The 54,992-nt window shown below is 72.9% G+C and carries 59 protein-coding genes, 1 pseudogene and 1 riboswitch (2 of these 61 only partly in view); of the genes and pseudogenes, 29 read left to right on the plus strand and 31 right to left on the minus strand.

The genetic code is table 11. From position 1 onward, the window contains the following. The 4 genes in view from QRN23_RS07035 to QRN23_RS07050 are tightly spaced (at most 44 nt apart) and all read right to left on the minus strand, a layout consistent with a single transcriptional unit that may run on beyond the window. Positions 1–53 carry the 5' portion of a 1,4-dihydroxy-2-naphthoate polyprenyltransferase gene (locus QRN23_RS07035; RefSeq protein ID WP_159826068.1) on the minus strand. The gene continues 904 nt to the left of window position 1, outside the view, so 53 of the gene's 957 nt are visible here — the first part of the coding sequence; the start codon lies at positions 51–53; its stop codon lies off the left edge, out of view. A 28-nt stretch (positions 54–81) separates the two neighbouring features. Further along, complete coding sequence (locus QRN23_RS07040; protein ID WP_285063023.1) at positions 82–1,242, minus strand: AMP-binding protein; 1,161 nt, start codon at positions 1,240–1,242, stop codon at positions 82–84. Next, positions 1,242–2,150: a 1,4-dihydroxy-2-naphthoyl-CoA synthase gene (locus QRN23_RS07045; RefSeq protein ID WP_056046577.1), complete on the minus strand. Its 909-nt coding sequence runs from the start codon at positions 2,148–2,150 to the stop codon at positions 1,242–1,244. The genes QRN23_RS07040 and QRN23_RS07045 overlap by 1 nt, the downstream gene beginning before the upstream one ends. A 44-nt stretch (positions 2,151–2,194) precedes the next feature. Beyond that, on the minus strand, positions 2,195–2,626 hold the full coding sequence (locus QRN23_RS07050; protein WP_277960082.1) for a hypothetical protein: 432 nt from the start codon (positions 2,624–2,626) through the stop codon (positions 2,195–2,197). A 42-nt stretch (positions 2,627–2,668) separates the two neighbouring features. On the opposite strand from QRN23_RS07050, the gene QRN23_RS07055 reads away from it, so the two are divergent. Then, on the plus strand, positions 2,669–3,685 hold the full coding sequence (locus QRN23_RS07055; protein ID WP_056046582.1) for an o-succinylbenzoate synthase: 1,017 nt from the start codon (positions 2,669–2,671) through the stop codon (positions 3,683–3,685). Positions 3,686–3,730: 45 nt separating this feature from the next. Here the strand turns inward: QRN23_RS07055 and ccsB are convergent, their stop codons facing one another. The 5 genes from ccsB to QRN23_RS07080 are packed head-to-tail and all read right to left on the minus strand — an operon-like array spanning position 3,731 to position 8,601. After that, on the minus strand, positions 3,731–4,741 hold the full coding sequence (gene ccsB, locus QRN23_RS07060; RefSeq protein WP_285063024.1) for a c-type cytochrome biogenesis protein CcsB: 1,011 nt from the start codon (positions 4,739–4,741) through the stop codon (positions 3,731–3,733). Beyond that, the gene (gene resB / locus QRN23_RS07065; protein WP_159826060.1) at positions 4,741–6,579 is read right to left on the minus strand and encodes a cytochrome c biogenesis protein ResB; all 1,839 of its coding nucleotides are present in this window, start codon (positions 6,577–6,579) and stop codon (positions 4,741–4,743) included. Before resB ends, ccsB begins: the two co-directional genes overlap by 1 nt. Then, entirely contained in the window at positions 6,563–7,327 is a 765-nt protein-coding gene (locus tag QRN23_RS07070) for a cytochrome c biogenesis CcdA family protein (RefSeq protein WP_056046586.1), read from the minus strand. Before QRN23_RS07070 ends, resB begins: the two co-directional genes overlap by 17 nt. Beyond that, a complete protein-coding gene (locus QRN23_RS07075; protein WP_056046589.1) occupies positions 7,328–7,957 on the minus strand; it encodes a TlpA disulfide reductase family protein in 630 nt (209 codons plus the stop codon). Beyond that, the gene (locus QRN23_RS07080) at positions 7,954–8,601 is read right to left on the minus strand and encodes a histidine phosphatase family protein (RefSeq protein ID WP_285063026.1); all 648 of its coding nucleotides are present in this window, start codon (positions 8,599–8,601) and stop codon (positions 7,954–7,956) included. Before QRN23_RS07080 ends, QRN23_RS07075 begins: the two co-directional genes overlap by 4 nt. Before the next feature lie 120 nt (positions 8,602–8,721). Here QRN23_RS07080 and aspS point away from each other — a divergent pair, with 120 nt between their 5' ends. After that, entirely contained in the window at positions 8,722–10,056 is a 1,335-nt protein-coding gene (gene aspS, locus QRN23_RS07085) for an aspartate--tRNA(Asn) ligase (RefSeq protein ID WP_056046595.1), read from the plus strand. A gap of 78 nt (positions 10,057–10,134) precedes the next feature. Here aspS and QRN23_RS07090 read toward each other — a convergent pair whose 3' ends face one another. The 4 genes from QRN23_RS07090 to QRN23_RS15470 form a co-directional block, all read right to left on the minus strand. Continuing rightward, positions 10,135–10,401: a glutaredoxin family protein gene (locus QRN23_RS07090; RefSeq protein ID WP_056046597.1), complete on the minus strand. Its 267-nt coding sequence runs from the start codon at positions 10,399–10,401 to the stop codon at positions 10,135–10,137. A 90-nt stretch (positions 10,402–10,491) separates the two neighbouring features. Further along, positions 10,492–10,590 carry a 30S ribosomal protein bS22 gene (locus QRN23_RS07095; protein WP_003792170.1) on the minus strand — a complete coding sequence of 33 codons (99 nt, stop codon included), beginning with the start codon at positions 10,588–10,590 and terminating at the stop codon, positions 10,492–10,494. 107 nt (positions 10,591–10,697) lie between these two features. Then, a complete protein-coding gene (locus QRN23_RS07100; protein WP_043593002.1) occupies positions 10,698–10,892 on the minus strand; it encodes a helix-turn-helix domain-containing protein in 195 nt (64 codons plus the stop codon). A gap of 113 nt (positions 10,893–11,005) precedes the next feature. Next, the gene (locus tag QRN23_RS15470) at positions 11,006–11,542 is read right to left on the minus strand and encodes an ArsR/SmtB family transcription factor (RefSeq protein ID WP_082460318.1); all 537 of its coding nucleotides are present in this window, start codon (positions 11,540–11,542) and stop codon (positions 11,006–11,008) included. 27 nt (positions 11,543–11,569) lie between these two features. On the opposite strand from QRN23_RS15470, the gene QRN23_RS07110 reads away from it, so the two are divergent. Both QRN23_RS07110 and QRN23_RS07115 read left to right on the plus strand, forming a co-directional pair. Beyond that, positions 11,570–13,027 carry a TrkH family potassium uptake protein gene (locus QRN23_RS07110; RefSeq protein ID WP_502874812.1) on the plus strand — a complete coding sequence of 486 codons (1,458 nt, stop codon included), beginning with the start codon at positions 11,570–11,572 and terminating at the stop codon, positions 13,025–13,027. Then, a complete protein-coding gene (locus QRN23_RS07115) occupies positions 13,020–13,691 on the plus strand; it encodes a potassium channel family protein (RefSeq protein WP_043593005.1) in 672 nt (223 codons plus the stop codon). The genes QRN23_RS07110 and QRN23_RS07115 overlap by 8 nt, the downstream gene beginning before the upstream one ends. A 4-nt stretch (positions 13,692–13,695) precedes the next feature. Here QRN23_RS07115 and proC read toward each other — a convergent pair whose 3' ends face one another. Further along, the gene (gene proC, locus QRN23_RS07120) at positions 13,696–14,547 is read right to left on the minus strand and encodes a pyrroline-5-carboxylate reductase (protein WP_159826056.1); all 852 of its coding nucleotides are present in this window, start codon (positions 14,545–14,547) and stop codon (positions 13,696–13,698) included. 46 nt (positions 14,548–14,593) lie between these two features. Here proC and QRN23_RS07125 point away from each other — a divergent pair, with 46 nt between their 5' ends. Further along, positions 14,594–15,556 carry a cation diffusion facilitator family transporter gene (locus QRN23_RS07125; RefSeq protein ID WP_123570541.1) on the plus strand — a complete coding sequence of 321 codons (963 nt, stop codon included), beginning with the start codon at positions 14,594–14,596 and terminating at the stop codon, positions 15,554–15,556. Between the two features lie 39 nt (positions 15,557–15,595). Here QRN23_RS07125 and QRN23_RS07130 read toward each other — a convergent pair whose 3' ends face one another. Further along, on the minus strand, positions 15,596–16,042 hold the full coding sequence (locus tag QRN23_RS07130; protein WP_123570838.1) for a nucleoside deaminase: 447 nt from the start codon (positions 16,040–16,042) through the stop codon (positions 15,596–15,598). Between the two features lie 93 nt (positions 16,043–16,135). Between QRN23_RS07130 and upp the strand changes: the two genes are divergently transcribed. The 5 genes from upp to QRN23_RS07155 all read left to right on the plus strand — a co-directional run bounded on the left by upp (position 16,136) and on the right by QRN23_RS07155 (position 21,622). Continuing rightward, positions 16,136–16,768, plus strand: a complete 633-nt coding sequence (gene upp, locus QRN23_RS07135) for a uracil phosphoribosyltransferase (RefSeq protein ID WP_043593011.1) — start codon at positions 16,136–16,138, stop codon at positions 16,766–16,768. A gap of 500 nt (positions 16,769–17,268) precedes the next feature. Beyond that, positions 17,269–18,036 (plus strand): winged helix-turn-helix domain-containing protein, encoded by a 768-nt coding sequence (locus tag QRN23_RS07140; protein ID WP_267658763.1) that lies wholly within the window; start codon positions 17,269–17,271, stop codon positions 18,034–18,036. 312 nt (positions 18,037–18,348) lie between these two features. After that, positions 18,349–18,801, plus strand: a complete 453-nt coding sequence (locus tag QRN23_RS07145) for a MarR family winged helix-turn-helix transcriptional regulator (protein WP_200412523.1) — start codon at positions 18,349–18,351, stop codon at positions 18,799–18,801. After that, complete coding sequence (locus tag QRN23_RS07150; RefSeq protein WP_277959568.1) at positions 18,798–20,171, plus strand: cryptochrome/photolyase family protein; 1,374 nt, start codon at positions 18,798–18,800, stop codon at positions 20,169–20,171. The genes QRN23_RS07145 and QRN23_RS07150 overlap by 4 nt, the downstream gene beginning before the upstream one ends. Positions 20,172–20,197: 26 nt before the next feature. Beyond that, positions 20,198–21,622, plus strand: coding sequence for a serine hydrolase domain-containing protein (locus tag QRN23_RS07155; protein WP_285063027.1), 1,425 nt, complete (start codon positions 20,198–20,200; stop codon positions 21,620–21,622). 83 nt (positions 21,623–21,705) lie between these two features. On the opposite strand, the gene QRN23_RS07160 is transcribed toward QRN23_RS07155, so the two are convergent. Continuing rightward, positions 21,706–22,638, minus strand: coding sequence for a carbohydrate kinase family protein (locus QRN23_RS07160; RefSeq protein WP_162234608.1), 933 nt, complete (start codon positions 22,636–22,638; stop codon positions 21,706–21,708). A gap of 117 nt (positions 22,639–22,755) precedes the next feature. Continuing rightward, entirely contained in the window at positions 22,756–23,205 is a 450-nt protein-coding gene (locus tag QRN23_RS07165) for a DoxX family protein (RefSeq protein WP_056046616.1), read from the minus strand. Between the two features lie 277 nt (positions 23,206–23,482). Between QRN23_RS07165 and QRN23_RS07170 the strand changes: the two genes are divergently transcribed. After that, positions 23,483–24,268 (plus strand): NAD-dependent epimerase/dehydratase family protein, encoded by a 786-nt coding sequence (locus tag QRN23_RS07170; protein ID WP_159826042.1) that lies wholly within the window; start codon positions 23,483–23,485, stop codon positions 24,266–24,268. 52 nt (positions 24,269–24,320) lie between these two features. Beyond that, on the plus strand, positions 24,321–24,764 hold the full coding sequence (locus tag QRN23_RS07175; protein ID WP_192124541.1) for a GNAT family N-acetyltransferase: 444 nt from the start codon (positions 24,321–24,323) through the stop codon (positions 24,762–24,764). Between the two features lie 32 nt (positions 24,765–24,796). Here the strand turns inward: QRN23_RS07175 and QRN23_RS07180 are convergent, their stop codons facing one another. Then, complete coding sequence (locus QRN23_RS07180) at positions 24,797–25,267, minus strand: Lrp/AsnC family transcriptional regulator (RefSeq protein ID WP_056046623.1); 471 nt, start codon at positions 25,265–25,267, stop codon at positions 24,797–24,799. Between the two features lie 170 nt (positions 25,268–25,437). On the opposite strand from QRN23_RS07180, the gene ald reads away from it, so the two are divergent. The 3 genes from ald (at position 25,438) to QRN23_RS07195 (ending at position 28,086) form a co-directional block, all read left to right on the plus strand. Next, complete coding sequence (gene ald / locus QRN23_RS07185) at positions 25,438–26,547, plus strand: alanine dehydrogenase (RefSeq protein WP_123570549.1); 1,110 nt, start codon at positions 25,438–25,440, stop codon at positions 26,545–26,547. A gap of 133 nt (positions 26,548–26,680) precedes the next feature. Then, on the plus strand, positions 26,681–27,244 hold the full coding sequence (locus tag QRN23_RS07190) for a TetR/AcrR family transcriptional regulator (RefSeq protein WP_056046627.1): 564 nt from the start codon (positions 26,681–26,683) through the stop codon (positions 27,242–27,244). Between the two features lie 44 nt (positions 27,245–27,288). Beyond that, entirely contained in the window at positions 27,289–28,086 is a 798-nt protein-coding gene (locus QRN23_RS07195; protein ID WP_285063029.1) for a dienelactone hydrolase family protein, read from the plus strand. A gap of 102 nt (positions 28,087–28,188) precedes the next feature. On the opposite strand, the gene ribH is transcribed toward QRN23_RS07195, so the two are convergent. The 6 genes and pseudogenes from ribH to QRN23_RS07225 all read right to left on the minus strand — a co-directional run bounded on the left by ribH (position 28,189) and on the right by QRN23_RS07225 (position 33,328). Next, positions 28,189–28,689: a 6,7-dimethyl-8-ribityllumazine synthase gene (gene ribH / locus QRN23_RS07200; protein ID WP_285063030.1), complete on the minus strand. Its 501-nt coding sequence runs from the start codon at positions 28,687–28,689 to the stop codon at positions 28,189–28,191. Positions 28,690–28,748: 59 nt separating this feature from the next. Continuing rightward, a pseudogene (gene ribB, locus QRN23_RS07205) lies at positions 28,749–29,360 on the minus strand (3,4-dihydroxy-2-butanone-4-phosphate synthase); the annotation flags it as partial. Between the two features lie 50 nt (positions 29,361–29,410). Beyond that, positions 29,411–30,100: a riboflavin synthase gene (locus tag QRN23_RS07210; protein WP_056046632.1), complete on the minus strand. Its 690-nt coding sequence runs from the start codon at positions 30,098–30,100 to the stop codon at positions 29,411–29,413. A 179-nt stretch (positions 30,101–30,279) separates the two neighbouring features. Then, a riboswitch (FMN riboswitch) is annotated at positions 30,280–30,416 on the minus strand. Positions 30,417–30,527: 111 nt separating this feature from the next. Further along, positions 30,528–31,220 (minus strand): pentapeptide repeat-containing protein, encoded by a 693-nt coding sequence (locus QRN23_RS07215; RefSeq protein ID WP_285063032.1) that lies wholly within the window; start codon positions 31,218–31,220, stop codon positions 30,528–30,530. A gap of 70 nt (positions 31,221–31,290) precedes the next feature. Continuing rightward, positions 31,291–32,715: an L-serine ammonia-lyase gene (locus QRN23_RS07220; RefSeq protein WP_285063033.1), complete on the minus strand. Its 1,425-nt coding sequence runs from the start codon at positions 32,713–32,715 to the stop codon at positions 31,291–31,293. A 97-nt stretch (positions 32,716–32,812) separates the two neighbouring features. Further along, entirely contained in the window at positions 32,813–33,328 is a 516-nt protein-coding gene (locus QRN23_RS07225; RefSeq protein ID WP_285063035.1) for a MarR family winged helix-turn-helix transcriptional regulator, read from the minus strand. An 88-nt stretch (positions 33,329–33,416) separates the two neighbouring features. On the opposite strand from QRN23_RS07225, the gene QRN23_RS07230 reads away from it, so the two are divergent. Further along, positions 33,417–35,612 carry an MMPL family transporter gene (locus QRN23_RS07230; protein ID WP_285063036.1) on the plus strand — a complete coding sequence of 732 codons (2,196 nt, stop codon included), beginning with the start codon at positions 33,417–33,419 and terminating at the stop codon, positions 35,610–35,612. Here QRN23_RS07230 and QRN23_RS07235 read toward each other — a convergent pair. After that, positions 35,537–36,133 carry a thermonuclease family protein gene (locus QRN23_RS07235; protein WP_056046641.1) on the minus strand — a complete coding sequence of 199 codons (597 nt, stop codon included), beginning with the start codon at positions 36,131–36,133 and terminating at the stop codon, positions 35,537–35,539. The genes QRN23_RS07230 and QRN23_RS07235 overlap by 76 nt on opposite strands. Then, the gene (locus QRN23_RS07240; RefSeq protein ID WP_285063038.1) at positions 36,130–37,488 is read right to left on the minus strand and encodes an MFS transporter; all 1,359 of its coding nucleotides are present in this window, start codon (positions 37,486–37,488) and stop codon (positions 36,130–36,132) included. The genes QRN23_RS07235 and QRN23_RS07240 overlap by 4 nt, the downstream gene beginning before the upstream one ends. A gap of 521 nt (positions 37,489–38,009) precedes the next feature. Between QRN23_RS07240 and QRN23_RS07245 the strand changes: the two genes are divergently transcribed. The 10 genes from QRN23_RS07245 (at position 38,010) to QRN23_RS07290 (ending at position 47,225) form a co-directional block, all read left to right on the plus strand. Next, the gene (locus QRN23_RS07245) at positions 38,010–40,028 is read left to right on the plus strand and encodes a hypothetical protein (RefSeq protein ID WP_285063039.1); all 2,019 of its coding nucleotides are present in this window, start codon (positions 38,010–38,012) and stop codon (positions 40,026–40,028) included. 156 nt (positions 40,029–40,184) lie between these two features. Continuing rightward, on the plus strand, positions 40,185–41,171 hold the full coding sequence (locus QRN23_RS07250; RefSeq protein ID WP_285063040.1) for an aldo/keto reductase: 987 nt from the start codon (positions 40,185–40,187) through the stop codon (positions 41,169–41,171). A 184-nt stretch (positions 41,172–41,355) separates the two neighbouring features. Next, positions 41,356–41,634, plus strand: a complete 279-nt coding sequence (locus QRN23_RS07255; RefSeq protein ID WP_056046650.1) for an acylphosphatase — start codon at positions 41,356–41,358, stop codon at positions 41,632–41,634. A gap of 265 nt (positions 41,635–41,899) precedes the next feature. Further along, a complete protein-coding gene (locus tag QRN23_RS07260) occupies positions 41,900–42,418 on the plus strand; it encodes a methylated-DNA--[protein]-cysteine S-methyltransferase (protein WP_056046652.1) in 519 nt (172 codons plus the stop codon). A 1-nt stretch (position 42,419) separates the two neighbouring features. Next, positions 42,420–42,986 (plus strand): RNA polymerase sigma factor, encoded by a 567-nt coding sequence (locus QRN23_RS07265; RefSeq protein ID WP_285063041.1) that lies wholly within the window; start codon positions 42,420–42,422, stop codon positions 42,984–42,986. Further along, a complete protein-coding gene (locus tag QRN23_RS07270) occupies positions 42,983–43,633 on the plus strand; it encodes a methylated-DNA--[protein]-cysteine S-methyltransferase (protein WP_285063042.1) in 651 nt (216 codons plus the stop codon). The genes QRN23_RS07265 and QRN23_RS07270 overlap by 4 nt, the downstream gene beginning before the upstream one ends. Positions 43,634–43,677: 44 nt before the next feature. Next, positions 43,678–44,334 (plus strand): DNA-3-methyladenine glycosylase I, encoded by a 657-nt coding sequence (locus QRN23_RS07275; RefSeq protein ID WP_285063247.1) that lies wholly within the window; start codon positions 43,678–43,680, stop codon positions 44,332–44,334. Then, positions 44,331–45,353 carry a DNA-3-methyladenine glycosylase family protein gene (locus QRN23_RS07280; protein ID WP_285063043.1) on the plus strand — a complete coding sequence of 341 codons (1,023 nt, stop codon included), beginning with the start codon at positions 44,331–44,333 and terminating at the stop codon, positions 45,351–45,353. Before QRN23_RS07275 ends, QRN23_RS07280 begins: the two co-directional genes overlap by 4 nt. An 88-nt stretch (positions 45,354–45,441) precedes the next feature. Then, complete coding sequence (locus QRN23_RS07285) at positions 45,442–45,816, plus strand: hypothetical protein (protein WP_285063044.1); 375 nt, start codon at positions 45,442–45,444, stop codon at positions 45,814–45,816. Between the two features lie 122 nt (positions 45,817–45,938). Next, positions 45,939–47,225: a M18 family aminopeptidase gene (locus QRN23_RS07290; protein ID WP_277960182.1), complete on the plus strand. Its 1,287-nt coding sequence runs from the start codon at positions 45,939–45,941 to the stop codon at positions 47,223–47,225. Positions 47,226–47,321: 96 nt separating this feature from the next. On the opposite strand, the gene QRN23_RS07295 is transcribed toward QRN23_RS07290, so the two are convergent. Beyond that, positions 47,322–47,939, minus strand: coding sequence for an RBBP9/YdeN family alpha/beta hydrolase (locus QRN23_RS07295; protein ID WP_285063046.1), 618 nt, complete (start codon positions 47,937–47,939; stop codon positions 47,322–47,324). 47 nt (positions 47,940–47,986) lie between these two features. Between QRN23_RS07295 and QRN23_RS07300 the strand changes: the two genes are divergently transcribed. Next, positions 47,987–48,523, plus strand: coding sequence for a DUF1990 domain-containing protein (locus QRN23_RS07300; protein WP_159826008.1), 537 nt, complete (start codon positions 47,987–47,989; stop codon positions 48,521–48,523). A gap of 60 nt (positions 48,524–48,583) precedes the next feature. Here QRN23_RS07300 and QRN23_RS07305 read toward each other — a convergent pair whose 3' ends face one another. Then, positions 48,584–49,294, minus strand: coding sequence for an SRPBCC family protein (locus tag QRN23_RS07305; RefSeq protein WP_285063047.1), 711 nt, complete (start codon positions 49,292–49,294; stop codon positions 48,584–48,586). Between the two features lie 150 nt (positions 49,295–49,444). On the opposite strand from QRN23_RS07305, the gene QRN23_RS07310 reads away from it, so the two are divergent. Then, on the plus strand, positions 49,445–50,554 hold the full coding sequence (locus QRN23_RS07310; protein WP_285063049.1) for an alpha/beta fold hydrolase: 1,110 nt from the start codon (positions 49,445–49,447) through the stop codon (positions 50,552–50,554). 98 nt (positions 50,555–50,652) lie between these two features. Here the strand turns inward: QRN23_RS07310 and QRN23_RS07315 are convergent, their stop codons facing one another. The 3 genes from QRN23_RS07315 to QRN23_RS07325 all read right to left on the minus strand — a co-directional run bounded on the left by QRN23_RS07315 (position 50,653) and on the right by QRN23_RS07325 (position 54,478). Continuing rightward, positions 50,653–51,933 (minus strand): Nramp family divalent metal transporter, encoded by a 1,281-nt coding sequence (locus tag QRN23_RS07315; protein ID WP_285063050.1) that lies wholly within the window; start codon positions 51,931–51,933, stop codon positions 50,653–50,655. Between the two features lie 221 nt (positions 51,934–52,154). Then, positions 52,155–52,874, minus strand: coding sequence for an ABC transporter substrate-binding protein (locus QRN23_RS07320; RefSeq protein WP_285063052.1), 720 nt, complete (start codon positions 52,872–52,874; stop codon positions 52,155–52,157). Positions 52,875–52,981: 107 nt separating this feature from the next. After that, a complete protein-coding gene (locus QRN23_RS07325; protein WP_285063053.1) occupies positions 52,982–54,478 on the minus strand; it encodes a CvpA family protein in 1,497 nt (498 codons plus the stop codon). 167 nt (positions 54,479–54,645) lie between these two features. Here QRN23_RS07325 and QRN23_RS07330 point away from each other — a divergent pair, with 167 nt between their 5' ends. Then, positions 54,646–54,992, plus strand: the 5' portion of a protein-coding gene (locus QRN23_RS07330; protein WP_285063054.1) for an HpcH/HpaI aldolase/citrate lyase family protein. The gene runs 577 nt beyond the window's last position; only the first 347 of its 924 coding nucleotides appear in the window; it begins with the start codon at positions 54,646–54,648; its stop codon lies beyond the right edge, outside the window.

Below are 54,992 nucleotides of genomic sequence, written 5' to 3' on the forward strand. Positions count from 1 at the left end.
CGGCCACCGGGGCGGCCGTTGCGCTTGGGGGTCGAGGTCTTCGTCTTCGCCACGTGGTCGAGTCTAGTTCGCAGCCGGCTATCAGCTTGCCGCGAGGCCGGCGACCAGGCGGGTCAGCGCCACCCGGTCTGGCTTGCCGCTCGCGAGCACGGGCACCGCGTCGACCCTGACGATGCGATCGGGTGCCGCGGCTCGACCGGCGGCGGCGGCCACCGCGGATCGCAGGGCCGCCAGGTCGTCGGCGGCCGACGGCGCAGGAGGCGCGGTGTCGGTGACCACGACGGGCACCTCGCCCCACCGGGCGTGTGCCGCGCGGACGACCACGGCGTCGGCGAGCCCCGGCTGCTCGCGCACGACCTGCTCGACGACGCCGAGCGACACCTTCTCGCCACCCGAGACGATCACGTCGTCGAGCCGGCCGCTCACGGTCAGCACCCCGCCGGGCGACACCGTTCCGGCGTCGCCCGTGCGGTACCACCGCAGGCCGTCGCGCGTGACGAAGGCCGCAGCCGTGCGCTCGGGGTCGTCGAGGTACCCCTCGGCCAGCGACGGCCCGCTCAGCTCGACCTGGCCGTCGACGACCTCGACGCGGGTGCGGCCCACCGGCACGCCGTCGTACACGCACCCGCCACTGGTCTCGCTCGACCCGTAGGTGCGCACGACGGTCACCCCGAGCCGACGGGCCCGTTCGACGAGGGGGCCGGGAGTCGCCTGCCCGCCCACCAGGAGGGCGTCGAAGCGGCGCAGCACGTCGGCCACGCCGGCGTCCTCGTCGGCGGCGTCCAGCGCCGTCGAGAGCTGCGCGGGGACGAGCGACGAGTACCGCACGGGGTGCTCGAGCCGACCGGCGGCGGCGACGAAGCCGGCGACGTCGAAGTGGCCGGGCGTCAGCAGGGCCGGCTCGGTGCCCGAGGCGAGCGAGCGGACGAGCACGTTCAGCCCGGCGACGTAGTGCGCCGGCAGGGCGAGCACCCACTGCCCGGGCCCGGCCAGGGTACCGTCGGCCGCGGCGGCACCGGCGAGCACCGCGTCGGAGGACAGGGCCACGCGCTTCGGGCGTCCGCTCGAGCCGCTGGTCTCGACGACCAGCGACACCGCCTGCGGCACGAGTCCCGGGAGGTCGGCGGGCACACGGTCGTCCGCCCGGGGCGCCACCGCGGGACCCCCCTCGAGCGCGACCCGGAGGGCGTCGAGCACCGCACCGGGCTCACGTGCGTCGACCGCCCGCAGGGTGCGCGTCATCAGTACTGCCAGGGGAAGGGCGACCAGTCGGGAGCACGCTTCTCGAGGAACGAGTCGCGTCCTTCGACGGCCTCGTCGGTGCCGTAGGCGAGGCGGGTCGCCTCGCCCGCGAAGACCTGCTGACCGACGATGCCGTCGTCGGTCGCGTTGAAGGCGAACTTGAGCATGCGGATGGCGGTCGGCGACTTCGTCAGGATGGTGCGCGCCATGGCGAGCGCCTCGCGTTCGAGGTCGACGTGTGGCACGACCCGGTTGACGGCACCCATCTCGTGGGCACGGTCGGCGCTGTACTCCTCTGCCAGGAAGAACACCTCGCGAGCGAACTTCTGCCCGATCTGCTTGGCGAAGTAGGCGCTGCCGTAGCCCGCGTCGAACGACCCCACGTCGGCGTCCGTCTGCTTGAACCGACCGTGTTCGCGACTGGCGATCGTCAGGTCGCAGACGACGTGCAACGAGTGGCCGCCACCGGCCGCCCAACCGGGCACCACGGCGATGACGACCTTGGGCATGAACCGGATGAGCCGCTGCACCTCGAGGATGTGCAGCCGCCCCGCCGACGCCGGGTCGGGCACGTTCGCCTGGTCGCCCTCTGCTTTGTAGCCGTCACGACCGCGGATGCGCTGGTCGCCACCGCTGCAGAACGCCCAGCCCCCGTCCTTCGCGCTGGGACCGTTGCCGGTCAGCAGGACGACCCCGATGCGGCTGTTCATGCGGGCGTCGTCGAGCACCCGGTAGAGCTCGTCGACCGTGTGCGGCCGGAACGCGTTGCGCACCTCGGGGCGGTCGAAGGCCACGCGGGCCACCCGCCCGTCGAGGCTGTGGTGGTAGGTGACGTCGGTCAGGGCGTCGAACCCCTCGACCCCCCGCCACTCGGTCGGATCGAACAGGTCGGACACCTCGGAAGCCATGTCGCCAGCCTAGCGACGGGGTCCGACCTCGCCGCCTGGCGGGGTCAGACCGTCGAGACGAACCTCGAGATCAGCCAGACGAGGACGAACGGGTTCGACAGCGAGCTGAGGACGACCGCGGCCACCCCCCACCACCGGCCGCGGCGCAGGACGGCGGCCATCAGACCGATCACCCCGACGACGACGGAGGCCAACAGGGTGACCAACGCGAGGACGGCGGCCGGGCTCACGGCGTCCGCGGCCAGGAGTCCCAGGGCCACACCGTCGAGGGCGAGCAGCACGACGGCCAGGACGAACGTGACGACGCCGAGGCGTCGGCTGCGCGGAGGGTCGACCACGTCGTGACCGGGACCGTCGAAGACCCGGAGGCCGTCGGCCTCGGACGAGGCGCGACCGAGTCCGCCGCGCCCCGGGTCGGAGGGATCGTCGGGTGAGGGCTCCGGTCGTCGGACGGGCTCGGGTTCGCGGTCGACCATGACGCACGACCTTACCGGGGTCCCCGGTGCGACACTGGGCGGATGCCGACCGTCGACCGCGCACCGTCCACGACTCCCCCGCTGCCTCCCCTGGCCGACCTGGTCGAGGGTGCCCACGTCGTCCGTCTCCCCCTCCGCACCCGGTTCCGGGGACTCGACGCACGCGAGGCCCTGGTGGTCGAAGGCCCGTCGGGCTGGACCGAGTTCAGCCCCTTCGTCGAGTACGGACCGGCAGAGGCGGCCGCCTGGCTCGCGGCCACGATCGACTTCGGCTGGGGTCGGCTCCCCGAGGGGGGCGCCCGCCGGGTGGCGGTCAACGCGACCCTGCCGGCCGTCGCCGCCGACCGGGTGCCCGACGTGCTCGCCCGATACCGCGGCTGCCGGACGGTCAAGGTCAAGGTCGCCGAGCGCGGTCAGACCCTCGCGGACGACATCGCCCGCGTCGCCGCAGCCCGCGACTGGGTCGGCCCCGAGGGGCGCGTCCGCGTCGACGCCAACGGAGGATGGTCCGTCGAGTCGGCCGAGGAGGCGCTGGTCGGGATGGCACCGTACGCCCTGGAGTACGCCGAACAGCCCTGCGCCACGGTGCCCGAGCTCGCCGAGCTGCGACGCCGCGTCTCGGGGACGGGCGTGCTCGTCGCCGCCGACGAGAGCGTCCGCAAGGCCGACGACCCGCTGGCCGTGGCCCGGGCCGGGGCCGCGGACCTCCTCGTGATCAAGGCCCAACCGCTCGGCGGCGTCACCGCCGCACTGCGCATCGTCGCGGCGGCCGGGCTGCCCGTCGTCGTGTCGAGCGCCCTCGACACGTCGGTCGGGCTCAGCATGGGGGCGCACCTCGCCGCCGCCGTGCCCGGGCTCCGCCACGACTGCGGGCTCGGCACGGCCGCCCTGCTCGGGGCCGACGTCACGCGTGATCCCCTGCTGCCCGTCGACGGGGAGATCGACGTGCGACGGGTCGAGGTCGACGTCGACCTGCTCCGCCGCCACGCGGTGGACGACGACCGACGCGAGGTGTGGCTGGAGCGGCTGCGCGCCTCCTACGCCGTGCTCGCGGGCTGACGCCCCGTCGCACGCGGCGCCGGGCGACGCCACGGCGTCGGTGCGTCAGAGACCGGAGTACGCGTGGAGGCCCTTGAAGAAGACGTTGACGACCGAGAAGTTGAACATGACCGCGGCGAAGCCGATGATCGACAACCACGACGACCGGGCCCCGCGCCACCCACGGGTCGCCCGCGCGTGGATGTACCCGGCGTAGAGCACCCAGATGATGAAGGTCCAGACCTCTTTGGTGTCCCAGCCCCAGTAGCGGCCCCACGCCCGCTCGGCCCAGATGGCGCCGGCGATGAGGGTGAAGGTCCAGAGGACGAAGCCGACGAGGGCGATGCGGTAGGCCAGGTCTTCGAGGCGCTCGGCGCCCGGGAGGGTGTCGAGGAAGCGCAGGCCGGCGAGCTTGGACTGCTCACGCTTCGTCTGCACGAGCTGGGCGACCGAGAGCCCGGCGGCGATGGCGAAGAACGCCGTGCCGAGGATGGCCACGAAGACGTGGATCACCAGCCAGGCGGACTGGAGCGCCGGTGGCAGCGGCGAGACCGCCACGTAGTAGTTGACGGTGCCGATCGCGAGCAGCACCAGGTTGAGGCCCATGACGTACGCGCCGAGGAACCGCAGGTTGACCACCAGCTGGACGGCCAGGTAGACCCCGACGATGATCGCGGTGCCGGTCAGCGAGAACTCGAACATGTTCGCCCACGGCACGCGACCGGCGGCCAGTCCACGCAGGACGACCGAGGAGACGTGGACGACGAACCCCAGGAGCATCATGGCGATGGCGACGCGCTCGAAGCTCGAGGCCTTGGCGGACCCACCGGCGGCGGGGACCGCCCCGCCCGCTCCGCCCGACGGCCGGTCGAGGACGACGGTGCTGCCGCCCGACGACGAGCGCGAGACGGTGGTGGTCGCGAGGGCCTCGGCCTTGGCCGCACGGGCCGCCGCCTGCTGGGCGTCACCGGACCGCTTCGCCAGGTCGAGGGCGAAGGCCACGAACGAGATCGTGTAGATGGCCATCGCCGAGTACACGGCGACGAGCGAGTAGTAGGCGAGGTCGGCGGTCACCATCAGATCTTACGTCCGCGTCCCCCGGCGGCGGGGCCGGGTTTCTCGACGTCGTGACGGGCCGGGTCGTCGGCGACCTCGCGCGCGACGTCGGCCGGGACGCCCAGGCCGCCCAGGTGCGCCTTGGCGATGTCGCCGACGGCGCGTCCGAGCGTGGGGTCCTCGCCGCGGGCGAGCCCGGCGTACTCGAGCCGGACGCCGTCGCCGGTCTCGGTGGCCTTGACCCAGACCCGACGGCGCGGCACGAACAACGCGGTCAGCAGACCGGCGAACGAGAGCCCCGCGAACAACAGCACCCAGACCTGCGAGGGGTCGTGGTGGATGTCGAACGAGGCGAACCGCTTCACCCCGTCGAAGGTGATCGTGCCGAGACCGTCGGGGATCGTCGCCGTCTCGCCCGGGGTCAGCTGGACCGCTTTCTCTTGCGCGTCGTCGTCGGTGCCGGCCAGCGGGGTCAGACCATCCGTGTCGAGCGTGTAGACGGACGTCGGCACCCCGGCGTCCAGCCCGAGGTCGCCCGAGTAGACGTTCAGGCTGAGCACGGGGTTCGTGGTGTCCGGGTCGGTGGACGTCAGGGCCCCCGTGCCGTTGTCCGCCGCCGTGGGGTAGAAGAACCCGATCATGCCGAGCTGCCGGGGCAGCGCGTCGGGCACTTTGATGACGCCGAGCGAGGTGAGGTTGGTGTCCTGCGGCAGGAACGGGACCGTGTCCCGGAACGCGACGTTGCCCTCGCCGTCGCGCACCGTCACGTCGACCGCGTAGCCGTTGCCCAGCAGGTAGACGTTCGAACCGCCGATCGACAGGGGCGAGTTGACCTTGATCTGCGTCTTCTCGGCGTCGCCACCCCGCGCCTGCGCGGTGACGTCGGCGGTGAAGTCGGTGGCCATGCCGGCCGCGCCCGCGGTGTCGGGCGCGTACTCGGTCGAGAACCGGTCGAGCGCGATCGAGAAAGGCGACAGCTGTGCCTCGTCGAACCAGCGGCCCGGGTTGAACGAGTCGTAGGAGCCGAGCACGTTCGAGAAGGTCTGACCCTCGACGACCACGCGCTGGCCCGAGTAACCGAAGCCGCCGCCGACGCCGACGGTCAGGAGGACCCCGACGAGCGCCGAGTGGAACACCAGGTTGCCGGTCTCGCGCAGGTAGCCGCGTTCGGCACTGACCGAGTCGCCGAAGACCTGCGTGCGGTAGCCGGAGCGCTTCAGCTGGGCCCGGGCCGCGTCGACGGCACGGGCGGCCGTGATCGAGGCCTCACCCGCGCCTCCTGCGGTCTCGAGCGTGATCGACCGGTACCCGGCCAGGCGCGACAACCGCGCGGGGGTCTTCGGGGGTCGAGCTCGCAACGCCTCGAAGTGGTGCCGGGTGCGCGGGATGATGCAGCCGATCAGCGAGATGAAGAGCAGCAGGTAGACGGCCGAGAACCAGGGCGACGAGTAGGTGTCGAAGACGCCGAGCTTGTCGAGCACCGGGAACAGGTCGGGATGGTCGGTGCGGTACTGGACCACGCCGTTGGGGTCGGAGGTGCGCTGCGGCACGAGCGAACCGGGGATCGCCGCGACGGCGAGCAGCATGAGCAGGAAGAGCGCGGTCTTCATGCTGGTCAGCTGTCGCCAGAAGAAGCGCAGGTAGCCGACGGGGCCGAGCTTCGGCTGCGTGATGCCCGCACCGTCGGAGGCCGCCGGTCGGACCGAGTCGATGTGGTCGCTCGGGCGCAACGGGTCGCCGCCGACGTCGGTGGCGTCCGCGTCGGTCAACCCGGTGTCGCTCCGCCCGGTGTCGGTCCCGGCGGCCACCGAGGAGGCGCGGGTCGCGTCGCCCCCGTCGCGGTCAGACGATCGTGCCATAGGTCGCGATCACCGCCCCGACGTGTGACATGAGGCTGGACCAGAGGCCCGTGACCATGAGCAGACCGATGAGCACGAGCAGTGACCCTCCGACGATGTTGACGACGCGGATGTGCCGCTTGACGAACGAGATGGATCGTGACGCCCAGCCGAAGCCGAGCGCGACGAGCAGGAACGGGACCCCGAGGCCGATGCAGTAGAAGGCCCCGAGCAGGACGCCCTGCCAGGCCGAGCCCGAGCCCAGGGCGAGCACCTGCACGGCGGCCAGGGTGGGTCCGATGCAGGGGGTCCACCCGATGCCGAAGACGATGCCGAGCAGGGGCGCCCCGGCGAGACCCGTCTTCGGGAGGAACCCGGGCTTGAGGGTGCGTTGCAAGAACGTGAACTGCCCGATGAAGACGAGACCGAGCAGGATCACCACGACGCCCATGACCCGGGTGACGACGTCGCGCCACTGGATCAACCAGAACCCCGCCGAGGCGAAGGCGAGCGAGGTGCCGACGAAGACGACCGAGAAGCCGAGGATGAACAGGACGACGCCGAGGACGAGCCGGCGGCGGTCGCGGCGCCGGGCCCTCGCCTCGGTCGCCCCCGTCGTCAGACCGCCGACGTAACCGAGGTACCCCGGCACGAGCGGCAGCACGCACGGCGACAGGAACGAGATGAGCCCCGCCAGCAGGGCCACCGGCAGGCCGACCGCGAGCTGACCGCCCACGACCGCGTCGAAGAAGGGATTGCCCTGGTACACCTAGGACGTCTCGGCGAGGGTGTCGGAGATCAGGGTGTCGAGGATGCCGGGCCCGTCGAGACCGCCCAGGATGCGCGCCGCGATGCGGCCCTGCTTGTCGAGGACGATCGTGGTCGGCACGGCGTTGGGCGCGATCGTGCCGGCGAGGGCGAGCTGGACCGCGCCGTCGTTGGCGTCGACGACCGACGGGTAGGTGACGTCGAAGGTGCGGGCGAAGGCCAGGGAGGTGTCGGCCTGGTCGCGCACGTTGACGCCGAGGAACTCGACGCCCTTGTCGGCGTAGGACTGGTTGAGCTTCTCCAGCTCCGGTGCTTCGAGACGGCAGGGCGGGCACGCCGCGTACCAGAAGTTGAGGACGACGACCTCGCCCTCGTGGTCGCTCCTCGAGACGGTCTCGCCGGCGTCCGTCTCGGCCGTGAACGCGACCGGGTCGGTGCGGTCCTCGGGCGCGATCTCGGTCACGGTGCCGTTGCCCGAGATGTAGTTCTCGGTGGTGCCGTTGCCGTACTGCTTCGCGAGGTCGTCGGCGGTGGACGAGCACCCCGTGGCGACGACGCCCAGGACTGCGGCGAGCGCGAGGCCCCGGACCACGAGTCGGGCTCGGGTCGGACGGATGGTCTTCTGGCTCACACTGCTCCCAGGTCGACGGCGGACTGGTTCAAGTGTGCAGCGGGTTCCTGGTAGCCGACCTCGACGAAGCCCCCCTCGCGGCGTTCGAGCGTCGTGATGCTCGAGAGGGTGCAGCGGCGGCGGCGCGGGTCGTGGAACAGGCGGGCGCCCGTCACGCTCCGGTGGACCATCCAGATGGGCAGCTGGTGGCTGACGAGCACGACGTCGCCCTCGTCGACGCTCGACCAGGCCCCGTCGACCGCCGAGAGCATGCGGGCGGCGATGCTCACGTAGGCCTCGCCCCAGCTCGGCTTCAGGGGGTTGACGATCCAGGGCCACTCGGCCGGCACCTTGAGCTGTTTCGCGATGGTGAAGTCGCTGCGACGACCCTCGTACTTGTTGCTCGGCTCGATCAGCCGCTCGTCGACCTGCGTCTCGAGCCCGAAGGCCGACGACCACGGCGCCGCGCTCTCGCGGGTGCGCTGGAGCGGTGAGGCCACGACGGCACGGACCGGGACGCCCTGCTCGTGGAAGGCGTCGGCCGAGGCGGCCGCCATCCGGTGGCCGAGGTCGCTCAGGCCGAACCCGTCGAGGCGGCCGTAGAGCACGTGCTCGGGGTTGTGCACCTCACCGTGCCGGACGAGGTGGATCTGCTGCGCGGGCATGCGGACGAGTCTAGGTCGGGACCGCCTGCACACCTCCCACACGGGAAGCCCCAAGCTCGCCGTGGTCCGGCGGGGCCGTCCGGCGGGTCGCGCGAGGCGGTGACTGTAAACTCGGGCCTCGTGATCGAACGCACCCTCATCAAAGACCTGTCCGCGCTGCCCGACGGACCCGTGACCGTGACCGGCTGGGTCGAGACGGTGCGCGACCAGAAGAAGGTGCAGTTCGTCGTCCTCCGCGACGAGACGGGCGCCCTTCAACTGGTCCGCCCCCGTACCGCGGCCGACGTGCTCGAGGCCGCTGGCGAGACCGACGACGTCGCCGACGCGATCTCGTCGCTGTCGCAGGGCAGCTTCGTCACCGTCACGGGCGAGCTCAAGCACGACGAGCGCGTCAAGCTCGGCGGCATCGAGGTCAAGGTCGAGACGCTCGTCATCGACTCGCTGGCCGACCCCGAGACCCCCATCGCCGCCGACAGCGGCATCGACAAGCGCCTCGACTGGCGCTTCCTCGACCTGCGCGTCCCCCGCAACGCCCTGATCTTCCGCGTGCAGACGACCTTCGAGCACGCCCTGCGCACCTGGTGGATCGAGCGTGACTACGTCGAGATCCACACCCCGAAGCTCATGGCGACCCCGAGCGAGTCGAACGCCGAGCTGTTCAAGGTCGACTACTTCGACGGTGTCGCCTACCTGGCGCAGAGCCCCCAGTTCTTCAAGCAGATGGCCCAGTCGGCCGGCTTCGGCAAGATCTTCGAGATCGCTCCGGTGTTCCGGGCCGACCCGTCGTTCACGTCGCGTCACGCGACCGAGTTCACGGGGGTCGACGCCGAGATCAGCTACGTCGAGAGCCACGAGGACGTCATGCAGATGCAGGAGCAGCTGCTGGCCTTCGCGTTCCAGGCCGTGGCCGACAAGCACGGCGCCGAGATCAAGGAGCTCTTCGACGTCGACGTCGTGGTGCCGACCGTGCCGTTCCCCCGCATCCCCTTGGCCGAGGCCAAGCGCATCGTGGCCGAGCGCGGCTACGAGGTGCCCCGTGCGGACGCCGACATGGACCCCGAGGGCGAGCGCCGCATCGCCGAGTACGTCGCGGAGGAGTTCGGACACGACTTCGTGTACCTGACGGACTACGACGCCTCGATCCGCCCGTTCTATCACATGCGTCATGACGACGACCCGCAGCTCACCAAGAGCTACGACCTCATCTACCGCGGCACCGAGATCACCACGGGTGCGCAGCGCGAGCACCGCATCGAGGTGCTCGAGCAGCAGATCCGCGAGAAGGGCATGAAGCCCGAAGAGCTCTCGAGCTACCTCGACTTCTTCCGCTACGGCGCCCCGTCGCACGGCGGCTTCGGCATGGGCCTCGCCCGGGTGCTGATGCTCATGCTGAACCAGGCCAACCTGCGTGAGGTGACCTTCCTCTTCCGCGGCCCCACGCGCCTCCAGCCGTAGCTCCTCACCACGGATCACAGGAGCCCCGACGAGAGCGTCTCGTCGGGGCTTCTCGTCGTCGTGCGCCGTCGGCCGTCCTCAGCGGACGGCCGCGCGGAGCGCCGTCCGCAGGCGCTCGGGCTCGACCCGCCAGATGGTGTGCACGCGACCGTCGATCAGGACGACCGGGATCTCTTCCGCGTACTCGGCGGTGAGCTCGGCGTCGTCGAGGATGTTCTTCTCGTCGACGACCATGCCGGCATCGACGAACTCGGCTTCGGCCACCACGCCGTGCACCGCGGAACGGGCGTCGTCGCACAGGTGGCAGCCCGGCTTGGTCAGGAGGGTGATTCGCGGTTCGGCCATGCCCTCAAGGGTAGCGAGGGCCGGATGGCGCCCGGGCACGACGAAGGCCCCCGGCGACCGGTGGTCGGCGGGGGCCTTCGCGTCGAGCGACTACTTCTTGTTGCGACGCTGGTGACGAGTCTTGCGAAGCAGCTTGCGGTGCTTCTTCTTCGCCATGCGCTTGCGACGCTTCTTGATGACAGAACCCATAGAGGACCTCACTGATTTCTGGATTGGACCGACCGGGTCCGAAACAGAACCGCGGAAAAATGCCTCGGGTCAGTCTACTAGGACGGCCCGAGAAAGTCGAAGTGGGCCTACCCGACGTCGGCGATGCCGATTCGCAGCACGGCCGCGACGGCCGATTCCGGCACGCGGAAGGACCGCCCGAAGCGGATCGCCGGCAGCTCGCCCGAGTGGACCATGCGGTAGACCGTCATCTTCGACACGCGCATCATGTCGGCCACCTCGGCGACCGTGAGGAACCGCACATCCGACAGATCCTGCGACATGACCCTGCCTCGTCTCGGGCCCCGGCCGGGGCTGTGGAGCAGACGGGTGTTCCCCATGTGCCTGGGGGCAACTCTAGGGGCGCGTGTGACTCGGTGTAAAGGCGCCCGGGCCGCTACTGGCCGGTGCGTCCCCACCGCTTGCGGACGGGGTCGATGACGCGCTCGTCCAGGGCCCCGAGCGCGCTCTGGGCGTCGTGCAGGGCCGAGGAGGCGCGGTGCTGGGCCCCGGCCGCGTAGCGACCCAGCGTGCTCCCGACGTCCTCGGCGTCGGGCAGGTTCTCGGCCGCCCGCCGGAGCGGGGCGGGGACGGAGGCCCCGGCCCAGGCGGCGAAGGGCGTGCTGGCCAACGCCTCGGAGGTCAGCGAGTCGGCACTGACGAACGGGATCAACCAGTCCTCGACCACCTCGAGCGGCCCGGACTCGAGCGAGTAGTACCGGTGCTGCCCTTCTTCGCGGACGCGCACCAGACCGGCCTCGCGCAGCACCCGGAGGTGCTTCGAGACGGTCGGCTGGCTGACGCCGAGGGACGTGACCATCTCACCCACGCTGATGTCGGCATTGGCGGAGTCGGTCGACAGCGAGGCGTCGAGCAGCACCTTCAGGAGGTCTCGGCGGGTGGCGTCGGCGATCACGGCGAAGATGTCCGGCATGCGACCAGCGTAGTGACCCGGGATAGCATGACCGTCGTGACTCGCGCCCCCGTCGCCGGTCGACGCCGCCCCTCGGACCCCGGCCGCTCGCCCTGGCGCAGACTCAGCGACGCGATCGACGACATCGGTCGCAAGTCGCCCGCGCGCTTCGCCATCCTGATCTTCACCGGCCTCATCGTCGTCTTCACCCTGCTGTTCTCGCTGCCGATCGCCTCGGCCGACCGGACGATCACCCCGCTGGCCGACTCCGTGTTCACGGCCGTCTCGGTCATCTGCGTGACCGGCCTCGCGACGGTCGACATGGCCACCCACTGGTCCCTGTTCGGCCACGTCGTCATCTTCGTCGGCGTGCAGATCGGGGCGATCGGCGTGCTCACGCTCGCGTCGATCATGGGCCTCGTCGTCTCGCGCAAGCTCGGCCTCCGCGCCCGGCTGATGGCCGCCGGCGACCAGAACCCGCTGCGGGTGCACGCCGGCCCGGTGCCCGAGGGGCAGGCCGTGCGACTCGGCGAGATCGGTGGCCTGCTGACGACGGTGGCCCTCAGCTCGTTCGTGATCCAGCTCGTCATCGCGGTGCTGATGATCCCCCGCATGCTGATCGACGGCATCCCCGTCGGCGACGCGGTGCTCGACAGCTTCTACTACTCGGCGATGGCCTTCACGAACACCGGGTTCACGCCCAATGCCGAGGGTCTGGCCGCGTTCGAGAACGACTACTGGTTCCTCAGCCTGATCATGGTCGGGGTCTTCCTCGGCAGCATCGGGTTCCCGGTGATCTACGCCTTGGCCCGGAACCCCCGCAACCCCCGGCGCTGGTCCGTCCACGTCAAGCTGACCCTGCTGACGACGGCGATCCTCATCGTGTTCGGCATGGTGCTCTACATCGTCCTCGAGTTCGACAACCCGAAGACGTTCGGCGGCATCGCGGCCGGCCCGACGGTGTTCCAGTCCCTGTTCCTCAGCATGATGACGAGGTCGGGCGGTTTCTCGACCATCCAGATCTCCGACCTGAACGGTTCGTCGCTCCTCGTCACCGACATGCTGATGTTCATCGGCGGCGGCTCGGCGTCGACCGCCGGTGGCATCAAGGTCACGACGCTCGCGGTGCTGTTCCTGGCGGCCTTCGCGGAGGCGCGCGGCCAGCGGTCGATGGAGGCCTTCGGCCGCCGCATCCCCAGCGACGTCCTGCGCCTGGCCGTCAGCGTCGTCCTCTGGGGCGCGACGATCGTCGCCGTGTCGAGCATCCTGATCATGCACATCACGAAGGAGCCCCTCGACCACGTGCTGTTCGAGTCCATCTCGGCGTTCGCCACCTCGGGGCTCAGCACCGGCCTGACCGACCGCCTCCCGGACTCGGCGAAGTACATCCTGGCGGTCACGATGTGGATGGGCCGCGTTGGTACAGTGACACTCTCCGTCGCCCTGGCCGCCAGCCAACGACGCCAGCTGTTCACCCGAGCCGAGGAGCGACCGATCGTTGGTTGACAAGATCAAGCACGACGCCCCGGTGCTCGTCATCGGCCTCGGACGTTTCGGCGCCGCGACCGCCGGACAGCTCGAACGGCAGGACCGTGACGTGCTCGCGGTCGACACCGACGCCGGGCTCGTGCAGAAGTGGGCCGACCGCGTGACGCACGCGGTGCAGGCCGACGCCCGGAGCATCGACGCCCTCAAGCAGATCGGCGCGCAGGACTTCTCGATCGCGGTCGTCGCCGTCGGCTCGTCCATCGAGGCCAGCGTGCTCATCACGGCCAACCTGGTCGACCTGAAGGTGCCGCAGATCTGGGCGAAGGCGATCAGCCAGTCGCACGGCAAGATCCTCGCCCGCATCGGTGCCAACCACGTCATCTACCCCGAGCGCGAGGCCGGCGAGCGCGTCGCGCACCTCGTCTCGGGCCGGATGCTCGACTACATCGAGTTCGACGACGCCTTCGCGATCGTCAAGATGTATCCGCCGAAGCCCGTCCGCGGTGCCTCGTTGGCCGCGTCGAACATCCGCAAGAAGTACGGCATCACGATCGTCGGCGTCAAGAGCCCCGGTGGGGCGTTCGTCGAGGCGACCCCCGAGACGGTCATCAGCAACCACGACCTGATCATCGTGTCGGGCGACAGCCGCGCCATCGAGCGCTTCGCCGCCCTCGAGGGCTGATCGCCTAGCGCCCTTCGGCGATCTCGCGGTTGCGGGCCAGGGCCGCCTGGGTCGCCCGCTCGAACAGCTCGAGCAGACCACCGTCGGCGAGTTCGGCCACGGCGCGCTCGGTCGTTCCGCCAGGGCTCGTGACACGGCGACGGAGTTCGGCCGGTGCGGCGTCGGCCGGCAGGACGTCGCTTCTCGCGAGCAGCTCGCTCGCGCCACGGAACGTGCCCTGCACCAGGGTGGCGGCCTGCGCGCGGGTGAAGCCCAACGCGACCGCCGCCTCCTGCAGTTGCTCGACGAGGTAGAAGACGTACGCGGGGCCCGAACCCGAGATCGTGCTGAGCGCGTCGATCTGCGCCTCGGGGACGACCACGACGTCGCCGACGACGGCGAAGAGCGACCGGGCCAGGGCCAGGTCGGCGTCGGTCGAGCGCGACCCGGCGCTCAGGCCGGTCACCCCGAGACCGACGTGCGACGGCGTGTTCGGCATGGAGCGCAGCACCGACACGGACTCGGGCAGCGCCGCCTCCATCGTGGCCGTCGTCACGCCGGCGGCCAGGCTCACGACGACGGCGCCCGCGTCGAGCACGGGACCGATCTCGTGCAGCAGGTCGACCACCATGTGCGGCTTCACGCCGATCAGCACCAGCCGCGCACCGACGACCGCGGAGGAGTTGGCGCTCGGGTCGGTCTCGGTGGCGAGGGAGGTGACCCCGCCGTGCCGCAGCGCGCGGGCCTTGACCTCGGTGCGGTTCGTCACCCGCACGCCCCCGTCGACGGACACCTCGGGGCGCAGCAGGCCCTGCAGGATCGCGCCGCCCATCGAGCCGGCTCCGAGAATCGCTGTGGTGGGGAGGGTGGTGACCATCCGGCCATCCTAGGATCGACCAGGACCACACGAGGGGATCGAACCGATGAGCAGTCACGGCGGCAACAAGGCGATCATCGCCGCACTCAGCGCGAACCTGGGCATCGCGGTGACGAAGTTCATCGCCTGGGCGTTCTCGGGGTCGTCGTCCATGCTCGCCGAGGGCGTCCACTCCCTGGCGGACTCGGGCAACCAGCTCCTGCTGCTGCTCGGTGGCCGCAAGGCGAAGAAGGCCGCCGACGCCGACCACCCCTTCGGCCACGGGCGCGAACGCTACGTCTACGCGTTCGTCGTCTCGATCATCCTGTTCAGCGTCGGTGGCGTGTTCTCGCTCTACGAGGGCGTCGAGAAGCTGCGCGAGCCGCACCCCCTCGAGGTGCCCTGGCTGCCCGTCCTCGTGCTCGCCATCTCGCTCGCCCTCGAGGGGTTCTCGCTGCGCACCGCGATCCGCGAGTCCCGCCCGAGCAAGGGTCAGCAGAGCTGGGTCGCGTTCGTGCGCCGGGCCAAGGCCCCCGAGCTGCCGGTCGTGCTGCTCGAGGACGCCGCCGCGCTGCTCGGCCTGTCGTTCGCCATGATCGGCGTCGTGCTCACCTGGATCACCGGTGACGGCGTCTTCGACGCGATCGGCACCCTCGCGATCGGCGTGCTGCTCGTCGCGGTGGCCGTGATCCTCGGCATCGAGACGAAGAGCCTGCTCGTCGGCGAGGGCGCCTCGGCCGAGGACGTCCAGAAGATCCGCGCCGCGATCACGGGCGGGCCCGAGGTCGAGTCGATCATCCACATGAAGACCCTCTACCTCGGTCCCGACGAGCTGCTCGTCGGCGTCAAGGTCGCGATGCCCGGCCGCACGGTGCTGGCCGACGTCGCGAGCGCCATCAACGCCGTCGAGTCGCGCATCCGCGAGGCCGTGCCGATCGCCCGCGTCATCTACGTCGAACCCGACGTCTGGGTCAAGCCGGGCCAGGTCGACCCGCCGACCGACGCGATCGTCATCCGCGCGGCCGACTGACCCGAGGAGGCGCGGATCGGCCCTCGGGGTCGGCCCGCCTCAGTGCCCCTCGACGACGCGCCGCGCGGCGAAGAAGTCGTCCAGCCGAGCCCGGCACTCGGCCTCGCGCACGCCGGCGTACACCTCGGCGCGGTGCGGGAGCCTGCGGTCTCGGACGATGTCGTAGACGCTGCCCGCGCCTCCTGCCTTGTCGTCCCAGGCCCCGTAGACGAGCCGCGGGACCCGGGCGGCGAGCAGGGCACCGGCGCACATGGGGCACGGTTCGAGGGTGACCACGAGCGTCGTGCCGGTGAGGTGCCAGTCGCCGGTGTGCGCCGCGGCGGCCCGCAGCGCGATCACCTCGGCGTGGGCGGTCGGGTCCTGCCGCAACTCGCGTTCGTTGCGTCCGGTCGCGATGACCAGGCCGTCGGCGTCGACCACCACGGCACCGACCGGCACGTCGGCCGAGACGCGGCACGCGTCGGCCTCGGCGAGGGCGAGCGACATCCAGTCGTCGAACTCGGGCGGGACGGCGATCACGGGGCCTCTGCGGGGTCGGGACGGCTCACGGAACCGGTCGACTCCGCTACCGTTGAGCCTATGCGAGTGCACGTAGCGGACCACCCCCTGATCACCCACAAGCTGACCGTGCTCCGCGACAAGAGCACACCCTCCCCCACCTTCCGGGCGCTGACCGAAGAACTCGTCACGCTGCTGGCCTACGAGGCCACGCGCGACGTCCGCACCAGCCCCGTCGACATCGAGACCCCGGTCGGTCCGACCACGGGTCTCGAGATCAGCCAGCCGCGTCCGCTCGTCGTGCCGATCCTGCGCGCCGGCCTCGGCATGCTCGAGGGCATGACCAAGCTCGTCCCCACGGCCGAGGTCGGATTCCTCGGCATGGTGCGCGACGAAGAGACCCTCCAGCCCACGACCTACGCCGAGCGTCTGCCCGACGACCTCTCGAACCGTCAGTGCTTCGTGCTCGACCCGATGCTCGCCACCGGCGGTTCGCTCATCGCGGCGATCGACTACCTGCTCGACCGCGGCGCCGTCGACGTCACGGCGGTCTGCATCCTGGCCGCGCCCGAGGGCCTCGCCGCCGTCGAGAAGGCGATGGAGGGCCGCGACGTCCACGTCGTGCTGGGCGCCGTCGACGAGAAGCTCAACGAGCAGGGCTACATCGTGCCGGGCCTCGGCGACGCGGGCGACCGCCTCTACGGGCTCGCCTGACCCCCGTCGCCCCGACGCCCCGGACCGCGCCTCCTCGACCGCAGGAGGCGCGGTCCGGCGTTTCCGGGCCGCTCACGGTGCCGGAACGCGAACGTCGCTTGACATCGCGACGCAGGGTGTAACAAGATCGACCCCATGACTAACAGTGTGCTCACCCCGACCTCTCGTGAGGCCCTCGGGAGCACCGGCATGATGATGCCGATGCACGCTGTCATGTGTCGAATGTGTGCCTGATCCGGTCACACACCTCGCCGAGTCGAAGCTGCTGACACCGCCAGCTGAGCTCGTGACCCCACCCGGTCACTGAGCCACCGACTCCAGGATGCCCCGCGTCGCCACCCTCGACGCGCATCCCGAACGGTGCATCGCACCGACTGCTCGTGACGTACGGCACCATCGCCGGCGGGATCGAGCACCGACACACATCGAGCAGTCCCTCCGCACCCGGCGACCCGTCGGCCCGAGGGACCGCCGCCGTCACGCAAGGACCCCCGCCTGTCATGTCCCTCATCCTCGACCGCCCCGTCACCGCCACCCGCACCGTCTCGCCCGCCCGTTCCGCCGCCCCGACACCCCTCCGCGAGGTCGCGCCCGCCCTCTCGGCCGCCCCCAGCGACGCGTCCGTCATCGCGAGCCCCGCGGCCCCCCGACCCCGCGCCGTGCCCGAGGGCACCGAGGCCCGCGGCTTCGTCCTCTACGTCGGGCTCGACGAGCTCAAGGCCGCCGCCGACGGCACCTCGCTCGGCGACGTCGTCTCGCAGATCAAGGAGCTCGTCGGACGGATCGCCCCGTCGGCCGAGACGCACGCCGCCGTCGCCCTCGCCCCCGAGGGGGCCGGCGGCCGCGACGTCGAGGTCGTCCGCCTGGCCCTTCAAGACCCGGCCGCCCTGGCGAAGCGCCGACAGGTCAGCGAGGACGACGAGCCCGGTGCCCGTGGCGGCGTCGTCGTCGACATCTCGCGCAAGCGCCTGCTGCTGGACGGCGACGTGGCTCCCCTGACCTACAAGGAGTTCGAGCTGCTGCAGTACCTCGTCCTGCGCGAGGGCCGCACCATCGAACGAGCAGAGCTGATCTCGAGCCTCTGGGCCGACGGCGACGACGAGGTGCCGAACGAACGCACCATCGACGTGCACGTCCGTCGACTGCGGTCGAAACTCGGCGCCTTCGAGGACATCGTCCGCACCGTCCGCGGGGTCGGCTACCGGTTCGACCGCCACGCGGACGTCTCGATCCGTCACGCGTCGACCCCGTCGCCCGACGTGTTCTGAACCCCGTCCGGCACACGCGCCGGCCGCGGCGCCGGCTCGGTGCGAGTTCCCAGGAATTCCTCGGGTCCACCCCTGGACCACCGTTACCGATCCGTTATAGATTGTGTCTCGCCGACGTCGTTTGCTGTGGCGGCCGAGGCGGAATGTGATTGCAGGACACTCCTGGTGCAAGGGAAGAGGGCCGGTCGCCATCGGGCGACCGGCCCTCTGTCGTGTACCCCCGGGTACACGCTCGCTCGTCGCCGCCCCTGCGCGTCGGCCCGAGGTCGGTGGCCTTTCGTAGACTCGACCTCGACGAACGTGAGGGACGACATGAGCGAGACATCGATGGCCGTGGGGGCCTGGGAAGCCCTGTTCCGGGCCCAGGTCAGCGTCATGCGTGAACTGACCGAGTGCTTCCCGACCCACGAGATCTCGTTCAACGAGTACGACGTGTTGTTCAACCTGTCCAACCAGCCCGATCGGCGGGCCCGCATCCGCGACCTGACCCGCCACCTGTTGCTGACGCAGCCGAGCATCAGCCGTCTCGTCGACCGACTGGCGTCGAAGGGCATCGTCGAGAAGGCCTCCGACCCCGGCGACGGCCGAGGCATCATCGTGACCATGACGGACGAGGGCTACGACCTCTACCGGCGCACGGCGGTCAGCCACGCCGAGGCCATCCGTCGTCGCGTGGGCGGAGCACTCGACGACGACGAACTGGCCTCGCTCGCCGATCTGTGCACCAAGCTGCGGCTCGGCACGCCGGTCGGGACGGACGCATGACCTCCCCCTCCATCGTCTGGTTGCGCGACGACCTGCGCCTCGCCGACAACCCCGCCCTCGTGGCCGCCGTCGAGCGCGGCGAACCGGTCGTCGTCCTCTTCCTGCTCGACGACGAGACCGACGGCCTGCGCCCCCTCGGCGGAGCCTCACGCTGGTGGCTGCACCACAGCCTCGCCGCCCTCGCCGAGTCGCTGGAGGCCGTCGGTGGGCGACTCACGCTGCGTCGGGGTCCCCAGGCACGCGAACTCCCCCGTCTCGTCGACGAGGTGGGCGCGGGCGCCGTCTTCTGGAACCGCCGGTACGGCCTGGCCGCCCGCGACGCCGACGCCGGGCTCAAGTCGTCGCTGCGCGAGCGTGGGCTCGACGTGCGCAGCTTCCAGGCGAACCTCATGTTCGAACCGTGGACCATCCAGACCGGGCAGGGCCAGCCCTTCAAGGTCTTCACGCCGTTCTGGCGCGCCTGCCTCGACCGGCCCGAACCCCGCCACCCCGAGGCGGCCCCCGACGAGCTGCACGTCCCCCACGCGACGCCCGACAGCGACGACCTCGACTCGTGGGCGCTGCTGCCCACGACCCCCGACTGGTCGGCCGGCCTGCGCGACGCCTGGACCCCGGGCGAGGCGTCGGCCCTCGACACCCTCGAACGTTTCGCCACCGGCCACCTGGCCGACTACGGCCTGCGCGACGAGCCGGCCCAAGAGGCGACGAGCCACCTCTCGCCGCACCTCCGTTTCGGCGAGGTCAGCCCGTTCCAGGTCTGGCACCGCATGCGCGGCGACCTGGCACCCGACGCCCGCGAACAGGCCTCGGGCTTCCTGCGCGAACTCGTGTGGCGCGAGTTCAACCACACCGTCCTCTTCGCGAACCCGCACCTCGCCACGAAGAACTACCGGCCGGAGTTCGACGACTTCCCGTGGCACGAACTCGAACCCGGCGAACTCGAGGCGTGGCAGCAGGGCACGACCGGCATCCCGCTGGTCGACGCGGGCATGCGAGAGCTGTGGACGACCGGGTACATGCACAACCGGGTGCGCATGGTCACGGCCAGCTTCCTGGTCAAGAACCTGCTGGCCGACTGGCGGGTGGGCGAGCAGTGGTTCTGGGACACCCTGGTCGACGCGGACGAGGCGAACAACCCCGCGAACTGGCAGTGGACGGCCGGCTCGGGTGCGGACGCGGCCCCGTACTTCCGAGTGTTCAACCCCGTCCTGCAGGCCGACAAGTTCGACAAGCACCGCGACTACGTGCGGCGCTGGGTCCCCGAGGTCGACACCGACTCGTACCCCGAGCCCATGGTCGACCTCAAGGCCTCCCGCCGGGCCGCGCTCGACGCCTACGAAGCCATGCGCCGCACCACGCGCACCGAATGACCCCGCCCCTCGAGAGGACCGCCTCCGTGACGACGTCATCACGACCCGACCGCACCGAACCACCCACGGGGATCGACGCCGTGTTCGCCGCACGCGCTCCCGAGCGGCGCGGCCCGAGCGCCGTGTGGGCGACCTTCGACCGTTCGGGCGTCACGCACGACGGCTCCTACGGCCAGGTCGCCCCCGGCACCGCGCCCGGCGTCGACACGGCGTACCGCATCGCCTCGTGCACGAAGAGCTTCACCGCCACCGCCCTGCTCGCCCAGCGCGACGCCGGGCTCGTGTCCCTCGACGCACCGATCACCGACTTCGTGCCCGCCTTCGCCGACGTGGCCCTGCCCACCGCCGACTCCCCCGTGCCGACCCTGCGCATGCTCCTGACCATGTCGGCCGGCTTCCCCACGGACGATCCGTGGGGCGACCGGCAAGAATCGCTCACCGACGACGGACTCGACGCCCTGCTGCGGGCCGGGCTCAGTTTCGACAGCGTGCCGGGCACCACCTTCGCCTACTCCAACCTCGGCTTCGCCCTCGTGGGCCGGGCGATCGCGGCCGTCGCCGGCAGGCCCTACCGTGAGGTCGTCGAGTCGACGATCCTCGAACCGCTCGGCCTGACGGCCACCGGCTTCGAGGCGACCGTGCGGGCGACGGGCGGCGTCGCGATCGGCCATCGCCGCACCTCCGACGGGGGTGACCCCCTGCCGTTCTCAGGCCCGGGCGCGTTCTCACCGATCGGCGGCTTGTTCAGCACCGTGACCGACCTGGCGCGCTGGGCGCGCTGGCTGGGTTCCGCCTTCGACCCCGAGGGCCGCGGCGACCTCGACGGCATCCTCTCGCGCGCCTCCCGACGCGAGATGCAACAGGTGCAGCGTTTCGTCCCCGCCCGGGTCGGGCACCCCGGCGGCTACGGGTTCGGTCTGTTCGTCGAGCACTACCCCGACCACGGCCCCGTCGCGTCGCACAGCGGGGGCTACCCCGGGTTCTCGGCCCACATGCGCTGGCAGACCGCGACCGGCCTCGGCGCGATCGGGTTCGAGAACGCGACCTACTCGAAGGTCTCCGAGCCGATCGGGCTCGCGCTCGACGGCCTGATGGCCGAGCGCCCCGACGCCCGCGTCGTCGTGCGGCCGTGGCCCGAGACGTCGGCGGCACGCGAGGCGGTCGAGGCCGTCGTCCTCGGCGGCGCCGTGCCCGACGGGTTGTTCAGCGAGAACGTCGAGGCGGACCTGCCGCTCGACCGACGCCGCGCCTCCTGGGCCGCCGCCGTCGAGTCCGTGGGCGGCTGGGACGACGACGGCGAGGCATCGCCGCCCGACGAGTCGTCCGCGCCCTCGCACGTCGTCTGGCGACGACGGGGAGTCCGGGGCGTCGTCCGGTTCGAGATCCGGCTCACCCCCGAGCATCCGCCCCGGGTCCAGACCGTGTTGGTGAGCGCCGAGAGCGCACGGTAGCCGAGGGCTCGTCGAGCCAGGCGTCGTCAGGCGGGCCCGGCGCTGTCAGGCGAGCGCGACGCGGTCAGGCGAGCCCGACGCCGTCAGGCGGGCGGCCGTCCTCCGGCGACCCCGGCGGCACGGGCGGCGGCACGGGCTCCACTCCGACCCGCGACCCCGAGGCTGCCCGTCGTCGCCCACGCGGCGATGAACCCGGCCGAGAACGCGTCCACGAGGCCCACCGAGTCGACCCAGCGCGAGACGACCCCGTCGACCACGACCGGTTGCTGCCCCCGCGAGACCACGACGGCACCCCCGTCGTCGGCGACGAGCGCGACCACGCCGACCTGCTCGGCGAGCGCCGTCGCCGACGCGACCGGGTCGTCCAGCCCGGTGAGCTCGCGAGCGGTCTCGTCCGACGGGAAGAACAGGTCGGCTCCGTGGACGGCCGCGAGGAACGCCGACGCCCCGAAGCGGCGGACGATCGAGGCGCTGCCCGGGGCGACCGAGACGAGCGCCCCCGCCTCCCGGGCCCGTCCCACGAGGCGTCGGAGGGCGACCGGGCTGCGGGACTGGGCGACGGTGTAGCCCGTGAAGTGCACGAGACCGGCCCCGGCGACCAGGTCGTCGGGGACGTCGTCGGGGCTCAGCGAGGCACCGGCCCCCCGATCGGTGAACATGATGCGCGACGAGCCGTCGACGGTGATGACGACCGTGCCCGTCGGGTCGTGGGCGTCGTAGGACAGACGGGCCACGACCCCCGCGTTGGCGAGCAGTTGCGCGTGGCGTTGCAGGTCGGCCGTGCCGACCCGACCGACGAACGAGACCTCGACCCCCAGCGACCCGAGCCACGCCGCCGTGTTCGCCGCCGAACCCCCGGCCCGGTGCCGGATGGTGGCTGCCGTCTCGGTCCTGGTGCCGTCCTCCGCCCGGGGGGTGACGATGATGTCGTCGAGGACGTCCCCGAAGACGAGGACGGGCGACCCGGTGCGGGGTCGGCCGCCGGAGCGGCGGAAGCGGTCGCTGGCGGGGATCATCGGCATCCAGCCGACCACGGATCGGGGGCCGGGACGGGACGAGGAGGCGCAAATCACCCTCGCGGGTGCGTCACGTTCACCCGTCCCGGCCTCGCGCCCGGCCCGCTCGGCCCCGACTCAGACGGTGGCGGGCAGCGGGGCCGAGGCCTCGCGACGGGCGCGCCGGCCCCGGACGACCAGGGCGTCGAGGGCGAAGCGGCCCGGCCCCGTGAGCACGACCGCGACGGAGACGACCGCCAGGACGAGGACGTACTCGAACCCACCCGTCGTCGAGTAGAAGCCGTTCGGCAGGTGGACGGCGACCAGGGCGACGACCGCCGTCACCGCCAGGAGCGCGGCGGCGACACGGGTGGCGACGCCGACCACGAGCGCGACGCCACCGGCGAGCTCGGTGACGGCCGCGACCGGGGCGGCGACCTCGGCGAGCGGGATGCCCATGCCCCCGAAGGCGCCCTGCGTCGCGGCGAGGCCGTCGACGGCGAGCTTCTGCCAGCCATGGGCGACGAACACGACCCCGAGGACGACGCGGACGAGGAGGAGGCCGAGGGACGAGAGAGCTGACGACACGAGGTGCCTTTCGGTCGGGGACGGGGTCGTGGCACGTCGTCGGGCCCCCCGCCACGGTAGGAGGTGACGCGTCACCGACCGGGGTCGTGGAGATCCCTGCCACGCCTTCGCCAGAGCCTTGTCAGGCTCGGGTGGGGCATCCGGGGGACGCGGGGACGCGTCGCGAGGGCGCTTCGGCGGACGCGTGGCGTGCCCCGCGAGCGCTGTCGGTGGTCCGGGGCAGGATCGGGGCAGGACCACGGGCGGGCCGACGAGCCCCCGACGAGAGGCGGCACACATGGCGACCATCGCGATCACGGGAGGCTCGGGCCGCATCGCGACCTGGGTCCGCCCTCTTCTGCTCGAGGCCGGCCACGACCTGCGGCTGCTCGACGTGGTCACGCCACCCGGCGACCTCCGACGACGAGAGACCTTCGAGCACGTCGGCGTGACCGATCTCGACTCCCTCACCGTGGCGTTCGCCGGGGCCGACCTGGTCGTCCACCTCGCGTCGCACGCCAGCGAACGCACGTGGCACGAGATCCGCGACCTCAACGTCGAGAGCGCCTACGTGGCGCACGAGGCCGCCCGTCGGGCCGGCGTGACCCGGCTGCTCGCGGCCAGCTCGGTGCACGCCGTCGGGTTCGAACCGGGCTCGAGCGCCGCCGACCACGACGTGCCGGCCCCCCGGCCCGACACCTTCTACGGCGTCAGCAAGGTGCTGCTCGAGGCGGTCGGCAGCCTGTACGCCGACCGCTTCGGTTCGACCGTCGTGTCGGCGCGCATCATGACGGCCGAGGTCGAGCCGCACGACGTCCGCAGCCTCGGCACCTGGCTGTCCCCGGCCGACGCGACCCGGCTGATCCTGGCCACCCTGACGACCGCACCGGCCGGGCACCACGTCGTCTGGGGCGTCAGTCGCAACACCCGTCGCGTCGTGTCGCTCGCGGCGGGCGAGGCCATCGGCTACCACCCCGAGGACGACGCCGAGGCGTTCGCCGACCGCTTCGCCGGTCAGGTCCTGCCCCCCGACGCACCCGTCGGCGGGGACTTCACGACCATGCCGTTGGGCGAGACCCGGTGACCCGCCCGAAGGCGGCATCCGGTCACGCGCGCGAGGCCGATAGCGTGGCCGTGTGACCCCCACCCAGCACTCGTCGTCCGTCGCCGAGATCGACCCCGTCGTCCTCTACGAGATCCTCCGCCTCCGGGTCGACGTCTTCGTCGTCGAACAGGAGTGCCCCTACCCCGAGCTCGACGGGCGCGACCTCGAGCCGACCGCGCGCCTCCTCTGGTTCGCCGACGACGACGCCCGGGTCCTGGCGACGCTCCGGGTGCTGCACGACGGCGACGACCGTCGCATCGGCCGGGTGGCGACGGCGTCGTCGGCTCGCGGTCGCGGGCTCGCCGCCGACCTCATGCGGTCGGCCGTCGACGAGTGCGACGGTCGACTGGTCCGGCTCGACGCCCAGGCCCACCTCTCGGGCTGGTACGCCCGGTTCGGCTTCGTGGTCGACGGTGACGAGTTCCTCGAGGACGGCATCCCCCACCTGCCGATGACGCTCGCCGCCACGCGCTGACGCCGGCCCCTGGCACGGCACCGGCTGATCGGTCAGACGGTCGGGCCGGGGTGGTGGTGCTCGAAGACCAGGCTGGTCCGGGTCGAGGCGACGGCCGGGTGCGCCGAGAGGTGGTCGAGGACGAACTCGCGCACGTCGTTCGTGTCGCGGACGGCCAGGTGGATGATGAAGTCCTCGGACCCGCCGAGGAAGAACAGCTGCACCACCTGCGGCAGGGCCCGGATCTCGGCCGAGAAGGCGGCGATCCGCTGTCGGGCCGACGCGAGGATCGTCACGCTGATCAGCGCCTGCAGGTCGAGTCCGAGCGCCGACAGGTCGACGTCGGCTCCGAAGCCGGCGACGACGCCGCGCTCGACGAGGGACCGGAGGCGCGCGAGACAGGTCGACGGAGCGATCCCGACCTGCGCGGCCAACGTGGCGTTGGGGGTCCGACTGTTCGCGAGCAGCAGGCGCACGAGCTGCCGGTCGATCTCGTCGAGCCGAACGTCCTTCGTCGCAGCCATGCCTCGTCCCGTCCCTCACCGTCGATCGTGCGGCCAGGCAGGGCCTGCACAGAATCTCGTGCGGAGAGCTTGGCACGCATCGGCACGAAACAGCACACTGACCTCAGTTCGGCGAACAGAGGCGTGCACCGGCCGCCCGTCGTCGAGGCCACTCCCCGAGAGGACGAACCATGCGCGTCGGCATCCCCACCGAGATCAAGAACAACGAGAACCGCGTCGCCGCGACACCGGCCGGAGTCCACGAGTTCTCCCGCCGTGGACACGACGTGATCGTGCAGGCCGGCGCCGGACGGGGGTCGGGGTTCACCGATGCCGAGTTCGTCGCCGCGGGTGCGACGGTGGTGGACGACGCGGCCGACGTCTGGGGCGAGGCCGATCTGCTGATGAAGGTCAAGGAGCCGATCGCGGCCGAGTACCCGCTCATGCGGGCGGACCAGACCCTCTTCACCTATCTGCACCTCGCGGCCTCACCCGAGTGCACCGAGGCCGTCCTCGCGTCCGGCACGACCGCGATCGCCTACGAGACGGTCCAGCGGGACGATCGCAGCCTGCCGCTGCTCTCGCCCATGAGCGAGGTCGCCGGCCGCCTCTCCACGATGGTCGGCGCCTACCACCTCATGAAGCCGATCGGGGGCACGGGCGTGCTGCTCGGCGGCGTCCCCGGCACCCCGAAGGCGAAGGTGGTGGTCATCGGCGGCGGCGTCGCCGGTGAACACGCCGCGGCGAACGCCCTCGGCCTCGGCGCCGACGTGACCGTCATCGACGTGTCGCTTCCGCGCCTCCGCGCCCTCGAGGTGCAGTTCGGCGGCAGGGTGCAGACCCGCGCCTCGACGGCTTACGAGATCGGCGCCCAGGTCGCGGCCGCCGACCTGGTGATCGGTTCGGTTCTGATCCCCGGCGCACAGGCCCCCAAGCTCGTCACCGACGAGATGGTGGCGTCGATGCGTCCCGGGTCGGTGCTCGTCGACATCGCCATCGACCAGGGCGGCTGCTTCGAGGGCTCGCGCGCGACCACGCACGACGACCCGACCTTCGCCGTCCACGACAGCGTCTACTACTGCGTCGCCAACATGCCCGGCGCGGTCCCCCAGACCTCGACCCGGGCCCTGACGAACGCGACCATGCCCTACGCACTCGCCCTCGCCGACCGGGGGTGGCGTGACGCCATCGCGGCGGATGCGTCGTTGGCCCGCGGCGTCAACGCCGTCGCGGGGCAGATCACCAACGCGGGCGTCGCGGCGGCGGCCGGCGTCGACCTGGTGGACGCCCGCGCGCTCTGACCCGTCCGACGACGCGACGGCCCACCTCCGCGACGGCGCCCTCCCGGACGCGGGGCGAACCGGTCCGGCCGGTAAGCGAAGACCTCTCTCCGAACCAGGTGGTCCGGAGAGGTGCAGCCCCTATGCTCTGGGCATGGCACGACGACCCACCCCTCCGCGGGAGCGGCTGCTCGAGGCGGCGCGGACCGAGTTCGCGGCCCGCGGCCTCGCCGGAGCCCGCGTCGACACGATCGCGCGCGACGCCGAGGCGAGCAAAGAACGGCTCTACGCCCACTTCTCGACCAAGCGCGACCTGTTCGACGCCGCCCTCGGCGAGAGCATCGGCCGCTGGGTCGCGGTCGTCCCCTTCGACGCCCACGACCTGCCGGGCTGGGCCAGCGCGCTCTACGACCACCTGGCCTCGAACCCCGACGACGCGCGCCTCCTGCTCTGGGGCCAGATCGAGGGCGTCGCGTTGCCGAGCCCCGGCGTGCTCGACCACGGTCAGCTCGAGGCGCGCCGTGACTCGGTGCGTGCGGCCCAGGACGCGGGTGACATCTCGTCCGGCTGGGACGCCGACGAGTTGCTGACCATGGTCTTCGGCGTCGTGCTGGCCTGGTTCGTCACGCCCGAGGCCACCAACCTGCACACCGGCCCGCAGCAGCGTCGGTGCGACGTCGTCCGTCAGGCCGTCGCCCGCATCGTCGACCCCGGCTGAACCGCCCCCGGCACCGTCCGACCCGCCGGGAGTAGCGTCCCCGTGTGACCACGACCGAACCCACTCCCGCCTTCTCCCCCGACCTTCAGCGCGTCCTCGACAGCGTGCCCGACCCGGGCGGCGTCACGACGTCGGACGAGGTCTACGCGGCGACCGACGTCGATCTCGAGGGGTTCCTCGCGACGCCGGCCGGCGCCTCCTCGTCCGGGCTCGTGCCCGGCGTGCTCGTGCTGCACGACTGGTTCGGCGTCGTCGACCACGTCAAGGTGCGCGCGCAGATGCTCGCGCGGCTCGGCTACGTGGCGCTGGCCGGCGACGTCTACGGGCAGGGGGTCCGCCCGTCGCCCGAGGAGGCCGCCGGCGAGGCGGGCAAGTACTACGGCGACGTCGCGCTGTTCCGGTCGCGCCTGCTCGCGAACCTCGAGCGCCTGCGCGCCGAGCCGGGCGTCGACCCGTCGCGGATCGCGGTGATGGGCTACTGCTTCGGCGGCTCGGGTGCCCTCGAGCTGGCCCGCGCGGGTGCCGACGTCGCCGGCGTCGTGTCGTTCCACGGAGGGCTCGGGACGGGGATGCCCGCCGAGAAGGGTGCCGTGACGGCCCCGCTGCTCGTCATGACGGGTGCCGCCGACCCGGTGGTGCCCGACGAGGCCGTGGTCGGCTTCGAGGACGAGATGCGCGCCGCCGAGGCACCCGACTGGCAGGTGCTGAGCTACAGCGGCGTCATGCACGCCTTCGCCGTCCCCGGGACGGACGCACCCGATCACGGGGCCCAGTACGACGCCCGCGCGGATCGTCGCTCGTGGCAGCAGCTCGAGACGTTCCTGTCCGAGGTCTTCGCCTAGGCCCGACGGGCCCGACGGGCCCGCGGGGTCCGACGGGCAGGACGCCAGACCGTCAGGAGGCGCGGTGCCGGGCCGCTCGTCGCCCCGGCACCGCCTCCGCCGTCAGAAGCCGGCCACGCGGGCCGTGCCGGCCCGGGCCAGGTCGCGCAGCTGGACGGCCGTCGCGAGGGCGGCGTGGGCGGCCTCGGCACCCTTGTCCTCCTTCGAGCCGGGGAGGCCTGCCCGGTCGAGGCCCTGCTGCTCGTCGTCGAGGGTGAGCACGCCGAACCCGACGGGCTTGCCCGTGTCGAGCGTCACCCGCAGCAGGCCCGAGGTCGCGGCGTCGGACACGTACTCGAAGTGCGGCGTGCCGCCGCGGATGATGACGCCGAGGGCCACGACCGCGTCGGCCCCGGCCTCGAGCGCGGCCTTCGCGACGACGGGCAGTTCGAAGCTGCCGGGCACGCGCACGACCGTGGCCGTGGCGCCGAGGCGCTCGACCGTCGACAGCGCGCCGGCCAGCAGGCCGTCGGTGATCGTCTCGTGCCAGGTGCCGGCGACGATCGTGACACGGATTCCCGTGCCGTCGACGTCGAGTTCGGTGGGGGCGCCTTCTCCGCTCATGCGCGGTCTCCTTCGGTCGTGCGGGTGGTGGTGGTGTCGGTGGCCCGGGAGTCGGACGCAGGGGATGGTGCGTCGAGGTCGCGGTCGCCCAGCCAGGAGACGAGAGCGGCGATCGTCACGACCGGCACGCCCTCGCGGGCCCCGAAGTCGAGCAGAGCCCGCAGTCGCATCATCTCGCCGTCGTCGCCCACGATCTCGCTGATGACGGCCACGGGTCGCAGCCCCGCGGCCTTCATCAGGTCGACCGAGGCCTCGGTGTGGCCATCGCGCTCACGCACTCCGCCGTCACGGGCGCGCAGCGGCAGGACGTGCCCGGGGCGGTGCAGGTCGTCGCGAACGCTGGTCGGCGACGCGAGCGTGCGGAGGGTCGTCGCCCGGTCGGAGGCGCTGATGCCCGTCGTCACGCCGGCCGCCGCGTCGACGCTGACCGTGTAGGCCGTGCCCCGGGCGTCCTCGTTGTGGGCGACCATGGGCGGCAGGTCGAGTCGGTCGGCGATCTCGTTCGTCATCGGTGCGCAGACGAAACCGGAGGACACCCGGACCGTCCAGGCGATCCACTCGGCCGAGGCCAACTCGGCCGACAGGACGACGTCACCCTCGTTCTCGCGGGACTCGTCGTCGACCACCACGACCGGGCGACCACGGCGCAGGTGCTCGAGGGCGAGCTCGATCGGGGCGAGGCGCGAGTCGACCCGCCCCTCCTCCCGGGGCGTCGACACGGTCACGGGCGCCCCGTCACGGCGGCGTCCCGCGGGTCCGCCGCGTCGGCCGGCGTGGCCGCACCGCGCGGGCCGTCGGCGTCGAGCGCGTCCAGTCGCAGCATGCGGCGCACGTGACGGGCGAGCACGTCGGTCTCGACGTTGACGCGGTCGCCGACGGCCTTGCCGCCCAGGGTCGTCACGGCGAGCGTCTCGGGGATGAGGCTGACCTCGAACCAGCCCGGCAGCTCGCCGGGTTCGCTGATCGCGCTCACCGTGAGGCTGACGCCGTCGAGCGTCACCGACCCCTTGTCGACGAGCAGGGGCGCGAGGTCGTCGGCGAGGTCGAACCGGACCCGACGCCAGGCCTCGCCCTCTTCGATCTCGACGACCGTGGCCGTGCCGTCGACGTGGCCCTGGACGATGTGACCGCCCAGGCGGTCGCCGACGCGGGCGGCTCGTTCGAGGTTGACGGGCGTCCCGGGGCCGAACGTCCCCACGGTGCTCATGGCCAGGGTCTGCCGCATGACGTCGGCCGTGAAGGTGTCCCCCTGCTGCTCGACCACCGTCAGGCAGACGCCGCTGACCGAGATGGAGTCACCGTGCGCGGCATCGGTCAGCACGGCGGGGCCGTGGACCGTCAGGCGGACGCTGTCCCCCTGGTCGGCGACGCGCTCGACGCGTCCGAGTTCTTCGACGAGGCCGGTGAACATCAGCGCACCACCGGGCCCGTCGGGTCGGTGGGTCGGTGCGTGCGTGCATCGGGCCCGGGCGTGGTCGCCTGCGTCGTCATGTCGTCCTCCGGTCTGCCTGGCTGTGTGCCGAGGGCTCTCCGGGGGTGCGCGACGCGAGGGTCGGCATCGGCCCGGGGGTCCGCTGAGGGACGACCGGGCCCGCGCCACCTCTCATCCGGACTATGACCGTCGGTACCGGGGTTCCACCGGTTCAACCGGCCGCCACCTCTCGGGGACGACGCGGGTCGCGGACTGTGACCGCCGGCTCAGATTTTCACTGACCCCGGAGCGCGTTGCTCTGTCGGCGACGATAGCACCGCCGCCTCGTGCGGCCCCGACGTGTTCGGCCAGGGCGTAGCCGGGCGTCGCACGGGCGGCCCGGGCTCAGCCGTCGACGAGCCCGGGATCAGCCGACGACGAGTCCGAGGTGAGCCGCCATCGTCGGGGCGAAGGTCGCCAGCTGCAGCTCGTCGATGGTCGCGCCGCGAAGCCCTTCGAAACCGTCGATGCGGGAGAAGTCGCTGGTGCGCAGATCGGTGTGCGACAAGGAGGCGCGGGTCACGTCGAGCGTGCCGATGCGGCAGTCGACCAGCGCGACCCGCAGGGCCTGCACACCCCCGAGGTCGAGTTCGCCGATCGTGCAGCCCTCGATCACGACGTCGGTGAGGCGCGCCCCGCGCAGGTTGAGGAAGTCGATCTTGCCGCCGACCAGGTGCACCGACCGCAGTTCGGCGTCGAACAGCTCGGCCGACCCCCACCGGGGTCGCTCGACGCGGACGTCACGCCAGGTGCTGCGCGAGGCGGCGAGCTCGGGGGCGAACGAGTCGGCCAGCACCGACTCGACCAGGCGGGCGCCCCGCAGTCGGGCCGATCCGAGCCGCGGCGACTCGAAGACGCACTCGGTGAACTCGGACCCCTCGAGGTCGCGACCGGTCAGGTCGGCGTCGACGTACCGTTCGAGCTCACGGCTGTCGCGCGGACCCAGCAGGTCGGTGCCGAGATCGACGAGCCCCCGGGGCTCGACGGGGTCGAGCCGCGGGGCGTCGGTGCCCCCCGGGGTCGCGGGGCGGGACGGCGTGGGGCGGCGCGACGGGGTCATGCGACGAGGCTAGCGGCGGGGTGCGACACGACCCGAGGAACGTCCGGGCGGGCCTCCGACGCGGACGTTCTCAGCACTCGATGACGTTGACCGCGAGCCCGGCGCGGCTGGTCTCCTTGTAGCTGTCCTTCATGTCGCGGCCGGTCTGGCGCATCGTCTCGATGACGGTGTCGAGGCTGACGACGTGGCTGCCGTCGCCGAGCAGGGCCATGCGGGTGGCGGCGACCGCCGTGCCCGCCGCGATCGCGTTGCGCTCGATGCAGGGCACCTGCACGAAGCCGCCCACGGGGTCGCAGGTGAGGCCGAGGTGGTGCTCCATGGCGATCTCGGCCGCGTTCTCGACCTGGCGGGGCGTCCCGCCGAGCAGGGCGGTCAGCGCGCCGGCGGCCATCGACGCGGCCGAGCCGACCTCGCCCTGACAACCGGCCTCGGCCCCCGAGATCGACGCGTTGCGCTTGTAGAGCGACCCGATCGCCGCCGCCGTCAGCAGGAAGGTGCGGGACAGCTCGTGATCGGTCGCACCGTGGAACCTCATGGCGTAGTAGGCGACCGCCGGGATGATGCCGGCCGCGCCGTTGGTCGGGGCGGTGACGACGCGCCCGCCGCCCGCGTTCTCTTCGTTGACGGCCATCGCGTAGGCCTGCAGCCACTGGGCCGGCAGGTCGGAGGCCAACAGCGAGGAGGCGCGGCCCTGGTCGATCGCCGAGCCGCCGAGGGCGAAGGCGGTCGCCCTCTCGTCCTGCTGGCGCAGCATGGTCGCGAACTGCCGGGCGCGCCGGGGCACCTTCATCCAGCCGGGCAGGACGCCCGTGGCCTCGAGACCCGCGTCGACGCAGCCCCGCATGGCCGCCCAGCGCGAGTCGAGCCCCGCCGCGGCGTCGGCCTCGCCGTGCAGCGCGACCTCGTTGCGCCAGGCGAGGTCGGCGATCGACGCGCCTTCGGAGTCGCAGAGGCGCAGCAGGTCGTCCGCGTCGGTGAAGGCGAACGGCGCCTCGGCGGTGGGCACGGCACGCTCGTCGTCGCCGTCCCGCACGACGAAGCCCCCGCCGACCGAGAAGTAGACCTCGCGGGCGAGGCTCTCGCCGTGAGCGTCGAAGGCCTCGACGCTCATCGCGTTGGGGTGCCGGGGCATGCGCGTCAGCGGCGCCATGCGCAGGTCGTTGGGGGCGAAGGCGATCTGGTGCCGGCCGAGCAGCCGCAGGCCGCCGCCCTGCTCGACCGCCTGCTGCATGCCCGAGACGACCTCGGGGTCGCAGGTCTCGGGTTGCATGCCCGCGAGGCCGGCGAGGACGGCCGACGGCGTGCCGTGGCCGAGGCCGGTGGCGGCGAGCGAGCCGTAGAGCACGGCCTCGACCCGCACGACGTCGGTCAGCCGGCCGTCGACGTCGAGACCGAGCAGGAACTCGCGGGCGGCCCTCATGGGGCCGACGGTGTGCGAGCTCGAGGGGCCGATGCCGATCGAGAAGAGATCGAGGGCCGAGACGTGGTCGGTCACGGAGAACCTGCCTTCCGGGGTCACCACGACGTTACCCGCTCCCGCCGACGCGCAGGAGGTCGGGGCCGTTCGCCACCCCGGGGAGGCGCGGGTCGCGTCAGGCGGGTCGCCCCACCTCGCGGGCCCGCTCCGCCATCGCGCCCGACATGCCCTCGAGGAACCGTCGGACGGTCTCGAGCTCGGCCTCGTCGAACTCGGCCATGACCCGGTCGCTCATCACGCCGAGCGGCCCGAAGAACGCGCCCGCGACCTCGCGGGCGCGATCCGAGTAGCGGACGAGCACCCGGCGCCGGTCGGCGTCGTCGCGGCTGCGGTGCACGTGCCCGACCTTCTCGAGGCGGTCGATGACTCCGGTCGCCGCCCCCGAGGTGACGCCCAGGAGCTCGCCGAGACCGCCGGCGGTGACGGGGTCGCCGTCACGCTCGGCCTGCATGACGTGCAGCAGCGCCTCGAGGTCGATGTGGCCGAGACCGTGTCGCGAGGCGAAGGCCTGGGCGACCTTCTGGGACTCGGTGGTCAGCCGTTGCATGTGGGTGACGATCTCGTCGGCCTGCGGCGGGCGCGACGGACGGGTCGACGGGGCCGTGGGGCCCGGGTCTCTCGGGGTGGGCATGGAACCTCCTGCGTGACGAGTCTGGTCGATGCTCCTGTGATCTGCAATACTCTTAGCTCCTAAGACATTCAGCGACTGAAGGATCACCATGCGCACCCTCGCCCGCATCGTCAGCGGCCACCGCACCGCCTGGGCCGTGCTCGCCGCGACGGCCGTCGCCGTCGCCCTGCTCTTCACGGTCCTGCCGCAGAGCGAGGGCGACGCGGCCCCGCCGTCGGGCGTCCCCGACACGAGCCAGTCGGCCCAGGTGGCCGAGCTGCTCACGACCTTCCCGAGTGCCGAGACGACGGTGGGCATCCTGGTCTTCAGCCACGACGGCGACCGGCTCGACGCCGCCGACCTGACCGCCGTCGACGAGCGGGCCGCCGCCCTCGCCGAACTCGCCACGACCCCGCAGGCCGTCCGGCCGCAGATCAGCGACGACGGCACCGCGGCGATCGTGGCCGTCCCGCTCGACGCCACGACGGTCGACGCCGACGTCGCGGGCACGGCGACGAGCCTGCGGGACGCGGCCTCGGCCGACCTGCCCGCCGGGCTGGACGCCCTGCTCACCGGGCCGATCGGGTTCCAGGACGACATCGCGAACGCCTTCGCCGGGGCCGACTTCCGGCTCCTGCTGGTCACGGTGGTCGTCGTGGCCGTGTTGCTGATCGTCACCTACCGCAGCCCCGTGCTGTGGATCGTGCCGCTGGCCGTCGTCGGTGCCGCGGACGCCCTGGCCGGCCGGGTCGCGGCCGCCGTCGCCGACCCGCTGGGCATCCCGCTCGACGCCTCGATCTCGGGCATCCTCTCGGTGCTCGTCTTCGGCGCGGGCACCAACTACGCCCTGCTGCTCGTCGCGCGCTACCGCGAAGAACTGCTGCTCGAGCCCGACCGCCACCGCGCGATGCGCACGGCCGTGACGAGTGCCGGGCCCGCCATCGCGGCCAGCGGCGGCACGGTCGCCCTGAGCCTCCTCACGCTGCTCCTCGCGTCGCTCACGGGCAACCGGGCCCTCGGTCTCGCCTGTGCGATCGGCGTCGGCGTCGCGATCGTGTTCGCCCTCGTCGCCCTGCCGGCGGCCCTGGTGGTCTGCGGTCGCGGGCTGTTCTGGCCCTTCGTGCCCCGCGCCTCCTCGTCCGGGCGCGACCGCGTCTCCGACGGGGCCGACGCGACGCGGACGGCCGACGCCACCGCAGGAGGCGCGGCGCACCACGCGGCACCGCGACGCGGCTTCTGGGACCGTCTCGGGCGCGGCGTCCGACGCCGTCCGGCCGTCGTGGCCGTGGCGTCCGTCGCGGGCATCGGCGTCCTCTGCCTCGGCCTGAGCGGCTACGCCGTCGGCCTCTCGCAGACCGACCAGCTGCTCGGCGACCCCGATTCGGTCACCGCGCAACAGGTGATCGACGACTCGTTCTCGGCGGGGCTGACCAGCCGCACCACCGTGATCGTCCCCTCGACGGTCGCCGACGAGGCCACCGCGCTCGCGTCGGGCACGGACGGCGTCGACACGGCCACGACCGGCGAGACCGAGGGCGGACTGACGCGCGTCGACCTGCAGCTGTCCGCCGAACCCGAGAGCGACGCCGCGTTCGCCACCGTCGAGCGTCTGCGTGCCGGGTACGCCGACGCCGGCGGCGGCCTCGCCGACGCGCTCGTCGGGGGCAGCGACGCCACCGCCTACGACACGAAGGTGGCGGCGCAGGCCGACATCGACCTGATCGCGCCGATCATCCTGGCGATCGTGTTCGCCGTCCTGGCCCTGTTGCTGCGCTCGCTCGTGGCCCCCGTCCTGCTCATCGCCTCGGTGCTCGCCACGTTCTTCGCGAGCCTCGGGGCCTCGACCTGGCTGTTCCAGAACGTGCTGGGGTTCCCCGCGCTCGACACGGCGGTGACGCTGTACGCGTTCCTGTTCCTCGTCGCCCTCGGGGTGGACTACAACATCTTCCTCACCACCCGGGCCCGCGAGGAGGGCCTCGTGCACGGCACCCGCGAGGGGATGGTGCGAGCCCTGGCCTCGACCGGCGCCGTCATCACGAGTGCGGGCATCCTGCTGGCGGCCGTCTTCGCCGTCCTCGGCGTGCTGCCGGTCGTCGCCCTGACCCAGGTCGGCGTGATCGTCTGCCTCGGCGTGCTGCTCGACACCCTGGTCGTGCGCACCGTGCTGGTGCCCGCGCTCGTCTTCCTCACCGGTGACGCGTTCTGGTGGCCGAGCCGGCGTCCGTCGGTTCAGCCGCAGGCGCCCCAGAGCCCGACCCTCGACGCCTCGGCCGACGCCTCGGCCGCGACGAACCGGTCGCGGTAGCGGTACGCGTCGTCGTAGGTGTCCTCGCGCCCGTAGCCCTCGGCGACGAGCCGCTCGTTCAGCATCGTGCCGTCCGGCGACCAGACGTAGCGCAGCAGCCGGTCGTAGCGGTCGGCGTCACCCTGCGAGGCGTCGTCCTCGAGCCAGACCGTGGCCCCCTCGGGCAGGGTGGCCGTCGTGAAGGCGCTCGCCTCGGGTCCGAAGCAGTCGACGGGCGCGTCGGGCTTCACGGTCTCGGGGGTGTCGACGCCGATCAGGCGGATGCGCTCGCGCTCACCCGCCACCAGGACGACGACGGTGTCCCCGTCGACGACCCGGTCGACCACGGCCTCGACCGCCGCGGCCGGGACGCTCGCGGGCACGGGGACCGCACCCGCGCCTCCCGGGTCGCCACCCGCCGACCCGTCGCCGAGGAGGCGCGGGAAGGCCACGAGGACGGCCCCCGCCACGAGCACCACGAGGACTCCGAGCAGCCGGCGCGGCGTGAGGCGACGACGCGACGGACGGCGACGCGCGCTCACTCGGCGAGCCGCGTGCCGCGGAGCTCGGGCAGCATCGTGGCGGCGACGGCCCCCACGACGAAGACCGCGCCGAAGACGACGAACAGGGTGGGCGGCCCTCCGAGGGCGATCAGCGGGGGCACCGACAGCGGCGCGGCGATCGAGGCGATGCGCCCGACGCCGGCGGCCCACCCCGCGCCCGTGCCCCGCAGCGGGGTCGGGTAGAGCTCGGGCGTCACGGCGTAGAGCGCCCCCCACGCGCCGAGGTTGAAGAACGACAGGGCCATGCCCGCGACGAGGATCTGCGCGACGCTTCCGCTGACCGCCCCGAAGCCGAAGAAGACGGCCGCGACGGCCGACCCGAGCAGGAAGGTCGCGAGCGTCCCCCGGCGCCCCCACTTCTCGATCAACCACGCCGAGGCCGCGTAACCCGGCAGCTGCGCCAGGGTGATGATCAGCACGTACCCGAACGAGCGCACGAGCGGGAACCCGGCCGCGACGAGCAACGACGGCAGCCAGACGAAGGCGCCGTAGTACGAGAAGTTGGTCATGAACCAGACCACCCAGATCGCGACCGTGCGGCGAGCCATGCCGGCACCGAAGAGCCGGCCGACGGAGGCGCGGACCGGCTTCTCGACGACCCGCGCCTCCTCGGCGGCCACGGTCGGGGCGGCGACGCCGGCCGCCTGCTCGAAGCCGCGGACGGTGCGCTCGGCCTCGTCGTGACGCCCCTTCGACTCGAGGAAGCGCACCGACTCGGGCATCCTGAGGCGGACGAACACGGCGTAGAGCGCGGGAGCGGCACCGATCAGCAGGGCCCAGCGCCAGCCGTCGTCGCTCGTCGGGATCACGAGGTAGCCGACGAGGGCGGCCCCGATCGAGCCGACGGCCCAGAACGCCTCGAGCAGGACGACCACCCGGCCCCGGATGCGCCGGGGTGAGAACTCGCTGACGAGGGTCGACGCGACCGGCAGTTCGGAGCCCAGGCCGAGTCCGACGACGAAGCGCAGGACGAGCAGCACGCCGACCGACCAGGACAGGGCCGAGAGGCCGGTGGCGAGGCCGTAGAGCAACAGGGTCAGGGCGAAGACGGTCTTGCGGCCCAAGCGGTCGGCCAGCGAACCACCGACGGCCGCGCCGATCGCCATGCCCGCGAACCCGGCCGACGCGACCCAGGCCAGTTGTCCGGCCTGGTCGCTCCACACGGTCATCAGTTGGGCGATGACGAACGAGAGCAGGCCGACGTCGAGCGCGTCCAGGGCCCATCCGATGCCCGAGCCGGCCAACAGGCGACGGTGCTTCGAGGTGAACGGCAGCTCGTCGAGGCGCTCGCTGCGCGTCGGGGCGACCGGGGGCGAGGTGGGGACGGGGGTCATCGGGGCCTGTCGTCTCGGGGTGTCGTCGGGTCGGGCGGGTGGTCGGACACGGACTCCTCGCGTGAGGCGGACCGGGCCACTGGGCAGTGTAGGAGCCGTGAAGATGGCCGCGGCTACAGACACCGGGGCCGCGGCACCGTAGCCTCGGGCGGACCGGATCATCTCGGTCCGCGACGGAGGCACCACCATGGCAGAGAAATCAGCGAAAAAAGGCACCGCGAAGGTTGCCGTGCGCTCCTTGAAGGAGAAACGCGCCGACAAGAAGGCCAAGGGCGCGACGGGTGGCCACTCGGAGGACATCGTCTCCAACGCCAAGAAGCGCTGACGCACGACGTCCCCGAAGGGGCGCCGACCTCCGCACCGGGTGACCGGTCGCGAGGCGGCGCCCCTTCGTCGTTCCCGGCACGCGGCGACGCCCGCGACGACGCCTCGGGTCGGTCCGGGTGTGACACGACGACCACACCTGACATAACCTCGACCTCGTGGCCCGCGATCAGGGGTGGGGCCGGAGGGACGACGACATGATCGACAGGCGCATCAGGGCATGGGCGGCGACGGGGGTGACGGTCGTCGTGGCCGGCGCGCTGGCCCTCGGGGGCGCGACCAGCGCCTCCGCCGCCGGACCGGGAGCGGTCGGCTGGGCCGACTTCACCGTCGACGGGACGGCTCGTGCCTACACGGGCACGATGACGCTCCCCGGGGACTTCCCGCAGGCGACGTTCACGTCGACCTCGCGCCAGGCGACGATCCCCAGCGGATCGAACACGTGGCAGGGCACGGGCACGCCGGTCGGCGCCGAGTACGACTCGAGCCGTGGCCGCCCCTACCTCAACCTCCGTCCCGCCCAGGATTCGCCGACCGCGGCCGCCGCGTCGGTCACGACGTACACCTTCGACCGGGCCACCCCCGCGAGCGACTGGTCGTTCGTGCTGGGCGACGTCGACGCCGACCAGGTCACCGTGTCGGCCACCGGCGCCGACGGTGTGGCCGTGCCCGCCGACGCCCTCGGCTTCGGGAGCACGTACAACTACTGCCGCACCGCGGCCGGCGGCCCGTCGCCGTCGTGCGACGCCGCGGGACTGCGCGACGTGCCGACCTGGAACGCCGCCACGGGCGTGCTGACCGGCAACGCCACCGCGTCCGACACCGAGGGCGCCGCCGCCTGGTTCAGCCCGACCGTGCCGCTGTCGACGCTGACCTTCACGTACCAGCAGCGCTCCGGGTTCCCCGTCTACCAGACGTGGTTCGTGACCAAGACCTTCACCGCGAGCGGGGTGGTGACGAACGACGGCGCGGCCTACCCCGGAGCGATCGTGACGGTCGTCGACCCGGCGACCGGTGAGGTCGTCGGGACCACCACGTCGGTCGGCCCCGACGGCACCTGGTCGGTCCCCGGCCTCGTCTCGGGCACGCCCTACGAGGTCGACGTCACCACACCGGAGGACGCCGCGGATCTGCCTGCCGTGCCCTTCACGATCGCGGGCGACGACTCCCCCGGACTCGACTTCGCCTTCGCCGGCGCCGTGCCCCCGGTGGCCACCGCGCCCCTCACGATGACGGTCGTGGAGGCCGACGGGACGCCCGTGGCCGACCGTCCGGTGAGCATCGTCGTGCCCGGCCAGATCGACCCGGTGGCGTCGGGGACGACCGGAGCCGACGGCTCGGTCACCTTCGAGGGGCTCGACCCCGCGGCCGAGTACGACCTGGTGGACGAGGTCACGGGCATCGCCCGCGGTCCGGTCACCACGGCCTCCGGCGCGTCGATCACGCTCGACCCGACCGTCGAGATCACGACGAGCATCGTGAACCCCGACGGATCGGCACCCGCGACCGGGTCGACGGTCGACATCATGCCGGTCGGCGAGACCGCGCCGGTGGCGAGCGTCGAGACCGGCGCGGGCGGCTCGTTCACGGCCGACGGCCTCACCCCTGGCGAACAGTACGAGGTGGTCCTCAACGAGGACGTCGACTCGGCCGTCACGATCACCGCACCCGCGACGAGCGGGACGATCCCGCCCGTGCAGATCGCGGCCCCCGCGACCGTGTCGGTCGAGGGCACCGTCGTGGACTCCGACGGCACGCCCGCCGCCGACCTCGAGCTGTCGCTGATCGAGGCGGACGCCACCGACCCCGAGCCCGTCGCCACCCCGACCACCGACGCCGCGGGCGTCTACCGGGCCGACGACCTCGTCCCCGGCACGACCTACGACGTCGTGGCCGACGGCGAGACCCTCGGGTCGTTCACGGCGCCGACCGCCGACGGGACCGTCCCGACCATCACCCTCGCCGCGCCTCCCGTGGTGACCCCGGTGCCCGACCCCGAGCCGACCCCCGACCCGACCGTCACGCCGGCTCCCGTCGTGCCGGCAGCCGGAGGCCAGGGCACGGGCGGCACGGGCACCGGCGGCTCGGGCCGACCGCTCGCCTACACCGGCAGCGAGCCGGGCCTGCCGCTCGGCGTCGCGGCGGCCGCCCTGGCCCTCGGCCTCGCGCTCGTCACGGGCTCGGCCGTCACCCGTCGCCGGGCGGGGCGCCGCTGATCGCGGCGGCCCCCGGGGCCTGACCCCACGAGGCCGAGGAGGCGCGGTGTCCGGTCGACGGGCACCGCGCCTCCTGCTGTCCGTCGGCCCGTGGGCCCGTCGGCCCGTGGGCCGGGCATGTGCCCGCACCGGGTGCGAGGGAGTTGGCTCGGGACCATGAAGAACACCACACTCGGCCAGGTCGACGGCGGACTCGACGTCGGCCGCCTCGGCCTCGGCCTCATGGGCATGTCCGCCTTCTACACCGGCAACAGCACCGACGACGACGAGTCGGTGCGCGTCATCCACCGCGCGCTCGACGTGGGCGTCACCCTGCTCGACACCGCCGACATGTACGGCCCGCACACGAACGAGCAGCTGCTCGGCCGCGCCCTCAAGGGCCGCCGCGACCAGGCCGTCGTCGCGACGAAGTTCGGCAACGTGACCGACCCCGAGGCCCGCGCCGAACGCACGGTCGACGGTCGCCCCGAGTACGTCCGCCGGTCGGTCGACGGCTCGCTGAAGCGCCTCGGCATCGACCACATCGACCTCTACTACCAGCACCGCGTCGACCCGCTCGTGCCCATCGAGGAGACCGTGGGCGCCATGGGCGAGCTCGTCACGGCCGGCAAGGTGAGGTTCCTCGGGCTGTCCGAGGCGGCGCCCGAGACGATCCGCCGTGCCCACGCGACGCACCCGATCACCGCCCTCCAGACCGAGTGGTCGCTGTGGAGCCGTGAGCCCGAGGCCGAGATCCTGCCGACCGTCCGCGAGCTCGGCATCGGCTTCGTGCCCTACTCGCCGCTCGGTCGGGGGTTCCTCACGGGCACCATCCGCTCGGTGGACGAGCTCGCCGAGGACGACTTCCGCCGGTTCGCTCCCCGCTTCTCGGGCGACAACCTGCAGGCCAACGTCCGCATCGTGCAGCAGGTCGACGAGGTCGCCCGGGCCGTCGGCGCCACGCCGGGTCAGGTCGCGCTCGCCTGGCTGCTCGCCAAGGGCGAGGGCATCGTGCCGATCCCGGGCACGAAGCGCCGCGCCTACCTCGACGAGAACGTCGCGGCCGACGACGTGGTGCTCGACGCCGAGCAGGTGCACCAGCTCGACGACGTGGCCGCGCCGAAGGGTGCCCGCTACGCCGACATGTCCACGGTCGACAAGTAGCGAGGCGACCGGCGTCGGCTCGGCCGTCGCCCTGCGTGAGCCGTCGCTCCGCCACCCCGCCACCCCGCCACGAAATGAACATCCCGCCATCTTTTCTCGTGGCGGGATGTTCATTTCGTGGCGGGCTGAGACGTCCCGGCGCGGAACGAGGGCGAGCCCGAGGAGGCGCGGGTACGGTCGAGCGATGGACGACGTGATCAGACGCCGGGCCCTCGTGCACGGTTCGGTGCAGGGCGTGGGTTTCCGTTTCTCGACCGAGGGCGAGGCGGACCGACTGGACGTCGGCGGCTTCGTCCGCAACCTGCCCGACGGGACCGTCGAGGTCGAGGTCGAGGGACGGCCCGACCGGGTGGCGCTGCTGCTCGAATGGCTGGACGAGGGACCTCGTGGGGCCCGGGTCGACCGGGTCGAGGTGAGCGAGATCACCCCCGTGGGCGAGAGCGAGTTCAGCACGCGCCACTAGCCCGACCGGCGATCGGAACGGGGCCCGGCGGCCGGAGACGAGAGACCCGGCCCGGACGCTCGCACACACCCGACAGTGTGGAGTGCCCGGACCGGGCGTTCAAGGGTACCTGCTCGACGGCCCGGCCCGATCACCCGGACCGGTTCGGTCGGACCGTCCGGCCCGGTCGGCCCGGGGCGTCCGATCTCGTCGACCGGTGACCTCACATCCGGTGCCGCTGCCGCGTCTACGGGGTGGATACCATCGCCGAGAGCCAGGAGGCACCGTGAGCGTCCACACCAGCGTCGACACCCCCGTCGGCCCGTTGACCGTCGTCGGGGGCGAGACGGGCCTCGTCGGCCTCTACTTCGACGAGCACCGCCACCTGCCCGATCCGACCGGCTTCGGCCCGGTCTCGCGGGACGGCGTCGGCCTGAGCGACTTCGCCGAGGTCGGGCGCCAGCTCGGCGAGTACTTCGGCGGCGAGCGGCGCTCCTTCGACCTCCCGCTGGCACCGCGCGGCAACGACTTCCAGGTGCGGGTGTGGACGCTCCTCCGCGACATCCCCTTCGGCGAGACCCGCAGCTACGGTCAGCTCGCGACCGCACTCGGCGGCGTCGGCCTGGCCCGCGCGGTCGGCGCCGCCAACGGGCTCAACCCGTTGAGCATCGTCGTGCCGTGCCACCGCGTGGTCGGCTCGGGCGGGGCCCTGGTCGGCTACGCCGGCGGGCTCGACCGCAAACGGTTCCTGCTCGGGCTGGAGGCCGACCAGCCGTCGGGCCCCGACTCCGGTCGGCTGTTCTGACGTGGAACCCTTCGAGCGCGTGGTCGCCCGGCACGGTCGCACGGTCTGGCGCGTCTGCCGGGCCGTGCTCGACGAGCACGACACCGACGACGCCTGGAGCGAGACGTTCGTGGCGGCCCTCGTCGCGTACCCGTCGCTCCCGGCGTCGACGAACCTCGAGGCGTGGCTGGTGACCATCGCGCACCGCAAGGCGATCGACGTGCTGCGGGCACGCGAGCGTCGCCCCCGGCCGGTCGAGACGGTGCCCGAACCGCCGCCCGCGCCTCCTCACGACGAGACCGTCGCGCGCGCGGACGAGCTCGACGGTGCGTTGCGCACCCTGCCGCCGGGCCAGCGGCGTGCCGTGGTCTACCACCACCTCGTCGGGCTCTCGCACCGCGAGGTCGCCGAGCTGACCGGCATCAGCGCGGACGCGGCCCGGCGCGCGTCCGCCGACGGCATCGCGGCGCTGCGGCGGCTGCTCGCCGACCCCGCGACGCCTCGCGCGACCGGCGCCCCCGGCCGGGCCGCCGGTCGGGCCGCCGGTCGCGCCTCCTCCCCGTCCCCCGAGCCGAAGGGCATCCGATGACCGCCTCTCCCGACGCCGCCCTGGACGACCCCGCCGCGCCCGACGAGCTGTCGACCGGCCACCCGTTGACCGGCCTCGACCCGACCGACCAGCGACTCGCCGCGCTGCACGCCCGCTTCGCCGAGACCGCCCTCGGCGTCGGGGCGGTCGATGTGGCGTACCGCACCCTCGACTCCCCCGTCGGCCTCCTGCTGCTCTGCGCCACCGACGTGGGCGTGCTGCGGGTGGCCTTCGAGATCGAGGGGCACGACACGGTGCTCGACCGCCTCGCCACGACGGTCAGCCCGCGCATCGTCGAGGCGCCGTCACGGCTCGACACCGTGGCACGCGAGCTCGACGAGTACTTCCGCGGCGAGCGCCGCGCGTTCGACCTGCCGCTCGACCGGCGCCTGTCCACGGGATTCCAGCGGACGGTGCTCGAGCACCTGCCCGACATCGGCTACGGGTCGACGGCGAGCTACGCCGCGGTGGCGCTGGCCTCGGGCAGTCCTCGCGCGGTGCGGGCCGTCGGCACGGCCTGCGCCACCAACCCCCTGCCGCTCGTCGTCCCCTGCCACCGGGTGGTGCGGAGCGACGGGACCTCGGGCAACTACCGTGGGGGCATGGCGGCCAAGCAGATCCTGATCGACCTCGAGGCGGGGGCGTGAGCGAGGCGGTGACCTCCGGCGTGACGGCGGCCGGCGCGGGAGCGGTGTCGTCGGACCTGGCGGGCGCGGGCGTCGTGGTCGGTGACGACGGGCTGGCCCGACCGGTCTGGGCGTCGACCGATCCGCTGTTGCGCGAGTACTACGACACCGAGTGGGGGCTGCCGGTCCGGGACGAGCGGGGCCTGTTCGAGCGGCTGAGCCTCGAGGCGTTCCAGTCGGGGCTGTCGTGGGCGACGATCCTGCGCAAGCGTCCGGCGTTCCGGAGCGCATTCTCCGACTTCGATCCCGACGTCGTCGCCCGCTTCGACGACGAGGACCGGGCACGGCTGATGGCCGACGCGGGGATCGTCCGCAACCGGCTCAAGGTCGACGCGACGATCCGCAACGCGCGGGCGACGATCGACCTGAGGGCCGACGGCGGCCTGGTCGACTTCGTCTGGTCGTTCCGGCCGGTCGAGACTCCCCGGCCCCGCACGATGGCCGAGGTGCCGACGACGTCGCCGGAGTCGCTCGCCCTCTCGCGGGCACTCAAGGCGAAGGGGTTCACCTTCGTGGGGCCGACCACCATGCACGCGCTGATGGAGGCCGCGGGCATCGTCGACACGCACCTCGTCGACAGCCACCGCCGCGGGTCGTCCGGGGTGTGGGGCGACGACGGCCGGCCGGTGCCGGACGGCGGCCCCCGGGCGGCCGGGTCGTGACCGCGGACTCGCCCGACGGGGCGGCACCCGACGGGGCGGCACCCGACGGGGCGGCACCGGTCGGGGCGGCACCCGACGGGGCGGCACCGGTCGGGGCGGTACCGCACGGGGCGATACCGCACGGGGCGACCGCGCGCTTCGTCGTCGAACCCGTCGGCGCCTGGGACCACGCGCACGCCGTGGGATTGCTGGCGGCGCACAGCGTGCCGGGAGCCGAAGCCACCGACGTCGCCGCGGCCACGCACGCGCGACTGGTCGAGCTGGGCACGGGAGCCGAGCGCGCCTCCCACCGTCTCGACCTGTCGTTCGCGGCCACCGGGGTCGACGTCGCGCTGACCGGGCCCGACGGCGTGCTGCCGACGGAGGCGACGGTCGACGAGGCACGACGCGTCGTGCGGACGTGGCTCGACCTCGACACCGACCTCGACGACGTCGAACGGGGCTTCGCCGACGACCCCGTGCTCGGGCCGCTCGTCGCGGCGCGTCCGGGCATCCGCGTGACGGGCAACCCCGACGGGTTCGAGACGGCCGTGATGACGGTGCTCGGGCAGCAGGTCTCGCTCGCCGCGGCGCGCACCTTCACCGGGCGGCTCGTCGCGGCCCACGGCGAACCCGTCGCGGGGACGGGCCTGACGCGGTTCCCCCGCGCCGACCGCCTGGCGGAGGCCGACGTCGACGAGCTGCGGGCCGCGGTCGGGGTGACGAACAGTCGCGCGCGGACGATCCACGCCCTGGCCGAGGTCGTCGCCGACGGACTCGTCATCGCCCCCGACGTCGACCACGCCGACGCCCGCCGACGCCTGCTCGCCGTGCCCGGCATCGGCCCGTGGACCGTCGAGTACCTGGCCGTGCGAGCCCTGGGCGACCGCGACGCCTGGCCCGCGGGCGACCTCGTGCTGCGGCGCGTGATGGGCGGCCTGACGACGAAGGAGGCCGAGGTCGCCGGCGCACCGTGGTCGCCCTGGCGCGCCTACGCCCTGTTCCACCTCTGGGCCGCGGTGCTGCCGACCGCGCCGTGAGGCGCCCGGCGCCACCTGCCGACGACGACGACCGGACGAGGAGGCGCGGTGCGCCTAGCCTCGGAGGCCCACCACGAGAGGACCCCCGATGAGCGACGCCCGCACGAACCCGGACCCGCACGAGCCGGACGACGACCTCGGCCACGGCGACGCGCTCGACCAGGCTGCGGTCGAGGCCGCCGCGATCGAGACGCACCGGGCCGCCCACGGCACGGGCCCGACCGACACGCAGGGCGAACCCGCCGCATCGGGCGACGCGACGCCGGACGGCGACGTCACGCAGCCGCTCGGCGGCAGCCACTCGGGCGAGGACGGCTACGTCGCCGTGAGCCCCGGGGGCGTCTCGGGCGAGCAGGACGCCGCCTTGACCGTCGACGACGAGGACCCGCACTCGGCCGACCCCGAGGCGAACGCCCACCGCGGCGACATCGGCGCGAACCGCGGCGGCAGCGGCGGCCGCTGACCCGTGTGAGACCCCGGGAGCGCGCCGAGACCCGCGTGCGCGAGCCGGGGCCTCGGCCTCGGCCTCGGCCTCGGGCACTTCGTGGGATCTCGGCGATGACCGGGTGGTGCATGCTGGTGGGGATGACTGACACGCGCCCCCACCTCGACGACTTCGCCCGCTTCATCCAGGCCTCGCCCTCGTCCTTCCACGCCGCGGCCGAGGCCGCCCGCCGGCTCGACGACGCCGGGTTCACCGCCCTCGACGAGACCGCCGAGTGGCCCTCGGGCCCGGGCCGTCGCTACGTCGTGCGCGACGGCGCGGTCATCGCCTGGATCGAGCCGGCCACCGCGACGGCCACGACGCCGTTCCGCGTCGTCGGAGCGCACACCGACTCCCCCGGCTTCAAGCTGAAGCCCAAGCCGACGACCGGCACTCGCGGCTGGCTGCAGGCCGGCGTCGAGGTCTACGGCGGTCCGCTGTTCAACTCGTGGCTCGACCGCGACCTCGAGTTCGCCGGCCGACTGGTCACCCGCAGCGGCGAGACGCACCTGGTGCGCACCGGGCCGCTGCTGCGCTTCCCGCAGCTCGCCGTCCACCTCGACCGGGGCGTCAACGCCGACGGCCTGAAGCTCGACCCCCAGCGCCACCTGAACCCCGTGGTCGGGGCGGGGCCGCTCGACGAGGCCGACGTCCTCGGCCACCTCGCCGGGTTGGCCGGGCTGACCGGAGCCGACGTGACCGGGTACGACGTGGTCGTGGCCGACACCGCGCCTCCTGCGGTCCTGGGGATGTCGGGCGAGCTCTTCGCCGCCGGGCGCATGGACAACCTGTCGTCGACCCACGCCGGTCTCGTCGCACTGGTCGAGACGGCGACCTCGGGCGTCGAACTCGACCACGTCGCCGTGTTCGCGGCGTTCGACCACGAAGAGGTCGGTTCGGCCACCCCGTCGGGTGCGGCCGGGCCGCTGCTCGAGGACGTCCTGGCCCGGGTCTCGGCCGGTCTCGGGGCGACGACGACCGATCACCGCCGGGCACTCGCCGGGTCGTGGTGCCTGAGCGCGGACGCCGGGCACGCGGTGCACCCGAACTACCCCGAGCGGCACGACCCGGTCAACCAGCCGGTCGTCAACCGCGGGCCGCTGCTCAAGATCAACGCGAACCAGCGCTACGCCACCGACGGGCTCGGGGCGGCCGAGTGGTCGCGGGCGTGCGAGCAGGCGGGTGTGCCGTTCCAGGAGTTCGTCTCGAACAACTCGGTGCCCTGCGGCTCGACCATCGGACCGATCACCGCGACGCGGCTCGGCATCCGGACGATCGACGTCGGCATCCCGTTGCTCGGCATGCACTCGGCCCGCGAGTTGTGCGGAGCCGACGACCCGGCCTACCTGTCACGCGCCGCCGCCGCCTTCCTCGCGCCAGACGCGTAGGCCCGGCGCGGGCCCGATCCGCAGGCCCGGCGCGGGTCCGATCCGCAGGCCCGACGCGGAGGCGCTGCGCGACCGTCGGGCACCGCGCACGGCGGATCAGCCGAAGGCCTCCGCCGCCGGTGCCCCGAGCGCCCAGGCCAGGATCGCCGGCCACTCGCCGTAGCCCGAGTCGGGGGTGAGGTGACCGCCTCGGGGCACGACGACGACCGGGGCGTCGACCCGCGCCTCCCAGGTGTCGACCGGGCCGAGCGGCAGCCACTCGTCGTCGTCCCCGGCGACGACGACCGACTCGTCGTCGCCCCCGAGCGCGAGCCGCCGCCCGTCGAACAGCTCCCCGGCCACGAACGCGTGGATCGGCTGGCCGGCGATCAGCTCGGGCGACGGAGGCGCGACCAGCGCCACCCGGTCGGCGGACGGAGGCGCGACGCCGGCCTGCAGCCTCAACCAGAGCAGGCACGAGAGGCTGTGGCACAGCACCGTCACCGGACGGCCCGCGGGCAGGGCGGCCCGTTCGTGTCGCACCGCGGCCTCCCAGGCGGCGGGCGTGGGCTCGTCAGCGTCGGGCAGCTGCGGGTAGCGCACCACGTGTCCGCGGGCCTCGAGCTCGCCGGCGAGCCAGCGCTGCCAGTGCCCCTCGGGACGATGGTTCTGCCAGCCGTGCAAGATCAGGAAGGCCGTGGGCGGGGTCGGCGTCGGGGTGGTCGCGTCGGTCACCGTCCGATCATGCCCGGCCCGGCGTCCTCACGTGGCAGGGTCGCCCCATGACGTCACACCCGTACCGCGCCCGGTTCGGCGACGGCTACGCCTTCGAGGGCGAGCCCACCCTCGACGGTCCGCCGCCGACCGGATTCCACGTGACGACGCGTAGTCGGGTGATCGGCCACGGCCGGGCCGCCTTCGAGGCCGCAGGGGACGCCGTGCTGCACTGGCAGGTGCACCGCGGCTCGGGCTTCGTGCCCCTCGAGGTGCCCGACCGCGTGGCCGTCGGTGCGACGAGCGTCTGGGGCGTGACCCTCGGCCCCGTGCACCCACCGGTCGCCTGCCGGGTGTTCGCCGTCGTCCGGTCCGCCACCGAGATCGGCTTCGGACACGCCGCCCTGGTCGGCCACCCCCAGCGCGGCTGGGAGAGCTACCGCGTGCACCACCACGACGACGACCGCGTCACCCTCGACATCCGCGTCGTCTGGCTCCCCGCCGCGTGGTGGATGCGGGCCGCCGGGCCGGCGTCCGCACTCGCCCTCTCGCTGATCCTGCGGCGCAACCTCCGTGCCCTCGACGTCGTCGTGGCCTCCGCCTGACGGCACCGCGCCCTCACCGGACGGCCCGGTCACCCCTCCGTGGGGACGAGGAGGCGCGGCTCACGAGAACAGGTCGTCGAGCCACCTATGCCAGGCCGACCCGGTCGCGGCGGCGTCGGCCCCGTCGGCGAAGTCGTGGACACTGACGCTCACCCCGGCCCCCCAGGCCTCCCGCCCGAAGACGCGGACGAGCGCGCTCGCGGTCCGGAGCCCCACGAACGACGCCGTGCGGTACGAGAGTCCCGCGGCGACCGGACCGACGCCGGGCAGGTCGACCACGACGGCGTCACCGACCTCGACGTCGTCGGCCAGGTCGAGGGCCTGCAGCACCCGGGCGGCCGATCCCGCCGCCCGCGACGACTCCGGGGCGTCGACGCTCGTGAACGTGGCCTCCCGCCCCGTGAACCATGCGACGTACTCGGCGAGGGTGTGCAGGTAGAAGTCGGTGTGCTCCTCGACGCCGGGCACCTGCCCCTCGTCGAAGACGCTCGAGTGCCGGTAGGTCAGCCGGGTCGCCTCCTCGGTGTCGTCGCCTGCCGCGAGGACGAAGTCGAGCTCGTTGAACCAGCCGCCCTCGCCCTCCATGCGGTTGGCGTAGTGGCGACCCGGTCGCCAGGCCGTGACCACCGCACCCGGCCCGGCCGCGCCTCCCACCCGGGGTTCGACCTCACCGGGCCAGAGCCACCCGCCGGTGCCCGTGGTGACGGCGTCGAAGACCACGGCGGGAGGCGCGGCGAGGGTGACGGTCCGGACGATGTCGACAGCGGGCACGATGACTCTTCTCTCGTCGAGGCGGGTGGGTCGAGGCGGGTGGGCCGAGGACGGTGCGCCGGGGTGGGACCCGGCGGGGTCAGCCTGCCACCGGGGGCCCCGCCTGCGCCACCGTCCCGGGCTCCGAGCCCACCGTGCCACACTGATCCGATGACCCCTCGACGTCGCCACGCCGGTTCGCCACGGCGTGCGGCCGCCCGCGACGCCTCGCGAGCGGGGGACGTCGACACGACCGTCACCGTGCGTCGCGTCGAGCGGGACGACCTCTACGTGCGGGTCAACACGATCGGCGACACCGGCGACCGTCCGTTCGTCCTCGTGCCGGGCATCGGCGTCTCGTCCGACTACTTCGAGCGCCTCGCGCCGAACCTCAACGAGTTCGGCCCCGTGCACGCTCTCGACCTGCCGGGCTTCGCCGGGGTGCCGCACCCGGGTCACGCCCTGAGCATCCGCGAGTACGCCGACCTCGTCGGCACCGCCATCGACGAACTGGGACTCCACGACCCGGTCGTCGTCGGGCACTCGATGGGCACGCAGATCGTCGTCGACCTCGCCGCGCGCCGACCCGACCTGTCGACCGTCGTGCTGATCGGGCCGGTGATCGACCCGGCCCATCGTCACGTGCTCGAGCAGGCGGTGCGGTTCGCCCGGGCCGCCTGGCACGAGCCCGGCCGGGTGAAGTTCCTGGCCCTGAGCGCCTACGTGCTCTGCGGGGTGCGTTGGTTCTCCCGCATCCTGCCGAAGATGATGACCTACCCGATCGAGCAGCACCTGCCGCAGATCGCCGCCGACACCCTGGTCATCCGGGGCGAGCACGACGCCGTCGCCCCGCGCGAGTGGGTGCGCCGCGTCGGCGAACTGCTGCCCTCGTCCCGCCTGTGGGAGATGCCCGGCGCCGCCCACTCCGTCATGCACGCCCACGCCGAAGAGGTCGCCAAGCTCTGCGTCGAGCACGCCCAGCAGCCGATCCGACACGACGAGGGCGTCGAGCTGCACCACTACGTCGACGCGGGGGACGGCGACGAGAGCGACGACTTCAGCCCCAGCCCGGCCGACTTCGTGAAGGCCGTGGGGGCGCGCCTGCGGTCGACCGCGGCGACCATGCGCGGAGACGACGAGGCCCTCGCGAAGGCCAAGACGGACCACGCCGAGTCGATGCAGGCGGCGTTCGACCGTCGCCAGGCCGAGAAGGCCGCGGCCGGCGACGACCCCGACGACGGCCCGCACATCGAACCCACCACCGGCGGCGCCGACCGCTGACGGTGCGGCTCGTCTCGGCCGCGCCGGGCAGGGCCGGGCCGGGCCGGGTCGGGTCGGGTCGGGAACGCAGGAGGCGCGGGTCGCCTCGCCGCTGACCCTCACGCCCCCGAGACGGTCAGCCCGATCAGCACGAGGTTGAGGGCCACGACGACGACCACGGCCACCCAACCGGCGATCCGCGTCCCGACGGCGTTGACGCCCGTGCCCATGAGCGACCGGTCGCTCGTCGCGACGACGAGGGGCACGAGGGCGAAGGCGATGCCGAAGCTCAGCACGACCTGGCTGAGCACGAGCAACCACGTCGGGCTGATGCCCGACGCGAGGAGCACGAGGGCCGGGATCAACGTGACGACCCGACGCACCATGAGCGGCACCTGCACGTGCAGCAGGCCCTTCATGATCTCGGCGCCCGCCATCGCCCCGATCGACGTGGACGCGAGACCCGACGCGAGGAGGCCGACGGCGAACAGGACGCCGATCACCGGCCCGAGCGCCGCCGCGATGGCCCGCTGGGCCCCGGGGATCGTGTCGGTGCCGTCCTGACCCGACAGGGTCGAGGCCGCGAGCACGAGCATGGCGATGTTGACGCCGCCGGCGACGAGCAACGCCAGCACGACGTCCCACCGGGTGGCCTTCAGCACGCGGGCACGGTCCGCCCCCTCGGCCACGACGCCGTGGTGGTCGCGGGTGAGCGCGGAGTGCAGGTAGACCGCGTGCGGCATGACCGTCGCGCCGAGCATCGACGCGGCGAGCAGCACCGCCGTGCTGTCCTCGAAGCGGGGCACGAGACCGGCGAGCATGCCTCCGGCCGACGGCGGGGCGAAGAGCAGCCCCGCGCAGAACCCGAGCGTGAGGACGGCGAGCAGGGCGATGACGACGGTCTGGAACACCCGCCCGCTGCGGTACCTCGTGAGCAGCAGCAGGCCGAGCGAGACGAGGCCGGTGATCAGACCCCCGACGACCAGCGGCACCCCGAAGAGCAGCTGGAGCGCGAGGGCTCCCCCGATGATCTCGGCGACGTCGGTCGCGGCCGCCACCAGCTCGGCCTGACCCCAGTACGCCAGCCGGAGGGGCCGACGACGGAGGCGCGTGCCCATCACCTCGGGCAGCGACCGACCCGTGACGATGCCGAGCTTCGCCGACAGGTACTGGACGAGCACCGCGATGGCGTTCGCGAGGACGAGCACCCAGAGGAGCGTGTACTGGTACGCCGCCCCGGCCGTGAGGTTGGCGGCGACGTTGCCGGGGTCGACGTACGCGATCGCGGCGACGAACGCCGGGCCGAGCAGGGTGCCGCGCGGTCGGGCGTGCACGACCTGCCGGGCACGGCCGTCACGGGGTCGGTCGGCGTCGGCACGGCGGGTGTCGGACGAGCTCATGCCTCGACCCTAGCAAGATTTCGGTGTGCCGAAACCTTGGTGGGAAGCCTCCACAACCTGCCCTGCGCCCGTCCGCCGCGCGCCGCGCCCGCACGCCGCACGCCGCACGCCGCACGCCGAAAACCCCGTTCCCGAAGACGAACCACGATTGATCGGGGTTCTTCTTCGCGAACGGGGTTCCTCGGTGATCGGTGTGCAGCCGACCCGACCGCGCGGAGGTGTTACTCCGTGGCGGCGGTGATCTTCGCGACGCCGACGAGCATCTCGTCCTGGACGGCGTCGGTCCCGAAGGTCTGGTTCAGCAGCGACGCGGCGGCAGGGCTGACGTGCACCGTCGTGCCCTCGAGCACGGCGTTGCCGTCGACGACCTCGAGGGGCTTCAGCGTGCCACCCCAGAGGTTGAACAGGTACGCGTCCTCGGCGGCGACGGTGCCGTTGGCGGTCACGGTGCCGTATAGCTTCGACTCGCCCGGGTCGATGCGGAAGTCGGTCAGTTCGACGACGGTGCCGTCGGCCGAGGTCAGCGACAGGCCGGAGCCGTCGTGGTCGATCTCGCCCTGGACGTAGGGTCGCACGTCGCTGTCGGGGCCGTAGTAGTCGACGTTGCCGCCCGTGATCGGGAAGGCGAAGTTGCCGTCGGTGAAGGTCGCGGTGCCCACGACGCCGGGGGTCAGGCCCAGGCTCGTGAGGGCCTCGACGAAGGACGCGTCCACGGCGACCTGCGTGTCGACACCGTTCGTCAGATCCGGGATGGACGCCTCGGGCAGCATGCTCTCGCCGGGGCCGGGTTCACGGGTCTGGTTGACGGGGTGCGTCGGGGCCGTGTTGTTGCTCTCGGAGTCCGAGGTCGAGGCGCAGGCCGCGAGCGAGAACACGAGGGCGCCGGTGGCGACGACGCCGAGGACGCCTCGACCGAGGGAGGAACGGAAGGGGGTGCGCATGAATGGTCCTTGTCTGTGCTGCCCGGTGGGGTTGATCGGTGTTCGACGCCCGGGCCGCGTCGGATGGGGCAAGGGGGCGACCCGGCCGGGACGCCCCCTCGCGGCGCTCAGTCCTCTTCGGAGAAGAAGCGGTCGACCTTGCGGTGGTACCGCTGACCCAGCAGGCCACCGAGGACGGCACCGGCGAAGCTCAGGACGACGACGAGGCCGAGGCCGATGAGACCGGCGAGGGACGACGACTGCAGGTCGTCCATCGAGGGCACGAACGGGTTCGGCGACGACGAGTCTCCGGTCTGGGTGCCGACGACGCCGACGACGATCGCCAGGACGATCGTGATGACCAGGCCCCAGAGCCAGGTCGCGAGCCCCTGCTTGAAGCCGCTGAAGCGGGCGATGCGCGACGCCGTGTAGCCACCGATGAGGTACCCGAAGAAGATGATCGCGAGCACCACGATGCCCGAGGTCAGCGCGAGCACGTCGGCGTTGTCGGTCGTGAAGCTGCGCAGGTCGGCCATGGCGGTCGAACCGGAGGCGACCCCGCCCCAGGCCGCGAGGACGCCGCCGAAGATCGTGATCATGACGAGGCCGAAGCCCGTCGCGGCGAACCAGCCGAGCAGGCCGGCGCCGAAGCGGATGCCGCCGAACTCCTCTTTCTGCTGGGCGAGCAGCTCACGGCGCACCGACACGTGGTCGATGCCCGAGTCCTTGACGAGGGGGTAGGCGTGGGAGCCGGTGTCGCGACCCGCGGCGGCTCCTGCGGCCGCGCCTCCGGCTGCCGCCGCGGTGGGCGCGACGGCGGTGGGGGCGTCCTGACCGAACGAGGGCTGACGCTCGGCCGCGGCGCGGTCGGTGGCGTCGCGTTCGGCGTCCGAGCGGTCGTCGACCCAGCCGTCGTGCGAGGACGAGGAGGCGCCGGTCGCCGTGGTGGCGGACGCCGCGGTGGCCGTGTCGTCCCCTCGGTCACCGGTGGCGGGCTCGCCGGCGCGGGCGGCCTCGGCCGCACGGAGGGCCTCGTCGTCGTGCAGCGGACGGCGCGTGCCGTCCGAGGAGGCGGACCAGGCCCGCTGGGCGGGCTCGGTCGGCGCCACCATGGGCACCGCCTCGGTGGGACGGCCGGTCGAGGCCGCGTCGCGGTCGGACTCCGAGAGGACCTCGGTGTCGCGGCGGTCGGCGTCGGTCGACGCGTCGGCGTCGGTGCGCTGGTCGGACGCGGTGTCGCCGGGGACGTACTCGGCGGGCACCGAATCGGGCAGCGCCTCCTCGTCGGACGACGCGGGAGCCTCGTGCGCGTCCAGGCCGGACGCGTCGGAGTTCGCGGGGGCCTCGGCGACGACCGGGCGGTCCTCGGCGTCGGCGACGGCGGCCTGCTGCGTCGGGGCGTCGGACCCGAAGTCGACGGCGGGCTGCTGCTGCGTGGGGGCGTCGCCGCCGAAGTCGACGGCCGGGGGCTGCTGGGTCGGGACCTCGGAGCCGTACGGCACCTCGGTCGGCTCGACCGTCTCGCCGGTCTCGTCGGACCGCGGGGCGTCGTTCGTGTCGCCGTACTGGGGATCGCGTCCCTCGTGGTCGGGGCGGTCGCGCCGCGGATCGTTCGCGTCGGTCATGGCTCACTCCTGTCGGTGGGGTCGTTCCCTGGATCTGTGATCCGCCTGAACGTTACGCCCGAACGGCACCCCGGGCCGGGAGCCCCCGCCCGCGCCCGCGGGACTCACGGGCGCGGACGAGCCGGTAGCGTGGACCGGACCGCCGAGCGACGAAGGACGACGACGTCATGACCGACACCAGCCAGACCCCCTCCGATCCGACCGCGACGGCCTCCGGCGCGTCCGACTCCGCGGCGACGGGCCGCCGGGCCGCGGCGGCCGCCCGTACGCGACCGAAGGCCGACATCGCCCGTTCGTGGCTGCTCGTGCCGGGCACCGCCCCCGACCGTTTCGACTCGGCCCAGGCGTCCCGCGCCGACCAGATCGTCCTCGACATCGAGGACGCGGTCGACCCGGCCCGCAAGCCCGCCGCACGCGACGACGTCGTCGCCTGGCTCACGGGCGGCGGCGAGGCCTGGGTGCGCATCAACGACCGCTCGACGGACTTCTGGTCCGACGACGTCGACGCCCTGAT

The sequence above is a fragment of the Frigoribacterium sp. ME-P-080 genome (assembly GCF_030209595.1).
Lineage (GTDB): Bacteria > Actinomycetota > Actinomycetes > Actinomycetales > Microbacteriaceae > Frigoribacterium.

Bases quoted from the DNA above. Each gene is read 5' to 3' on its own strand.
- QRN23_RS07170 (WP_159826042.1), top strand. From the start codon at position 23,483: ATGGCGACCATCGCGATCACGGGAGGCTCGGGCCGCATCGCGACCTGG.
- QRN23_RS07320 (WP_285063052.1), bottom strand. From the start codon at position 52,874: ATGCGCACCCCCTTCCGTTCCTCCCTCGGTCGAGGCGTCCTCGGCGTC.
- QRN23_RS07215 (WP_285063032.1), bottom strand. From the start codon at position 31,220: ATGACCCCGTCGCGCCGCCCCACGCCGTCCCGCCCCGCGACCCCGGGG.
- ribH (WP_285063030.1), bottom strand. From the start codon at position 28,689: ATGAGCGGAGAAGGCGCCCCCACCGAACTCGACGTCGACGGCACGGGA.
- upp (WP_043593011.1), top strand. From the start codon at position 16,136: ATGCGAGTGCACGTAGCGGACCACCCCCTGATCACCCACAAGCTGACC.
- QRN23_RS07040 (WP_285063023.1), bottom strand. From the start codon at position 1,242: ATGACGCGCACCCTGCGGGCGGTCGACGCACGTGAGCCCGGTGCGGTG.
- QRN23_RS07255 (WP_056046650.1), top strand. From the start codon at position 41,356: ATGGACGACGTGATCAGACGCCGGGCCCTCGTGCACGGTTCGGTGCAG.
- QRN23_RS07250 (WP_285063040.1), top strand. From the start codon at position 40,185: ATGAAGAACACCACACTCGGCCAGGTCGACGGCGGACTCGACGTCGGC.
- QRN23_RS07045 (WP_056046577.1), bottom strand. From the start codon at position 2,150: ATGGCTTCCGAGGTGTCCGACCTGTTCGATCCGACCGAGTGGCGGGGG.
- QRN23_RS07310 (WP_285063049.1), top strand. From the start codon at position 49,445: ATGACCCCTCGACGTCGCCACGCCGGTTCGCCACGGCGTGCGGCCGCC.
- QRN23_RS07145 (WP_200412523.1), top strand. From the start codon at position 18,349: ATGAGCGAGACATCGATGGCCGTGGGGGCCTGGGAAGCCCTGTTCCGG.
- QRN23_RS07245 (WP_285063039.1), top strand. From the start codon at position 38,010: ATGATCGACAGGCGCATCAGGGCATGGGCGGCGACGGGGGTGACGGTC.
- QRN23_RS07240 (WP_285063038.1), bottom strand. From the start codon at position 37,488: ATGACCCCCGTCCCCACCTCGCCCCCGGTCGCCCCGACGCGCAGCGAG.
- QRN23_RS07300 (WP_159826008.1), top strand. From the start codon at position 47,987: ATGACGTCACACCCGTACCGCGCCCGGTTCGGCGACGGCTACGCCTTC.
- QRN23_RS07150 (WP_277959568.1), top strand. From the start codon at position 18,798: ATGACCTCCCCCTCCATCGTCTGGTTGCGCGACGACCTGCGCCTCGCC.
- QRN23_RS07230 (WP_285063036.1), top strand. From the start codon at position 33,417: ATGCGCACCCTCGCCCGCATCGTCAGCGGCCACCGCACCGCCTGGGCC.
- QRN23_RS07050 (WP_277960082.1), bottom strand. From the start codon at position 2,626: ATGGTCGACCGCGAACCCGAGCCCGTCCGACGACCGGAGCCCTCACCC.
- QRN23_RS07285 (WP_285063044.1), top strand. From the start codon at position 45,442: ATGAGCGACGCCCGCACGAACCCGGACCCGCACGAGCCGGACGACGAC.
- QRN23_RS07315 (WP_285063050.1), bottom strand. From the start codon at position 51,933: ATGAGCTCGTCCGACACCCGCCGTGCCGACGCCGACCGACCCCGTGAC.
- QRN23_RS07290 (WP_277960182.1), top strand. From the start codon at position 45,939: ATGACTGACACGCGCCCCCACCTCGACGACTTCGCCCGCTTCATCCAG.
- QRN23_RS07270 (WP_285063042.1), top strand. From the start codon at position 42,983: ATGACCGCCTCTCCCGACGCCGCCCTGGACGACCCCGCCGCGCCCGAC.
- resB (WP_159826060.1), bottom strand. From the start codon at position 6,579: ATGGCACGATCGTCTGACCGCGACGGGGGCGACGCGACCCGCGCCTCC.
- QRN23_RS07140 (WP_267658763.1), top strand. From the start codon at position 17,269: ATGTCCCTCATCCTCGACCGCCCCGTCACCGCCACCCGCACCGTCTCG.
- QRN23_RS07225 (WP_285063035.1), bottom strand. From the start codon at position 33,328: ATGCCCACCCCGAGAGACCCGGGCCCCACGGCCCCGTCGACCCGTCCG.
- QRN23_RS15470 (WP_082460318.1), bottom strand. From the start codon at position 11,542: ATGCCGGACATCTTCGCCGTGATCGCCGACGCCACCCGCCGAGACCTC.
- QRN23_RS07100 (WP_043593002.1), bottom strand. From the start codon at position 10,892: ATGTCGCAGGATCTGTCGGATGTGCGGTTCCTCACGGTCGCCGAGGTG.
- QRN23_RS07190 (WP_056046627.1), top strand. From the start codon at position 26,681: ATGGCACGACGACCCACCCCTCCGCGGGAGCGGCTGCTCGAGGCGGCG.
- QRN23_RS07080 (WP_285063026.1), bottom strand. From the start codon at position 8,601: ATGCCCGCGCAGCAGATCCACCTCGTCCGGCACGGTGAGGTGCACAAC.
- QRN23_RS07325 (WP_285063053.1), bottom strand. From the start codon at position 54,478: ATGACCGACGCGAACGATCCGCGGCGCGACCGCCCCGACCACGAGGGA.
- QRN23_RS07110 (WP_502874812.1), top strand. From the start codon at position 11,570: ATGACCGTCGTGACTCGCGCCCCCGTCGCCGGTCGACGCCGCCCCTCG.
- QRN23_RS07130 (WP_123570838.1), bottom strand. From the start codon at position 16,042: ATGTCGCTCGCCCTCGCCGAGGCCGACGCGTGCCGCGTCTCGGCCGAC.
- QRN23_RS07090 (WP_056046597.1), bottom strand. From the start codon at position 10,401: ATGGCCGAACCGCGAATCACCCTCCTGACCAAGCCGGGCTGCCACCTG.
- ccsB (WP_285063024.1), bottom strand. From the start codon at position 4,741: ATGGTGACCGCCGACCTCGCCTACTACTCGCTCGTCGCCGTGTACTCG.
- ald (WP_123570549.1), top strand. From the start codon at position 25,438: ATGCGCGTCGGCATCCCCACCGAGATCAAGAACAACGAGAACCGCGTC.
- QRN23_RS07180 (WP_056046623.1), bottom strand. From the start codon at position 25,267: ATGGCTGCGACGAAGGACGTTCGGCTCGACGAGATCGACCGGCAGCTC.
- QRN23_RS07125 (WP_123570541.1), top strand. From the start codon at position 14,594: ATGAGCAGTCACGGCGGCAACAAGGCGATCATCGCCGCACTCAGCGCG.
- proC (WP_159826056.1), bottom strand. From the start codon at position 14,547: ATGGTCACCACCCTCCCCACCACAGCGATTCTCGGAGCCGGCTCGATG.
- QRN23_RS07055 (WP_056046582.1), top strand. From the start codon at position 2,669: ATGCCGACCGTCGACCGCGCACCGTCCACGACTCCCCCGCTGCCTCCC.
- QRN23_RS07160 (WP_162234608.1), bottom strand. From the start codon at position 22,638: ATGATCCCCGCCAGCGACCGCTTCCGCCGCTCCGGCGGCCGACCCCGC.
- QRN23_RS07095 (WP_003792170.1), bottom strand. From the start codon at position 10,590: ATGGGTTCTGTCATCAAGAAGCGTCGCAAGCGCATGGCGAAGAAGAAG.
- QRN23_RS07210 (WP_056046632.1), bottom strand. From the start codon at position 30,100: ATGTTCACCGGCCTCGTCGAAGAACTCGGACGCGTCGAGCGCGTCGCC.